This window comes from Stenotrophomonas sp. 1278 (assembly GCF_029892765.1).
Lineage (GTDB): Bacteria > Pseudomonadota > Gammaproteobacteria > Xanthomonadales > Xanthomonadaceae > Stenotrophomonas > Stenotrophomonas indicatrix.
This window is the reverse complement of record NZ_JARXWD010000004.1, coordinates 56030-112128: the sequence shown is the minus strand read 5'-3', so window position 1 is coordinate 112128 and position 56099 is coordinate 56030. Positions and strand designations below refer to the sequence as shown.

55 protein-coding genes, 1 tRNA gene and 1 riboswitch (2 of these 57 running past the window's edge) are annotated in these 56099 nt (G+C 66.7%); of the genes, 38 read left to right on the top strand and 18 right to left on the bottom strand.

From position 1 onward, the window contains the following. Nucleotides 1-705, top strand: the 3' end of a protein-coding gene (locus tag M2299_RS05865) for an ExeM/NucH family extracellular endonuclease (protein WP_280884042.1). The gene continues 735 nt to the left of window position 1, outside the view; 705 of the gene's 1440 nt are visible here — the last part of the coding sequence; its start codon lies off the left edge, out of view; the stop codon is at nt 703-705. Nucleotides 706-758: 53 nt separating this feature from the next. Here M2299_RS05865 and M2299_RS05860 read toward each other — a convergent pair whose 3' ends face one another. After that, nucleotides 759-1619, bottom strand: a complete 861-nt coding sequence (locus tag M2299_RS05860; protein ID WP_280884041.1) for an EamA/RhaT family transporter — start codon at nt 1617-1619, stop codon at nt 759-761. Nucleotides 1620-1662: 43 nt separating this feature from the next. On the opposite strand from M2299_RS05860, the gene M2299_RS05855 reads away from it, so the two are divergent. The 4 genes from M2299_RS05855 (at nt 1663) to M2299_RS05840 (ending at nt 7585) form a co-directional block, all read left to right on the top strand. Continuing rightward, complete coding sequence (locus M2299_RS05855) at nt 1663-2334, top strand: alpha/beta fold hydrolase (RefSeq protein ID WP_025875785.1); 672 nt, start codon at nt 1663-1665, stop codon at nt 2332-2334. Further along, a complete protein-coding gene (zapE, locus tag M2299_RS05850; protein WP_099844649.1) occupies nt 2331-3431 on the top strand; it encodes a cell division protein ZapE in 1101 nt (366 codons plus the stop codon). Before M2299_RS05855 ends, zapE begins: the two co-directional genes overlap by 4 nt. A 595-nt stretch (nt 3432-4026) precedes the next feature. Then, the gene (locus M2299_RS05845) at nt 4027-6438 is read left to right on the top strand and encodes a ribonucleoside-diphosphate reductase subunit alpha (protein ID WP_025875782.1); all 2412 of its coding nucleotides are present in this window, start codon (nt 4027-4029) and stop codon (nt 6436-6438) included. A gap of 127 nt (nt 6439-6565) precedes the next feature. Next, nucleotides 6566-7585, top strand: a complete 1020-nt coding sequence (locus M2299_RS05840; RefSeq protein ID WP_025875781.1) for a ribonucleotide-diphosphate reductase subunit beta — start codon at nt 6566-6568, stop codon at nt 7583-7585. Between the two features lie 143 nt (nt 7586-7728). On the opposite strand, the gene M2299_RS05835 is transcribed toward M2299_RS05840, so the two are convergent. After that, nucleotides 7729-8364 carry a LysE family translocator gene (locus tag M2299_RS05835; RefSeq protein ID WP_059064016.1) on the bottom strand — a complete coding sequence of 212 codons (636 nt, stop codon included), beginning with the start codon at nt 8362-8364 and terminating at the stop codon, nt 7729-7731. Nucleotides 8365-8456: 92 nt separating this feature from the next. On the opposite strand from M2299_RS05835, the gene M2299_RS05830 reads away from it, so the two are divergent. The 3 genes from M2299_RS05830 to M2299_RS05820 all read left to right on the top strand — a co-directional run bounded on the left by M2299_RS05830 (nt 8457) and on the right by M2299_RS05820 (nt 10988). Then, the gene (locus M2299_RS05830; protein WP_280884040.1) at nt 8457-8867 is read left to right on the top strand and encodes an acyl-CoA thioesterase; all 411 of its coding nucleotides are present in this window, start codon (nt 8457-8459) and stop codon (nt 8865-8867) included. A 43-nt stretch (nt 8868-8910) separates the two neighbouring features. Beyond that, the gene (locus tag M2299_RS05825) at nt 8911-9717 is read left to right on the top strand and encodes an NAD-dependent protein deacetylase (protein ID WP_025875771.1); all 807 of its coding nucleotides are present in this window, start codon (nt 8911-8913) and stop codon (nt 9715-9717) included. Nucleotides 9718-9884: 167 nt separating this feature from the next. Then, nucleotides 9885-10988 carry an NADH:flavin oxidoreductase/NADH oxidase gene (locus M2299_RS05820; RefSeq protein WP_105163262.1) on the top strand — a complete coding sequence of 368 codons (1104 nt, stop codon included), beginning with the start codon at nt 9885-9887 and terminating at the stop codon, nt 10986-10988. 3 nt (nt 10989-10991) lie between these two features. Here M2299_RS05820 and M2299_RS05815 read toward each other — a convergent pair whose 3' ends face one another. Next, the gene (locus M2299_RS05815; RefSeq protein WP_059064056.1) at nt 10992-11903 is read right to left on the bottom strand and encodes a LysR family transcriptional regulator; all 912 of its coding nucleotides are present in this window, start codon (nt 11901-11903) and stop codon (nt 10992-10994) included. A 113-nt stretch (nt 11904-12016) separates the two neighbouring features. On the opposite strand from M2299_RS05815, the gene purU reads away from it, so the two are divergent. Beyond that, a complete protein-coding gene (purU, locus tag M2299_RS05810; protein ID WP_280884087.1) occupies nt 12017-12868 on the top strand; it encodes a formyltetrahydrofolate deformylase in 852 nt (283 codons plus the stop codon). Here the strand turns inward: purU and M2299_RS05805 are convergent. The 3 genes from M2299_RS05805 to M2299_RS05795 all read right to left on the bottom strand — a co-directional run bounded on the left by M2299_RS05805 (nt 12861) and on the right by M2299_RS05795 (nt 15081). Next, nucleotides 12861-13580 carry an NYN domain-containing protein gene (locus M2299_RS05805; RefSeq protein ID WP_280884039.1) on the bottom strand — a complete coding sequence of 240 codons (720 nt, stop codon included), beginning with the start codon at nt 13578-13580 and terminating at the stop codon, nt 12861-12863. The two genes, purU and M2299_RS05805, sit on opposite strands and share 8 nt — an antisense overlap. Nucleotides 13581-13725: 145 nt before the next feature. After that, nucleotides 13726-14352, bottom strand: coding sequence for a bifunctional nicotinamidase/pyrazinamidase (gene pncA, locus M2299_RS05800; protein WP_280884038.1), 627 nt, complete (start codon nt 14350-14352; stop codon nt 13726-13728). 57 nt (nt 14353-14409) lie between these two features. Further along, nucleotides 14410-15081, bottom strand: coding sequence for an epoxyqueuosine reductase QueH (locus M2299_RS05795; RefSeq protein WP_025875757.1), 672 nt, complete (start codon nt 15079-15081; stop codon nt 14410-14412). A gap of 141 nt (nt 15082-15222) precedes the next feature. Beyond that, nucleotides 15223-15440: riboswitch (cobalamin riboswitch) on the bottom strand. Between the two features lie 127 nt (nt 15441-15567). Here M2299_RS05795 and M2299_RS05790 point away from each other — a divergent pair. Continuing rightward, a complete protein-coding gene (locus M2299_RS05790) occupies nt 15568-17445 on the top strand; it encodes a patatin-like phospholipase family protein (protein WP_280884037.1) in 1878 nt (625 codons plus the stop codon). A gap of 49 nt (nt 17446-17494) precedes the next feature. Here M2299_RS05790 and M2299_RS05785 read toward each other — a convergent pair whose 3' ends face one another. Then, nucleotides 17495-18448: a DUF1028 domain-containing protein gene (locus tag M2299_RS05785; protein ID WP_099786245.1), complete on the bottom strand. Its 954-nt coding sequence runs from the start codon at nt 18446-18448 to the stop codon at nt 17495-17497. A 115-nt stretch (nt 18449-18563) separates the two neighbouring features. Between M2299_RS05785 and M2299_RS05780 the strand changes: the two genes are divergently transcribed. Next, complete coding sequence (locus tag M2299_RS05780) at nt 18564-18998, top strand: hypothetical protein (protein ID WP_280884036.1); 435 nt, start codon at nt 18564-18566, stop codon at nt 18996-18998. 378 nt (nt 18999-19376) lie between these two features. Here the strand turns inward: M2299_RS05780 and M2299_RS05775 are convergent, their stop codons facing one another. Further along, nucleotides 19377-20771, bottom strand: a complete 1395-nt coding sequence (locus M2299_RS05775; RefSeq protein WP_223497487.1) for a short-chain fatty acyl-CoA regulator family protein — start codon at nt 20769-20771, stop codon at nt 19377-19379. Nucleotides 20772-20858: 87 nt separating this feature from the next. Here M2299_RS05775 and M2299_RS05770 point away from each other — a divergent pair, with 87 nt between their 5' ends. Genes M2299_RS05770 through mmsB form a run of 5 tightly spaced genes read left to right on the top strand, consistent with a single transcriptional unit; the run spans nt 20859 to nt 26399 of the window. After that, nucleotides 20859-22364: a CoA-acylating methylmalonate-semialdehyde dehydrogenase gene (locus tag M2299_RS05770; RefSeq protein ID WP_025875748.1), complete on the top strand. Its 1506-nt coding sequence runs from the start codon at nt 20859-20861 to the stop codon at nt 22362-22364. A 15-nt stretch (nt 22365-22379) separates the two neighbouring features. Beyond that, entirely contained in the window at nt 22380-23546 is a 1167-nt protein-coding gene (locus M2299_RS05765) for an acyl-CoA dehydrogenase family protein (protein ID WP_223483425.1), read from the top strand. Next, nucleotides 23543-24340: an enoyl-CoA hydratase gene (locus tag M2299_RS05760; RefSeq protein ID WP_059064019.1), complete on the top strand. Its 798-nt coding sequence runs from the start codon at nt 23543-23545 to the stop codon at nt 24338-24340. The genes M2299_RS05765 and M2299_RS05760 overlap by 4 nt, the downstream gene beginning before the upstream one ends. Then, nucleotides 24337-25512, top strand: coding sequence for an enoyl-CoA hydratase/isomerase family protein (locus M2299_RS05755; RefSeq protein ID WP_280884035.1), 1176 nt, complete (start codon nt 24337-24339; stop codon nt 25510-25512). Before M2299_RS05760 ends, M2299_RS05755 begins: the two co-directional genes overlap by 4 nt. After that, nucleotides 25509-26399, top strand: a complete 891-nt coding sequence (gene mmsB, locus M2299_RS05750; protein ID WP_099844659.1) for a 3-hydroxyisobutyrate dehydrogenase — start codon at nt 25509-25511, stop codon at nt 26397-26399. The genes M2299_RS05755 and mmsB overlap by 4 nt, the downstream gene beginning before the upstream one ends. Nucleotides 26400-26547: 148 nt before the next feature. On the opposite strand, the gene M2299_RS05745 is transcribed toward mmsB, so the two are convergent. Together M2299_RS05745 and M2299_RS05740 are read right to left on the bottom strand one after the other, a co-directional pair. Next, entirely contained in the window at nt 26548-26973 is a 426-nt protein-coding gene (locus tag M2299_RS05745) for an organic hydroperoxide resistance protein (protein ID WP_004153735.1), read from the bottom strand. Between the two features lie 111 nt (nt 26974-27084). Beyond that, a complete protein-coding gene (locus M2299_RS05740; protein ID WP_100437122.1) occupies nt 27085-28065 on the bottom strand; it encodes a cation transporter in 981 nt (326 codons plus the stop codon). A 212-nt stretch (nt 28066-28277) separates the two neighbouring features. Here M2299_RS05740 and M2299_RS05735 point away from each other — a divergent pair, with 212 nt between their 5' ends. The 5 genes from M2299_RS05735 to M2299_RS05715 all read left to right on the top strand — a co-directional run bounded on the left by M2299_RS05735 (nt 28278) and on the right by M2299_RS05715 (nt 34538). Beyond that, entirely contained in the window at nt 28278-29738 is a 1461-nt protein-coding gene (locus M2299_RS05735) for a SulP family inorganic anion transporter (protein WP_280884034.1), read from the top strand. A gap of 7 nt (nt 29739-29745) precedes the next feature. Next, a complete protein-coding gene (locus tag M2299_RS05730) occupies nt 29746-30297 on the top strand; it encodes a hypothetical protein (protein WP_238379130.1) in 552 nt (183 codons plus the stop codon). A 210-nt stretch (nt 30298-30507) separates the two neighbouring features. Continuing rightward, nucleotides 30508-31374, top strand: coding sequence for a lysozyme inhibitor LprI family protein (locus tag M2299_RS05725; RefSeq protein ID WP_157804438.1), 867 nt, complete (start codon nt 30508-30510; stop codon nt 31372-31374). Between the two features lie 129 nt (nt 31375-31503). After that, a complete protein-coding gene (locus tag M2299_RS05720) occupies nt 31504-32094 on the top strand; it encodes a lysozyme inhibitor LprI family protein (RefSeq protein WP_099844663.1) in 591 nt (196 codons plus the stop codon). A 41-nt stretch (nt 32095-32135) separates the two neighbouring features. Continuing rightward, complete coding sequence (locus M2299_RS05715; protein WP_280884033.1) at nt 32136-34538, top strand: peptidoglycan-binding domain-containing protein; 2403 nt, start codon at nt 32136-32138, stop codon at nt 34536-34538. Nucleotides 34539-34595: 57 nt separating this feature from the next. Here the strand turns inward: M2299_RS05715 and M2299_RS05710 are convergent, their stop codons facing one another. Beyond that, a complete protein-coding gene (locus M2299_RS05710; protein ID WP_280884032.1) occupies nt 34596-35174 on the bottom strand; it encodes a hypothetical protein in 579 nt (192 codons plus the stop codon). A gap of 146 nt (nt 35175-35320) precedes the next feature. Here M2299_RS05710 and dusA point away from each other — a divergent pair, with 146 nt between their 5' ends. The 4 genes from dusA to M2299_RS05690 all read left to right on the top strand — a co-directional run bounded on the left by dusA (nt 35321) and on the right by M2299_RS05690 (nt 39136). Further along, entirely contained in the window at nt 35321-36352 is a 1032-nt protein-coding gene (dusA, locus tag M2299_RS05705; protein WP_280884031.1) for a tRNA dihydrouridine(20/20a) synthase DusA, read from the top strand. 212 nt (nt 36353-36564) lie between these two features. Further along, the gene (locus M2299_RS05700) at nt 36565-36933 is read left to right on the top strand and encodes a hypothetical protein (protein ID WP_025878314.1); all 369 of its coding nucleotides are present in this window, start codon (nt 36565-36567) and stop codon (nt 36931-36933) included. 72 nt (nt 36934-37005) lie between these two features. After that, nucleotides 37006-37689 (top strand): response regulator transcription factor, encoded by a 684-nt coding sequence (locus tag M2299_RS05695; RefSeq protein ID WP_004136763.1) that lies wholly within the window; start codon nt 37006-37008, stop codon nt 37687-37689. A gap of 22 nt (nt 37690-37711) precedes the next feature. Continuing rightward, nucleotides 37712-39136, top strand: coding sequence for a sensor histidine kinase (locus M2299_RS05690; RefSeq protein WP_032978238.1), 1425 nt, complete (start codon nt 37712-37714; stop codon nt 39134-39136). A 96-nt stretch (nt 39137-39232) separates the two neighbouring features. On the opposite strand, the gene M2299_RS05685 is transcribed toward M2299_RS05690, so the two are convergent. Next, nucleotides 39233-40021, bottom strand: coding sequence for a M90 family metallopeptidase (locus M2299_RS05685; protein WP_165780430.1), 789 nt, complete (start codon nt 40019-40021; stop codon nt 39233-39235). Further along, on the bottom strand, nt 39988-40263 hold the full coding sequence (locus tag M2299_RS05680; protein ID WP_025878320.1) for a hypothetical protein: 276 nt from the start codon (nt 40261-40263) through the stop codon (nt 39988-39990). Before M2299_RS05680 ends, M2299_RS05685 begins: the two co-directional genes overlap by 34 nt. 143 nt (nt 40264-40406) lie before the next feature. Between M2299_RS05680 and birA the strand changes: the two genes are divergently transcribed. The 4 genes from birA (at nt 40407) to M2299_RS05660 (ending at nt 43060) form a co-directional block, all read left to right on the top strand. Then, nucleotides 40407-41372 (top strand): bifunctional biotin--[acetyl-CoA-carboxylase] ligase/biotin operon repressor BirA, encoded by a 966-nt coding sequence (gene birA / locus M2299_RS05675; protein ID WP_280884030.1) that lies wholly within the window; start codon nt 40407-40409, stop codon nt 41370-41372. Continuing rightward, nucleotides 41369-42100 (top strand): type III pantothenate kinase, encoded by a 732-nt coding sequence (locus M2299_RS05670; RefSeq protein WP_100437116.1) that lies wholly within the window; start codon nt 41369-41371, stop codon nt 42098-42100. Before birA ends, M2299_RS05670 begins: the two co-directional genes overlap by 4 nt. Nucleotides 42101-42109: 9 nt before the next feature. Beyond that, nucleotides 42110-42943, top strand: coding sequence for an SPOR domain-containing protein (locus M2299_RS05665; protein WP_280884029.1), 834 nt, complete (start codon nt 42110-42112; stop codon nt 42941-42943). Between the two features lie 41 nt (nt 42944-42984). Then, nucleotides 42985-43060: transfer RNA gene (locus M2299_RS05660), tRNA-Thr, on the top strand. Nucleotides 43061-43117: 57 nt separating this feature from the next. On the opposite strand, the gene M2299_RS05655 is transcribed toward M2299_RS05660, so the two are convergent. Both M2299_RS05655 and M2299_RS05650 read right to left on the bottom strand, forming a co-directional pair. Beyond that, nucleotides 43118-43522, bottom strand: a complete 405-nt coding sequence (locus M2299_RS05655; protein WP_280884028.1) for a hypothetical protein — start codon at nt 43520-43522, stop codon at nt 43118-43120. A gap of 497 nt (nt 43523-44019) precedes the next feature. Then, complete coding sequence (locus M2299_RS05650) at nt 44020-44955, bottom strand: hypothetical protein (protein WP_280884027.1); 936 nt, start codon at nt 44953-44955, stop codon at nt 44020-44022. Nucleotides 44956-45116: 161 nt separating this feature from the next. On the opposite strand from M2299_RS05650, the gene M2299_RS05645 reads away from it, so the two are divergent. Both M2299_RS05645 and M2299_RS05640 read left to right on the top strand, forming a co-directional pair. Beyond that, entirely contained in the window at nt 45117-45890 is a 774-nt protein-coding gene (locus M2299_RS05645) for a DUF3011 domain-containing protein (protein ID WP_280884026.1), read from the top strand. Nucleotides 45891-45948: 58 nt separating this feature from the next. Continuing rightward, nucleotides 45949-46893: an ankyrin repeat domain-containing protein gene (locus tag M2299_RS05640; RefSeq protein ID WP_099844672.1), complete on the top strand. Its 945-nt coding sequence runs from the start codon at nt 45949-45951 to the stop codon at nt 46891-46893. Nucleotides 46894-46911: 18 nt separating this feature from the next. Here the strand turns inward: M2299_RS05640 and M2299_RS05635 are convergent, their stop codons facing one another. Continuing rightward, nucleotides 46912-47259, bottom strand: coding sequence for a hypothetical protein (locus M2299_RS05635; RefSeq protein ID WP_093820738.1), 348 nt, complete (start codon nt 47257-47259; stop codon nt 46912-46914). A gap of 130 nt (nt 47260-47389) precedes the next feature. Here M2299_RS05635 and rocF point away from each other — a divergent pair, with 130 nt between their 5' ends. The 3 genes from rocF (at nt 47390) to M2299_RS05620 (ending at nt 49048) form a co-directional block, all read left to right on the top strand. Further along, entirely contained in the window at nt 47390-48310 is a 921-nt protein-coding gene (rocF, locus tag M2299_RS05630) for an arginase (RefSeq protein WP_032978254.1), read from the top strand. A gap of 167 nt (nt 48311-48477) precedes the next feature. Then, nucleotides 48478-48615, top strand: a complete 138-nt coding sequence (locus M2299_RS05625; protein WP_019661832.1) for an entericidin A/B family lipoprotein — start codon at nt 48478-48480, stop codon at nt 48613-48615. A gap of 211 nt (nt 48616-48826) precedes the next feature. Beyond that, the gene (locus M2299_RS05620) at nt 48827-49048 is read left to right on the top strand and encodes a CsbD family protein (protein WP_025878332.1); all 222 of its coding nucleotides are present in this window, start codon (nt 48827-48829) and stop codon (nt 49046-49048) included. 78 nt (nt 49049-49126) lie between these two features. Here the strand turns inward: M2299_RS05620 and M2299_RS05615 are convergent, their stop codons facing one another. After that, a complete protein-coding gene (locus tag M2299_RS05615) occupies nt 49127-49939 on the bottom strand; it encodes a hypothetical protein (RefSeq protein ID WP_280884025.1) in 813 nt (270 codons plus the stop codon). Between the two features lie 108 nt (nt 49940-50047). Between M2299_RS05615 and M2299_RS05610 the strand changes: the two genes are divergently transcribed. From M2299_RS05610 to M2299_RS05595, 4 genes are all read left to right on the top strand, one after another. Further along, nucleotides 50048-51340: a tryptophan--tRNA ligase gene (locus tag M2299_RS05610; RefSeq protein ID WP_280884024.1), complete on the top strand. Its 1293-nt coding sequence runs from the start codon at nt 50048-50050 to the stop codon at nt 51338-51340. A 126-nt stretch (nt 51341-51466) separates the two neighbouring features. After that, complete coding sequence (locus tag M2299_RS05605; protein WP_099786217.1) at nt 51467-51769, top strand: hypothetical protein; 303 nt, start codon at nt 51467-51469, stop codon at nt 51767-51769. 159 nt (nt 51770-51928) lie between these two features. Then, nucleotides 51929-52861 carry an MBL fold metallo-hydrolase gene (locus M2299_RS05600; RefSeq protein WP_105163280.1) on the top strand — a complete coding sequence of 311 codons (933 nt, stop codon included), beginning with the start codon at nt 51929-51931 and terminating at the stop codon, nt 52859-52861. A gap of 149 nt (nt 52862-53010) precedes the next feature. Continuing rightward, complete coding sequence (locus tag M2299_RS05595; protein ID WP_100437110.1) at nt 53011-54663, top strand: M28 family metallopeptidase; 1653 nt, start codon at nt 53011-53013, stop codon at nt 54661-54663. 182 nt (nt 54664-54845) lie between these two features. Here the strand turns inward: M2299_RS05595 and M2299_RS05590 are convergent, their stop codons facing one another. Then, a protein-coding gene (locus tag M2299_RS05590) for an MFS transporter (RefSeq protein ID WP_032978271.1) crosses the window boundary here: on the bottom strand, nt 54846-56099 show its 3' portion. 81 nt of this gene lie beyond the right edge of the window; only the last 1254 of its 1335 coding nucleotides appear in the window; its start codon lies off the right edge, out of view — the gene reads right to left on this strand; the stop codon is at nt 54846-54848.

Genomic DNA, 56099 nt, shown 5'->3' with positions numbered 1-56099 from the left:
GCCATCGCCGAACTGGTGGATGCGCTCAATGCCGGCCTCGCCGCAGACAAACAGTGGGCGTTCGTCGATGCCGGCCAAGGCCCCGGCAGCAATCCGATCCGCGTCGGCATCATCTACCGCAAGAGCGAATTCAAGCCGCTCGGCACGCCGCTGACCAAGCTCGACGGCCCCTTCGTCGAACACAGCCGTGCGCCGCTGGCACAGGCCTTCCAGAGCAAGGGCGGGCCGTTCATGGTGGTTGCCAACCACTTCAAGTCCAAGGGCTGCCGCGATGCCAGCGGCGCCGACGCCGACCGCAATGACGGGCAGGGTTGCTGGAACGCCACCCGCGTGGAATCGGCCAGGCAGCTCAACACCTGGGTGCAGGCCGAAGCCGCGCGCCTGAAGGTGAAGGACGTGGTGCTGATGGGCGATTTCAACGCCTACGCTATGGAAGATCCGATCCGCACCCTGCACGACCTCGGCTGGCAGGATGCCTTCAAGGTGGCCAAGGTCGAACAGCCCTACAGCTACGTCTACAACGGCTACACCGGCCGCCTCGATCATGCGCTGCTCAGCCCGACCATGGCCAAGCGCCTCGCCGGCGCCGCCGAGTGGCACAGCAATGCCGACGAGCAGGACGCCAGCGGTTACCAGGGCCGCAACGTGCAGGGCCCGTGGCGCAGCTCCGACCACGACCCGCTGCTGCTGGGCTTCGACAAGTAAGCCCTCGCCGGGGTCAGAGCCCATCCCGCAGGAATGGGCTCTGACCCCGGGCATCACTTACCCCAGGCGATCAACCCGATCGCCAGTACCGCCAGCGCCAGTCCGGCCCGGTTCCAGCGCGTAGTCGCCTCGCCGAAGGCGAATACGCCAACCAGCGCACCCAGCACCACCACGCCGATGTTCATGCCGGCGAACACGGTGGCCGGGCTGTCCGGCATCGACTGGTGCGCATGCACGTAGAACAGGATGTTGCCGCCGTTGAGCAGGCCCAGCAGTGCACCTGCACCCAGGTTGCGCCAGGCCAGGCGGCTGCGCCCACTGAAATGCCGCCGCAACTGCAGCGCCAGCATCAGCACGAAGGCCACGCTGAAACTGGCCAGCACCGCCGCCATCGACGGCGTGCCCGACAGCGCCACCTGCTTGAGCAGCACATCCACCACCGCGAATCCGGCCCACACACCCAGCAGCCAGCCCCAGCCGCCGGCGGAAGCGGCCACTGCCGGGCCGCGCGGACGCAGGCTGATGGCCACCATCGCCAGCAGGCCCAGGCCCAGCCCCACCAGCTTCCACGTGCTGGCGCTCTGGCCAAAGAACAGGAACGCCGCCGCCAGCGACAGCAGCAGCGACAACCGCTGCGCCACATCACTGCGGACGATGCCGGCCACCGCCACCGCGCGGCCCAGCACCAGGAAGATCGAGGGCAGCACCACCGCCAGCGCCAGCAATGACAGCCACGGTGCATGCGGTCCGCGCAGTGCGTCCAGTGGCGGCTGCAGCACCACCGCCGTCATCGTCGCGGCGACCAGATAGTTCCAGGTCACCATCTGCGCAACGTCCAGCTGGCGACGGCCAGCCAGCTTCAACAACACCGAAACCAGCACACTGCAGATCACGGCCAGGGACAGGTAGAGCATGGGGCGGGCACAGGGCAGCGGCGGGGGACGCTATCATGGTGCCATGCACACGCCCTCGTTCCCCGTCGCCCCCGGCGAAACCGCCTGCATTGCACTGGAGGGCCCGGTTGGCCCGCTGGAAGTGCTCGTCGACCTGCCCAAGGCCGATGTGCCGGTGCAGCCGATCGTGGCCATCATCTGCCATCCGCTGTCCACCGAAGGCGGCACCCTGCACAACAAGGTGGTCACCATGACCGCCACCACCCTGCGCGAGCTGGGCATTGCCACGGTGCGCTTCAACTTCCGCAGCGTCGGCGGCTCCGCCGGTGAATTCGACCATGGCGTGGGCGAGCAGGAGGACCTCAAGGCCGTCACTGCCTGGGTCCGCCAGCAGCGCCCGGACGACCGCCTGTGGCTGGCCGGTTTCAGCTTCGGCGCATTCGTTTCGCTGAAGGCTGCCGCCGAGCTGCAGCCCGAAGCGCTGATCTCGATCGCGCCGCCGGCGGGCCGTTGGGACTTCGATGGCATCGCGCCGCCGGCCCGCTGGCTGGTGATCCAGGGCGAGCAGGATGAAATCGTCGACCCGCAGGCCGTGTACCAGTGGCTGGACACCCTCGATGCCCCGCATGAACTGGTGCGCATGCCCGAAACCAGCCACTTCTTCCACCGCAAGCTGATCGACCTGCGCGGCGCGCTCACCCACGGCGTCAAGCATTGGCTGGGCACGGCGGCATGAGCGAGGCGGAACTGACCCCGACGCAGCGCTACGCGGCCGGGGTGGAACGCGGCGATTGGCAGAACGACCCGGCCCAGCATGCGGCCCTGGCCGAGCTGGACCGGATCCATCTGGCCCTGGTGGACAGCGCCGAGGACGGCTGGCTGGACCGCCTGTCCTCGTTCTGGAAGAAGCCCGAGCCGGTCAAGGGCCTGTACTTCTGGGGCGGCGTCGGCCGCGGCAAGACCTTCCTGGTCGACCTGTTCTACGACGGCCTGCCGATCAAGCAGAAGTACCGCACCCACTTCCATCGGTTCATGCGCAACGTCCACGAGCGCCTGCGCGAGCACCAGGGCCAGAGCGATCCGCTGGCGAAGATCGCCCAGGAATGGCGCAGCAACCTGCGCGTGCTGGTGCTGGACGAATTCTTCGTCACCGACATCGGCGATGCCATGCTGCTGGCGCGCCTGCTGGAGCGGATGTTCGCCGAGGGCGTGACCCTGGTCACCACCTCCAACACGGCGGTGGAAAACCTGTACCTCAACGGCCTGCAGCGCGAGAGCTTCATGCCGGCCATCGGCCTGCTGCAGCGCTACTGCGTGGAGCTTTACGCCGAAGGCACCGAGGACTACCGCATGCGCGCGCTGACCCGTTCGCCGGTGTACCGCGCGCCGCTGGCCGCCGACAGTGACACCTGGCTGGCCACGCGCTGGGGCGAGTTGAGCGGTGGCCAGCCGGCCAAGGCGGGCAACATCGAAATCGAGAGCCGCAAGATTCCGGTGCGCGCGCGCGGCAAGAGCATTGCCTGGTTCGACTTCGCCGCCCTGTGCGAAGGCCCGCGCGGGCCGTCGGACTACATCGAGATCGCGCACGAGTTCAACACCGTGCTGCTGGGGGGCATTCCGGCCTTCGATCGCCTGAACGAGGATGCCGCGCGCCGCTTCGTCAACCTGATCGACGAGCTGTACGACCGCCACGTCAACCTGGTCTGCACCGCCAGCACCTCGCCGGTCGAGCTGTACACCGGTACCCGGCTGCAGGGCGCGTTCGAGCGTACGGCCTCGCGCCTGATCGAAATGCAGAGCGCCGAGTATCTGGGTACCCCGCACCGGGCGTGACAACCGGGGCGGATGCCGGCCGCTGGCCGGCATCCGCCTGGTGCTTCCGCAGGTCATGGGCTGCCGGCCAGCGGCTGGCACTACCTGATGCTGCCCCGTCCACCGGCTGCCCACTGTCTGCCCACCACCTATCCACAGACTTGTCCCTCGCCTGCGTGGTCCTGTCATGTGAAGCTGTCATCGTTCCGCTGGTGGGGCGCTGATTGCCACCGCGATGACGTGTTTCGGGCTTGACTGCGCAGCCCGTTCCAGCAGGTCCAAAGCGTCCAAACCGGGCGCCGATGGCACGATCCTTGCGGCGCAAGGGATTGCCGAATTTCACTACATTTGGCGTTGACGGACCCAACTACCCCCACTATCTTGTGGCTGTCGGTTGTGGGGACCCCAAGCCGCCGGGTCCATGGAATGGATCGCCGGACCCTCCGGTGATACGCCCTCCATGCCCGCAGCGGCACCGGTCAGCACTGCCAGCGGCAGCCACAGGCGCAGGGTCTCAATTCCTGCGACACCGGTCTGCCACCCTGGGCTGTCATGTCCCGGGCCGCGTCACCCGATGCTCCGAGCCACCATCCATCACGCCAAGAGGACACACGCCGTGACCACCGAGACCAGCGCCACCATCGAGAAGGAAAGCGAATTCCTGTTGACGTCGCCGCCGACGTCCAACGCGATGAGTGTGACCAAGCGCAATGGCACGACCGAGCTGGTGGATCTGAACAAGATCGTCCGCGCGGTGCAGCGTTCCTCCGAGGGCCTGCACGCCGTCGATCCGATGCGTGTGGCCACCCGCACCATTTCCGGCCTGTACAACGGCGCCACCACGCAGGAGCTGGACGAACTGTCCATCCGCACCGCGGCGCTGCTGATCGGCGAAGAACCCGAATACGGCCGCCTGGCCGCGCGCCTGCTGGCCAACTTCATCGCCAAGGAAGTGTCCAACCAGGAAATCCACGCGTTCTCGCAGTCGGTGGGTCGTGGCCACGAAGTGGGCCTGATCAACGACCGCCTGCTGAACTTCGTGCAGACCAACGCACGCAAGCTCAACGATGCCATCGACAGCTCGCTGGACCTGAACTTCGATTACTTCGGCCTGCGTACCCTGTACGACCGCTACCTGCTGCGCCACCCGCACACCCGCAAGGTGATCGAGACCCCGCAGCAGTTCTTCCTGCGCATCGCCAGCGCGCTGAGCGAGGATGTGCCGGAAACCCTGGCGCTGTACAAGCGCATGGGCAACCTGGACTACCTGCCGTCCAGCCCGACCCTGTTCAACTCCGGCACCACCCACGAGCAGCTGTCCTCGTGCTTCCTGCTGGACTCGCCGCAGGATTCGCTGGAATCGATCTACTCCAAGTACGGCGACATCGCCCAGCTGTCGAAGTTCTCCGGCGGCATCGGCGTCAGCTACACCCGTGTGCGTTCGCGTGGCTCGCTCATCAAGTCGACCAACGGCCACTCCAACGGCATCGTGCCGTGGCTGAAGACCATGGATTCGTCGGTGGCTGCGGTGAACCAGGGCGGCAAGCGCAAGGGCGCGGCCTGCGTGTACCTGGAAACCTGGCACGCCGACATCGAGGACTTCCTCGAGCTGCGTGACAACACCGGCGACGAATCGCGCCGTGCGCACAACCTGAACCTGGCCAACTGGATCCCGGACCTGTTCATGAAGCGTGTCGAATCGGACCAGGAATGGTCGCTGTTCGATCCGCGCGTGGTGCCCGAGTTCACCGACCTGTTCGGCGAAGCCTTCGAGGCCGCCTACCTGCAGGCCGAAGCACAGGGCAAGGCCAACCGCACCATCTCCGCACGCAAGCTGTACTCGCGGATGATGCGCACCCTGGCCGAGACCGGCAACGGCTGGATGACCTTCAAGGACAAGTGCAACCGCGCCAGCAACCAGACCCTGCGCGCTGGCAATGTGATCCACCTGTCCAACCTGTGCACCGAAATCCTGGAAGTCACCTCGGCTGAAGAAACCGCGGTGTGCAACCTGGGTTCGATCAACCTGGGCAACCACTTCGACGGCAACGGCGAGTTCGATTTCGACAAGCTGGCCGACACCGTGCGCCTGGCCGTGCGCCAGCTGGACCGCGTGATCGACCTGAACTTCTACCCGATCGAATCGGCGCGCCGCGGCAACCTGCGCTGGCGTCCGGTCGGCCTGGGCTGCATGGGCCTGCAGGACGTGTTCTTCCGCAAGCGCCTGCCGTTCGATGGCGCCGAAGCCCGCGCGCTGTCGAAGAAGATTGCCGAGACCATCTACTTCCACGCGCTGGAAACCTCGGTCGAACTGGCCCAGGAACGTGGCAAGCACCCGTCCTTCGCCGACACCCGTGCGGCCAGCGGCGAGCTGCAGTTCGATGCCTGGAACGTGGTGCCGGAAGATGCCGCGCGCTGGGATGCCCTGCGTGAACGCATCAAGGAACACGGCCTGCGCAACTCGCTGATGATCGCGATCGCCCCGACCGCCACCATCGCCTCCATCGCCGGCTGCTACGAGTGCGTGGAACCGCAGGTGTCCAACCTGTTCAAGCGCGAGACCCTGTCCGGTGACTTCCTGCAGGTGAACCGTTACCTGGTGAACGAGCTGAAGAAGCTGGGCCACTGGACCCCGGAAATGCGCGATGCAATCAAGCTGGCCGACGGTTCGATCCAGGCCATCACCCAGATTCCGGAAACGCTGCGCCACGTCTACCGCACCGCATGGGAACTGCCGATGCGTTCGCTGATCGACATGGCCGCCGACCGTGGTGCCTTCATCGACCAGTCCGCCTCGCTCAACCTGTTCATGGAAAGCCCGAGCATCGGCGCGATGTCCTCCATGTACATGTACGCCTGGAAGCAGGGCATCAAGACCACCTACTACCTGCGTTCGCGTCCGGCCACCAAGATCGCCAAGACCACCGTCAGCCACACGGCCAGCGCTGCGCCGGAAAAGGTGTTCAGCCCGGAGGAGGCCATCGCCTGCTCGCTGGAGAACCCGGAAGCCTGCGAAGCCTGCCAGTAACACCGCGCGGTGGATTAACGCGCGGTGGGTGCCGACCGTTGGTCGGCACTGCTGCTCGACTACGGAAATACCAAGGTAGCGCCGGGCCATGCCCGGCGTTTTGACCCGAGAAGACAAGGAAACACCCATGGCCGACAAGCCCAAGCAGATGCTGCTCGATCCCGGTTTTGAACTGACCCTGCGCCCGATGCGCTACCCGCAGTTCTATGACATGTACCGGAATGCGATCAAGAACACCTGGACGGTGGAAGAGATCAACTTCCAGATCGACATCAGCGACCTGCATAGCAAGATGTCGCCGGGCGAGCGCCACCTGATCCACCGCCTGGTCGCCTTCTTCGCCACCGGCGATTCGATCGTGTCCAACAACCTGGTGCTGAACCTGTACCAGCACTTGAACGCGCCCGAAGCGCGCATGTACCTGTCGCGCCAGCTGTATGAAGAAGCGCTGCACGTGCAGTTCTACCTGACCCTGCTGGACAACTACCTGCCGGATCCGGACGAGCGCGTCAAAGCCTTCGCCGCGGTGGAGAACATCGACTCGATCAAGAAGAAGGCCGATTTCTGCTTCAAGTGGATCGATTCGATCCAGGACCTGAAGCGCATCGAGACCCGCGAAGAGCGCCGCCAGTTCCTGCTCAACCAGATCTGCTTCGCTGCGTGCATCGAAGGCCTGTTCTTCTTCGCCGCCTTCGCCTACGTGTACTACTTCCGTTCGCGCGGCCTGTTGAACGGCCTGGCCTCGGGCACCAACTGGGTGTTCCGCGACGAAAGCGCGCACATGGAATTCGCCTTCGAGTGCGTGGACGTGATCCGCGAGGAAGAGCCGGACCTGTTCGACGACAAGATGAAGCAGGATGTCTATGACATGCTGGCCGAGGCCATCGAGTGCGAAGTGCAGTTCGCCGAGGACGTGCTGTCCGGTGGCGTGGCAGGCATCTCCACCCGTGACATGCGCCAGTACCTGCAGCACTGCGCCGACAACCATTTCCACCGCCTGGGCATGGAGCGCAAGTACAACGTGCGCAACCCGCTGAGCTTCATGGAACTGCAGGACGTGCAGGAACTGACCAACTTCTTCGAACGCCGCGCCTCGGCCTACCAGGTGGGCGTGAAGGGCGAAGTCGCCTTCGACATGAACTTCTGATCGATCCAATCAGGCCTGTAGCGAAAACCCCGGCCAACGCCGGGGTTTTTCGTTTTCACGGTAGCGCCGGGCCACGCTCGGCGAGCGCGCAGCGCGGAAGGTTTTCAGGGTGCCGTGCGCATTCCGCAGGGCATGGCCCGGCGCTAGCGCCGCCCATCCACCGCCATGCGCACGGCCAGGCCGGCCAGCACCGTGCCCATGAACCACCGTTGCACCGCCTGCCAAGTGGGGCGGGCGGCCAGGAAGCCGGCGATGCTGCCTGCCATTATCGCGATCACCGCGTTCACGCTCACGCTGACCAGCAGCTGGGTGGAGCCCAGCACCAGCGACTGCATCAGCACGCTGCCCTCGCTGTCCGGGTGCAGGAACTGCGGCAGCAGGGACAGGTACATCACCGCGACCTTGGGGTTCAGCACGTTGGTCAGGAAACCCATCGCGAACAGCTTGCGTGGGCGGTCCACCGGCAGGTCACGCACCGCGAACGGCGAGCGGCCGCCGGGCTTCAGCGCCTGCCACGCCAGGTACAGCAGGTACAGCGCGCCGCCGATGCGCAGCGCGTCGTAGGCGAACGGCACGGTCATCAGCAGCGCGGTGATGCCCAGCGCCGCGCACAGCATGTAGAACACGAAGCCCAGCGCCACCCCGCCCAGCGAGATCAGCCCGGCCATGCGGCCCTGGCAGATCGAGCGCGAGATCACGTAGATCATGTTCGGCCCAGGCGTCAGCACCATGGCCAGCGAGACAAGGGCGAAGGCCAGCAGGTCGGACGTGGCGGGCATGGTGGGCTCACGCAATGGGGGTGCCGAAGTGTAGCGCCGCCTGCACACCACCTGCCTTAAAATCCGTCTCACCCCACACCCGAACCGCCCCCATGACCTCCATCCCCGAGACCGTGCCGCCGACCGAAGTGCGCATGGCCGAAATCGTCTTTCCCAACCACACCAACCACATGGGTACCCTGTTCGGTGGCCAGGCGCTGGCATGGATGGACAAGGCCGCCTTCCTCGCCGCCGCCCGCTATTCGCGCCGCACCGTGGTGACCGCGCGCAGCGACCAGGTCGATTTCAAGCTGCCGATCCGCATCGGCCAGATGGTGGAAACGATCGGCCGCATCGTCGAGGTCGGCCGCAGCTCGATGAAGGTCGAGGTGGAGCTGATCGCCGAGGACCTGCACAGCGGCGAGCGCAAGCTGTGCACCCGTGGCCACTTCGTGATGATCGCCCTGGGCGACGATGGCCACCCGGTGACCGTGCCGCAGCTGCCCGGCGCGCCGGCGGCCTGAGCCGATGGTTGCGGGGGCGCCGGCGCGCCCCCATCTGGCTGCCATGACCCCGCCGCTCACCGACTTCATCGACCGCGCCCAGCGCCTGTTCGTGCTGACCGGCGCCGGCTGCAGCACCGCCTCGGGCATCCCCGATTACCGCGATGCCGATGGCCAGTGGAAGCGCACGCCGCCGGTGACCTACCAGGCCTTCATGGGCGAGGCCGCCACCCGCCAGCGCTACTGGGCGCGCAGCCTGCTGGGCTGGCCGCGCTTCGGCCAGGCCCGGCCCAACGGCACCCACCAGGCGCTGGCCGCACTGGAGGACAGCGGCAAGCTGCAGGTGCTGCTGACCCAGAACGTGGATGGCCTGCACCAGCGCGCGGGCAGCCAGAACGTGATCGACCTGCATGGCCGCCTGGACCTGGTGCGCTGCATGGGCTGCGAACGCCGCAGCGAGCGTGAGGCGTTCCAGCAGCGGCTGCTGCAGGCCAACCCCGGCTGGGAATTGCTGCAGGCCGGTATTGCGCCCGACGGCGACGCCGATCTGGAAACCGACTTCTCCGCGTTTGCGGTGCCCGACTGCCCGCACTGCGGTGGCCTGCTGAAGCCGGACGTAGTGTTCTTCGGCGAAAACGTGCCGCGTGAGCGCGTGGCTGCGGTGCATGAGCACCTGCAGCAGGCGGATGCAGTACTGGTGGTGGGTTCCTCGCTGATGGTCTATTCCGGCTTCCGCTTCGTGCAGGCCGCGGCCAAGGCGGGTCTGCCGGTGGCCGCGCTGAACCGTGGCCGCACCCGTGCCGACGACCTGCTGCAGTTCAAGGACGAGCGCGACTGCGCCGAGGCGCTGGCTGGGTTCGTCATCGGGTAGCGCCGGGCCATGCCCGGCGGAAACGGGCTGCCGCGCTGTGCGCTCGCCGGGCGTGGCCCGGCGCTACCCACAACGCGCCCCCACGAAACAGCGATCCACCCACACGGTTGATCTATCGGCCGCACAGCGGTGCAATACGCACCCCCTTTGGTACACCCCCCACTGCCGTGAGCCAGCTGTTTTCGCCGATTTCCTTCGGCCCCCTGACCCTGTCCAACCGCATCGTCGTCGCGCCGATGTGCCAGTACTCCGCCGAAGACGGCCGCGCCAGCGACTGGCACGCCATGCATCTGGGCAACCTGGCGCAGTCCGGCGCGGGCCTGCTGATCCTGGAGGCCACCGCGGTCGAAGCGCGCGGCCGCATCAGCTGGGCCGATCTGGGCCTGTGGGATGACGGCACCGAAGCGGCCCTGGCGCAGGTGCTGGCCAGCGTGCGCCGCTGGTCGCCGATGCCGCTGGGCGTGCAGCTGGGCCATGCGGGCCGCAAGGCGTCGGTGAATCGTCCCTGGGACGGCGGTGGCCAGCTGCCGGCCGATGATGCACGCGGCTGGGCGACCGTGGCCCCCTCGCCGCTGCCGTTCCATGCTGCCGATCCGGCACCGCAGGAACTGGACGAGGCCGGTATCGCCGAAGTCGTTGCCGCTTTCGCCGCCAGTGCGGTGCGCGCCGAGCGCCTGGGCTTCGAGCTGATCGAGATCCACGCCGCGCACGGTTATCTGCTGCATCAGTTCCTGTCGCCGCTGAGCAACCGCCGCACCGATGGCTACGGTGGCTCGCTGCCGAACCGCCTGCGGATGCTGGTGGAAGTGTTCGACGCGGTGCGTGCCGCAGTGTCGGACAAGGTCGCCGTAGGCGTGCGCATCTCCGCCAGCGACTGGGTCGAGGGGGGTTGGGACATCGTGCAGAGCGAGGCGCTGGCACAGGTGCTGGACGCGCGCGGCTGCAATTTCCTGCATGTGTCCAGCGGCGGCCTGCACGAGCGCCAGAAGATCAGTGTCGGCCCGGGCTACCAGGTGCCGTTCGCGGCGGCGATCAAGGCCAAGAAGGTGCGCATGCCGGTGATCGCGGTGGGCATGATCACCGAGCCGGAGCAGGCCGAATCGATCCTGCGCCACAACCAGGCCGACGCCATCGCACTGGCCCGCGGCATCCTGTACGACCCGCGCTGGCCGTGGCACGCCGCTGCTGCACTGGGCGACAGCGTGGTGCCGGCACCGCAGTACCTGCGTTGCGAACCGCGCGACGCACGCGGCGTGTTCAGCCCGCGCTGAGCACTACACCTGCCAGGCCGGCGGCAGGCCGGCCTGCAGGTGCTCGAACAGCGCGCGGATCTTGGCGGTGAAATCGCGGCGGTCGCTCACGCAGAAGTAGACGTCCATCGGTTCCGGCTGCCAGTCGGTGCCGCAACCGAACACGCATTGCAGGCGACCATCGCGCAGGTAGGGCTCGGCCACGAACGCCGCCAGCCGGGTGATGCCGGCACCGGCGGCGGCCAGCTCGGCCAGCGCGTCGATGTCATCGCAGACCATGCTCGGCGGCAGCGCGGCATCCACCCGCTCGCCGTTCTTCAGCAGGCCCCAGCGCAGTGGCCTGCCATCGGTGGGAAAGCGATGCAGCAGGCCGCGATGGGCGGCCAGCTGCGCCGGTTGCAACGGCGTGCCGTGCGCCTGCAGGTACGCCGGCGAGGCGCAGAACACGAACGGGATGCGTGCCAGAGGGCGTGCCACCAGCCCGTCCTCCAGCTGCGCGCCGATGCGGATGCTGGCATCCACCGCCTCGGCACCGTGCTGCACGGCGCGATCGGTCAGGCGCAGCTCCAGCTGCAGCTGCGGGTAGCGCTGCTGCAATGAGGGCAGCAGCGGTGCCAGCACGTGCCGGCCGAACGCGCTGCTGCTGGCGATGCGCAGGGGCCCGGCCGGCTCCACGTCGCCGGCGGTCACCATCGCCTGCGCGCGCGCCAGGTCGGCTTCGATATGCCGCACCTGCGCCAGATACACCGTGCCGGCCTCGCTCAGCGCCAGCTGGCGCGTACTGCGGTTCAGCAGGCGGACGCCCAGGTGGGCTTCCAGCCGGTTGATGTTCTGGCCCACGGCGGTGGCGCTGATGCCAAGGGTGCGCGCCGCAGCGGCAATGCTGCCGGTCTCTGCGGTGCGGGTGAAGCTGCGGATGAGCTGCAACAGGTTCATGACCGACCAGCTTGCCATGCGGAAGGCCAAGTATCGCTTGGGTCTGTCCCAAGCAGTCGGTTGCATCGGTGACCATCGTTCACCGCGCAGCGGCGCTGCCCTACACTCCGGTGATGCGCCCCGATTCCATCCTCACTCTCTCCTGTCCCGACCGTACCGGCATCGTCTACCGCGTGTCGGGCCTGTTGTTCGACCACGGCTGCAACATCCTCGACGCCCAGCAGTTCGGCGATGAGGAGAGCGGTCGCTTCTTCCTGCGCGTGCACTTCGACCGCGATGCGGGCCTGCCGCTGGACACCGTGCACGCCGCGATGGCCGCACTGGCCGCAGACTTCGGCATGGACTGGCAGCTGCATGATGGCCGCCGCCGGCCGCGCCTGCTGGTGCTGGTCAGCAAGCAGGGCCATTGCCTGAACGACCTGCTGTTCCGTGCCCACAGCGGCCAGTTGAAGGTGGACATCGCTGCGGTGGCCTCCAACCATGCCGACTTCGCAGCACTGGCAGCGTCCTACCAGGTGCCGTTCCACCACCTGCCGGTGAACGCCGACACGCGCGCGGCGCAGGAACAGCAGATCATCGATCTGGTCGAGCGCGAGCGCATCGACCTGGTGGTGCTGGCGCGCTACATGCAGATTCTCTCGCCCACGTTGTGCCGTGCGCTGGCGGGCAGGGCGATCAACATCCACCACAGCTTCCTGCCCAGCTTCAAGGGCGCGCAGCCGTACCACCAGGCGCACACGCGCGGGGTCAAGATCATCGGCGCCACCGCGCACTACGTCACCGAAGACCTGGACGAAGGCCCGATCATCGAACAGGACGTGGCCCGCGTGGACCACGCGATGACCCCGCGCGAGCTGGTACGGCTGGGCAGCGATACCGAATCGCAGGTGTTGGCGCGGGCGGTACGCCGGCATGTGGAGCACCGCATCCTGCTCAACGGGCACCGCACGGTGGTGTTCAGGTAACGCGGGCAGTGCCCGGGATGGAGCCCGGCAATTGCCCACGATGCGCCCGCTGCTGCTGGACTGGCCTGGGACAGGTGGAACGCACGCCATCGATATGTTCCATCAGCCCTTTGGGAATGGATGACCACATCGGATCCAATACAAAATCGACCCCTTCACGCCGGGCGAGCTTCGCGGCGGGCACGAAGTCGGCATCGCCGGCCATCAGGATGATCTGGCGGACCTGGCGCTTGAGGGCGAGTGAGGAAATGTCGATGCCGATGCGCATGTCCACGCCTTTCTGTCGCACATCCGGTTGCAGCTCATCGGCTTGAAGATCGCCGAAGGTCCGCTTGCCCTTGAGCAGGTCGTCGAAGGTTCGCGATCCGGTCGTCCACGAACTGAAGTCGGTGAGGTGGCCAAGACGCAGGGCGACCTTCCGCTTCTGCTTCAGCGCCTCGTGCAGGCTGGATCTGAACAGTGCTTCGTCGGATCGCGAGTAGTCGATGCACAGCCCCGAAATCGGGTTGTGCATCTTCTTGCGCAGCGGCGGGCAATCGTAGAAGAAGATGCGATAGAGATCGCGTCGCTCGCCACTTGCATGCTTCAGATGGGCGATGGCCCATCGGTGAGCGACCTCGGCGGCGCGTTGAGCGTTGTAGGCGTTGTGGGGCTCGATGCGGCGAAAGCGTTTGATGAAATAGCCGCCATCAATGAGAACTGCCGTCGGCATACCGTTGCCCTCCTGGCTTCGTCCAATGAAAAAGCCCTCGGTTCGGCCGTCCCGCGATCTGTTGGGGGGCGTACTTGGAGGGCTGGATGGGCTCGATTCTGCAGGGGGCGAATCAGGCGCACAAGCGGCAGAGGCGACACGCTGCCTACAGGATCGCGATCCTCGCCTTCGCCAGGGCTTCGCGCACCATGCCGTCATTGGCCTCGGTCACCGGCCGGGTCAGCTCCCACAGGAATTTCACCCGGAAACCCGACTTCACCGCGTCCTGCGCGCTCCACAGCACGCAGTAGTCGCGGGCCAGCCCGCACACGTGCACCTCGCGGATGCCGCGTTCGTGCAGCCAGCCGGCCAGCCCGGTGGCCGGGCGCGTGCCGTCGGGGCCGTGGTTCTCGCGGAAGGCACTGTAGGAATCCACCTGCTGGCGGCTGCCCTTGCGCAGGATCAGGTCGGCCACGGTCCAGTCCACGCCGGGGTGCAGGGCGGCGCCGGTGCTGCCCTGCACGCAGTGGTCCGGCCACAGGGTCTGCGGCTGTGCATGCAGCAGGATGGCTTCAAAAGGCAGATGGCCCGGGTGCTGGCTGGCGAACGAGGCGTGGTTGGTCGGGTGCCAGTCCTGGGTGGCCACCACGGTGCGGTAGCGGCGCTCGGCCAGCAGCGCGTTGATCGGTGCCACCAGCGCATCGCCCTGTTCGCAGGCGAGGGCGCCACCGGGCATGAAGTCCGGCTGCAGGTCGATCACCAGCAGGGCGACATCAGCGGGCAGGGCGGTCATGGCAGGTCCAGCACAACGGAAGATGGGCGGCCAGCGTGGCCGCCCCTCGCGCGCACGTCAATCGCCGCTGGCGGTGTCGTTGTCCTGCCCGTAATACAGCAGGCCGATCCTGATGCGCTCGCGGCCGTTCTCGCGACGATGGCGGTTGGCATCGCGCAGCGAGTAGACGCAGCCACAGTACTCCTGCTGGTAGAACTGCTCGCGCTTGCTGATCTCGATCATGCGGCTGGCACCGCCGCCCTTGCGCCAGTTGTAGTCCCAGTACTGCAGGCCCTCGTAGCGCGAGGCGGCGCGCACACCACAGTCGTTGATCTGCGCCATGTTCTTCCAGCGCGAGATGCCCAGCGAGGAGCTGATGGTGTCGTAGCCGTGCTCGTGCGCGTACAGCGCGGTGCGCTCGAAGCGCATGTCGAAGCACATGGTGCAGCGGATGCCACGCTCGGGTTCGTTCTCCATGCCACGCGCACGGCTGAACCAGTTGTCGGTGTCGTAGTCGCAGTCGATGAAGGGGATGCCGTGCTGTTCGGCGAAGCGGATGTTCTCCTGCTTGCGCAGTTCGTATTCCTTCACCGGATGGATGTTGGGGTTGTAGAAGAAGATCGCGTAGTCGATCCCGGAGGCGGTGATCGCCTCCATCACTTCGCCCGAGCATGGCGCACAGCACGAGTGCAGCAACAGGCGCTGGCCGTTGTCGGGAAGGGTCAGGGTGGGGCGTTGGAGCTCGGTCATCGTCGGGTGCATCTGGGCGTGGGCAGCGGGTCTGGACGGAAACCGTGAACAGGACGCGCGCGGCCACATCGCCTGCACGCGCAGGACGACGACGGCCCCGGCAACCTCCCCGCGGAGATTCCAGGTCGAGTCAGGGGGACGGTCGTGTCCCCCGGCCGGGGCCGGTATTCGGGCTGATGGACACGGGCCGGCTGGCCCACCTACTACCTGCCGCTTCCCAGGCGCGAGCCCAGTGCTGTTGGCAGGATTCGTTTCCATTCACCGCTGCGGGGCAGCTCCGGAATGGGCGCGCAAGGCGCCTTCACCGGATTCCCGTTTAAATCCCTGCCGCCATCGAAGCCACGGCAGGGATACCTTCGGCGTGCCCACGGTGGACGCGTTGGCGGCAATGGTCAAGGGCCGATGAAAACGCAGGGCTGTGGCGCGTTTCTCAGGCTGTGAGAGTGCCTCTTGCCATACTGGGCACCGACAGACGGGAGGTGGCTCGTGGCGGCGAAGTACTGCGATCTGGTCATGAAAGGCGGCATCACCAGCGGCATCGTGTATCCCAACGCGGTGCTCGCGCTGGCCCGCGAATACCGTTTCAAGAGCATCGGTGGCACCTCGGCCGGTGCGATCGCCGCTGCCGTGGCGGCCGCTGCGGCATACGGCGACCGGCGCCAGCAGGCCGGCGAAACCCTGCCCGGTGACGCCGGGTACGGCGGCCTGTCGGCGGTGTCGGCACAGTTGTCGCGGCGTGGATTCATCTACAGCCTGTTCCAGCCCGCCGCCGGCGCGCGCGCTGCGTATCGGCTGCTGGTGGTGCTGACCGGCAACGCCGGCTGGCCACGCAAGCTGCTGTGCCTGGCCATCGCGGTGTTCCAGATCGCGCCGCTGGAAGTGCTGGTGTCGTTGGCACTGCTGCTCGGCCTGGGCTGGTGGGGCGGTGGCTGGAGCGGCGTGGCGGCGACCCTGCTGCCGTCGCTGCTGTGTGCCTACGGCGCAGGCGTGGCCGCCGCTGCGCTGCGCGTGGCCCGGGTGGCGCGGCGCAACCTGCTGGGCCTGTGCAGCGGGCTTAGCCGGGATGCAGGCAAGCCGGCGCTGACCGAATGGCTGCATGAAAGCCTGCAGCAGCTGTCGGGCAAGCCGATGGATGCACCGCTGACCTTCGCCGATCTGCACGACGCGCCGCGCTATTCAGGCGAACCGGACAGCCCGCATGCGATCTCCCTGCAGATGATCACCACCTGCGTATCGCACAACGAACCGCGCACGCTGCCGTTGGGCGGGGCGCAGTTCTGGTTCCTGCGCGAGGAGTTCGAGCAGCTGTTCCCGGCCAGTGTGGTGCAGTGGATGGTCGACCGCGCCGGACCACCGCGCGAGGTTGAAGGCCACAGCTACTACCACCTGCCGCAGGGTGCGTCGCTGCCGGTACTGGTGGCCACGCGCATGAGCCTCAGCTTCCCGCTGCTGATCAGCGCGGTGCCACTGCATGAGCCTTCGCGTCGCGAACGTCGCTGCGAGCCGACGTCGACGGCTGCAGGAGAGGCCGGGCACAACGTGGCCGACAGCATGGAAGGGCTGACCAGCGCGGGCCAGGCCTGTGGTCCGGTGATCACCGCGTTCCGGGTGTGCTGGTTCTCCGATGGCGGCATCAGCAGCAACTTCCCGATCCACCTGTTCGATGCCGCACTGCCGCGCTGGCCGACCTTCGCCATCAACCTGGTCTATCCGCAACGCCCCGAGCCGGTGGTGCGCGAGAGCGACAACCGCCAGGCGCTGGAACGCGCGGTGTTCCTTCCCACCGAAAACCGGCATGGATGGCAGCGACATTACCAGTCCATCGCCACGCCGCTGGCGGCCGGTGAGCTGGGCCGCTTCCTGTTCGCGGTGGTGGCCACCATGCAGAACTGGCGCGACCTGCTGCAGGCGCGTGCGCCGGGGTATCGCGACCGCATCGTGCATGTGAGCCTGCAGGGCGACGAGGGTGGCATGAACCTGGACATGCCACAGGAGGTGCTGACCCGCATCGCCGACAAGGGCAGCCTCGCCGGTGCACGCTTCTGTTCGTTCTCGTTCGAGAACCATTACTGGATCCGTTGGCGCAACCTGGCCTCGGCTTACCAGCGCTACACGCTGGAAATATCGCGCACCGACGATCCGGCGCAGCAGGTGCTGGCCTATCGCGCGGCCTATGCGATGGTGGCCACCGGCACACCGCCACCGCCGTCGTACAAGCTGGGTTCGGAAGACAAGCGGCTGGCGTCGCAGCAGCTGTGGGGGCTGATGGTGGAACAGGGCCGCAGCTGGGAAGACCTTGGCCCCGACCTCACCGACGGCTCGCCACGGCCGTTGCCACAGATGAAGGTGACGCCGATCTATTGATCGCGGTGCGCCGCTGCGCTCGCCGGGCATGGCCCGGCGCTACCGTTGGCTATCGCCACGCCTCGACCACTGCATCGCCGCGCAATGGCGCATACAACGGCAAGGCCAATTCCTGCTTCACCCATCCCGGGTTGAGCGCGCGCAATCCCGCCAGGTATTCGCGGGCCAATGCGGTTTCACCCTGCGACATCGCCAGCCGCGCCGCGCGTGCCCACGTCCGGTCCCAGCCATGCGCCAGCGCCAGCGAGGTGGCCAGCGACGCACGTGCGCCGGCCACGTCGCCCTTTTCCCACTGCTGTTCGGCGCGGATGATCGCTTCATTCGAAAGCCGCATGTCGTACAGCTCGCGCAGGCGCGCCACGGCACGCGGGTCGGCATCCACGCGCAGGTCGGTGTCCTGCCAGTCGCCGCCAGGCGTGCGCACCAGCAATGCCGCCGACCATTGCCCGCTGCGTTGTCCACCCGCCGCTTGTCCCGCTTCCAGCGCTGCCAACAGGCGCGCGGCAAGCGCACCGTGGGTGGTCGTAAACGCGCGTTGCATCGCCGCCAGCACGTCCGGCCCAACCAGTCCGTTGCCTTGCACGCTCACCTTGCCCTCGCCAACGGCACCGGCCCAATCGGCCCGCTGCGCGATCGCGCCTGTGTACTGCGCGTTGCCACCGCGCGCGCTGACCAGGCCAATCTGGCGCTCGGCGATGCTGGTGCCATCGAAATCGCCGTCCTCATCCAGCAGTTGCTTCAGCACCTGCGCGGGCGAGCGACCCGTAGCCAGTAGTTCCAGACCCTTCGACCCATAGGTCGGGTTGGTTTCGAACTGGCTGGCGACCGCGCCGACCTTCGCCTGCGCCCACGGCACGCCCACTCCTCCGACAGCGAGGTTGTGCGTGGCCACCGCCACGCCGCAGTCGCCGGCCTCGTTGCAGGCAACAATGGAGAAGGTCGCCCACGCCGGTGTCGCGACAGCAGCAAGCAGCAGGGCCAGGCAGGGGCGCAGCACGTACATGGTCGTCTCCGGTGATGGGGTTGGACTGGGATGCAACGAACCTGCGGAAGGTTTAATGCAGGCGGCGGCGGGCGCCCTAGAATGTCCGGCTCTTCATGCATGCAAGGAATGCCCGATGTCCGCCCGCCAGGAACTGCTGGACCTGCTTGAACGCCTCGATGCCCGTGACGCGGACCACTTCCCGGTGGTGCCGCTGGCGGCGTACTTCGAAGGCAACGACCAGGAAGAGAGCATCGCACCGAACCAGTGGGGCTATGGCCGTCCGCCGATCGCCGAACTGTACGCCCGCTTCGCCGCCATTGCCGCGCGCCCGGAGGTGGAAGGTGTGTACGTGGGCTTGCACCAGGACTGGGGCAGCGCACTGGATGACAGCGAATGGCCAGCGGCCGAGAACGTGCACCTGCTGACCAGCGCCGATGCGGCGACCGTTGAAGAGTGGCTGCAGGGGCTGGAATGCGATGGCGTAGGCGAGGGCTGGCCGTATGGACAGCACGTCGATGCGCCGCTGCCCTCCGCCGGCCATCGCGTGCTGACCGTGTTCTGGGACTAGTAAAGCCACGCCATGCGTGGATGCATTTCGCGCACGGCCAGAGCGTGCCAACCAAGGTTGGCACCTACCAGAGCGGATATCCGGATGGGGTCAGGGCCCGTTGCGTCGCAACGGGCCCTGACCCCGGTGCCGACCAACCGGTCGGCACCCACCATCAGCAGCAGGTTCCAACAGTCGCGGGAACCTGTCGAAGGCGGGGTGGGTTCGGTTGCGGGGGCGTGAGCCGCATGGATGCGGCGACCGAGCTTACATGGACGTACTTGCAGCGTCCCCCGCAACCGGACCCACCCCGCCATCCCACGGAATGCCCGCTGTTGCTTTTGCTGTTGCCTTGGATTGAAGCAGGTGCAGGGCGCAGCCCTGCCGAACCCCCAACCCCTACCGCCCCGGCAACTGCGCGAACGCGCGCTGCATGCAGTCCTCGCGCGGGCACACCCGGCAGCCCGGCCCGATCGACACCGAGTTGCCCGGGCTCTGCACGTCCAGCCCCAGCGAATACACCAGCCGATCGGCATGCTGCAGGTCACACCCCAGTGCCACCGCGAAGGTCTTGCGTGGCTGGCCGTGGCCCACCGGCCCGCTGCTGACCTGTCGCGCCAGCCAGAAGTGGCGCCGCCCATCGGGCATGCGCGCGGTCTGGGTGAGGATGCGTCCGGGCTGGTTGAACGCCTCATAGACGATCCACAACGGGCAGGAACCGCCCACCTGCGAGAAGTGGAAATCGGTGGCCGAGTGGCGCTTGGACACGTTGCCGGCGCGGTCCACGCGGATGAAGAAGAACGGCAGGCCGGGCGCACTGCGTCGCGCCAGCGTGCTCAACCGATGGCAGACCGCCTCGAATCCCACGCCGAACTGATGCGCCAGCAGCTCGATGTCATAGCCGCTGGCCTCGGCCGCGCGCAGGAAACGCATGTACGGCATCACCAGCGCACCGGCGAAATAGTTGGACAGGCCGATACGCGCCTGTGCGATGCGGGCCTCGTCGGTGAAGCCGGTGCGCGCGATCACCGCATCGATCTGCGGCAGGTAGCCGCGCAGCGCCAGCTCGACCGCCATCTGGAACGCCTGCTGGCCCGGCTCCAGGTAGTCGGGCAGCCACAGCGTACGGCTGCCGGCATCGTACTGGCGCTTCTCGCGCCCGGCCTGCAGCGCAGCCACTTCCACCAGCACCCCGTGGCGGTCGGCCAGCAGCTGGCGCAGCCGTGGCGCCACGTGTCCCGGCGCCAGCCCCCATTCGGCGAACAGCTGCTCGGCCAGTTCGTCCAGCTCGGGGATGTGGTTGTGCATGCGGTTGAAGAACTCGCGCACCTGGTCGCCGGCCGGCAACGTGCTGCCCGCGCCCGGCTCGCCCAACTGGAACTCCAGCGCGGCGGCATGCTCGCGCAGCGCCAGGTGGCGGCGATGCAGGTCCAGCAGCGCGCGGCTGACCTGCGGCAGGTTGCCGGCCAGCGCGCGCAGTTCGGTGGCGCTGACGTCAGCCAAGCCCAGATCGCGCAGGGTCTCGCCCAGCGACTCCTGCAGCGCGGCGGGCTCATCATCGTCGAACAGGGGGGAAACATCGCCCAACACCTCGCCCAGCTTCTTCTGCACCGCAGGCGTCAGCGGGCGCTTGTTGCGCTCGATCTGGTTCAGGTAGCTGGCCGACAGCCCCAGGGCGCGGGCAAGGTCGGCCTGGCTGTAGCCGCGCTGCTCGCGCAGGCGCAGCAGACGCAGGCCGAGCTGGCGCTGGGGGGCTGAATAATTCACAGGATTAACAGGAATCGTGGCGGGCATTGGCCAGATTAAGCGGATTCAGGCCGGAAATCGAGGCGTGGCCTGTGAATAATGCCAAGCATCTTTCGCACCCCGTGGATTGTCGTCATGACTGTTGCAGCGCCCCGTATCCGCATGCTGATCGATGGCCAGTTCGTTGAATCGGCCACCTCCCACTGGCAGGACGTGATCAACCCGGCCACCCAGGACGTGCTGGCCCAGGTGCCGTTCGCCACCACGGGTGAAGTCGATGCCGCCGTGGCTGCCGCCAAGGAAGCCTTCAAGACCTGGCGCAAGACCCCGATCGGTACCCGCGCTCGCATCTTCCTGAAGTACCAGCAGCTGATCCGCGAAAACATGAGCGAGCTGGCGCACATCCTCACCGCCGAACAGGGCAAGACCCTGCCGGACGCCGAAGGCGATGTGTTCCGCGGCCTGGAAGTGGTCGAGCACGCGGCCGCCATCGGCAACCTGCAGCTGGGCGAACTGGCCAACAACGTGGCCAACGGCGTGGACACCTACTCGATCATGCAGCCGCTGGGCGTGTGCGCAGGCATCACCCCGTTCAACTTCCCGGCGATGATTCCGCTGTGGATGTTCCCGATGGCCATTGCCACCGGCAACACCTTCATCCTCAAGCCGTCCGAGCAGGACCCGATGGTCACCATGCGCCTGGTCGAACTGGCGCTGGAAGCGGGCATTCCCAAGGGCGTACTGAACGTGGTCCACGGTGGCGAGGAAGTGGTCAACGCCATCTGCGACCACCCGGACATCAAGGCGGTGTCGTTCGTCGGTTCCACCCGCGTCGGTACCCACGTGTACAACCGCGCTTCGCTGGCCGGCAAGCGCGTGCAGTGCATGATGGGCGCCAAGAACCACGCCGTGGTGCTGCCGGACGCCAACAAGGAGCAGACCCTCAATGCGATGGTCGGCGCGGCCTTCGGTGCGGCGGGCCAGCGCTGCATGGCCGCCTCCACCCTGGTGCTGGTCGGTGAAGCGCGCGGTTGGGTGCAGGACCTGGTCGAAAAGGCCAAGACCCTGAAGGTCAGCGGTGGCACGGTCGCCGGCACCGACGTCGGCCCGGTCATTTCCTGCAGCGCCCGTGATCGCGTTGAAGGCCTGATCGCGTCGGGTGTGGAGCAGGGCGCCAAGCTGGTGCTGGATGGCCGCAAGCCGCAGGTCGACGGGTTCGAGAAGGGCAATTTCGTTGGCCCGACCATCTTTGCCGGTGTCACCACCGACATGCGCATCTACCAGGAAGAAATCTTCGGGCCGGTGCTGGTCATCCTCGAAGCGGAAACGCTGGATGAGGCCATCGCCATGGTCAACAGCAACCCGAACGGCAACGGCACCGCGCTGTTCACCCAGTCCGGCGCCGCAGCACGCCGGTTCCAGGAAGACATCGACGTCGGCCAGGTCGGCATCAACGTGCCGATCCCGGTGCCGGTGCCGCTGTTCTCGTTCACCGGTTCGCGCGCCTCCAAGCTGGGCGACCTGGGTCCGTACGGCAAGCAGGTGGTGCTGTTCTACACGCAGACCAAGACCGTCACCGCGCGCTGGTTCGACGACGAGACGCTGAGCCATGGCGTCAACACCACGATCAGCCTGAAGTAACCGCAGGGAGCAGCCATGAGCCACTCGATGACGACGGAACAGGAAGAAGCGCAGCAGGCGTACCGCGAAGCGGCTCGTGACTTCGCACAGGCCGAACTGGCACCGCACGCCGCGCGATGGGATGCGGAGGGCATCTTTCCGCGCGAGGCGATCGCCAAGGCCGGTGAACTGGGCTTCTGCGGTCTGTACATGGACCCGGAAGTGGGCGGCAGCGGCCTGAGCCGACTGGACGCCGCCGTCGTCATCGAGGAGCTCGCCAACGTCGACCCGTCGACCGCGGCCTATATCAGCATCCACAACATGGCCTCGTGGATGGTGTCCACGTGGGGCCAGCCGGCGCTGCGCGACGCGTGGGGCAATGACCTGTCTTCGGGCAGCAAGCTGGCCTCGTACTGCCTGACCGAGCCGGGTGCCGGTTCGGACGCGGCCTCGCTGAAGACCACCGCCGTGCGCGATGGCGATTTCTACGTGTTGAATGGCTCCAAGGCCTTCATTTCCGGCGCCGGTGCCACCGAGCTGCTGGTGGTGATGGCACGTACCGGCGGTGCCGGTGCAGGCGGGGTCAGCGCGATCGCGGTGCCGGCCGACCTGCCGGGCATCAGCTATGGCCGCAAGGAAGAGAAGATGGGCTGGAACAGCCAGCCCACCCGCGGCATCACCTTCGAAAACGTCCGCGTACCGGTCAGCCACCTTCTGGGAGAGGAAGGCGGCGGCTTCAAGCTGGCGATGAAGGGGCTCGATGGTGGCCGGATCAACATCGCCGCGTGCTCGCTGGGTGCTGCGCAGGGCGCGCTGGATGCCGCACGCCGCTACATGGGCGAGCGCCGCCAGTTCGGCAAGGCGTTGTCCGAATTCCAGGCGCTGCAGTTCAAGCTGGCCGACATGGCCATCGAACTGGTTGCCGCGCGGCAGATGGTGCATACCGCTGCGCGCAAGCTCGATGCCGGTGCCAGCGATGCCAATGTGTGGTGCGCGATGGCCAAGCGTTTCGCCACCGATGCCGGCTTCACCATCTGCAACGAAGCCCTGCAGATCCACGGGGGCTACGGCTACATCCGTGAATATCCGATCGAACGCCTGCTGCGCGACAGCCGCGTGCACCAGATCCTGGAAGGCACCAACGAGATCATGCGGGTGATCGTTGCCCGTCACCTGCTCAACACCGAAGAGGAACTGCGATGAAGGATTGGCGTACCCAGGAGCACGTGGGCCTGAAGGTCGAGGCCGATGGCCACACCGCCGTGGTCACCCTGAACAACCCGCCGGCGCATACCTGGACCGTGCACAGCCTGTCGGCGCTGCGCGACCTGGTGGGCGCACTCAATGCAGACCGCGACATCTACGCGCTGGTGATCACCGGTGATGGCGAGAAGTTCTTCTCCGCGGGTGCCGACCTCAACCAGTTCGCTTCCGGCGACAAGGCTGCCGCACGCGAAGCGGCACGCCGTTTCGGCGAAGCCTTCGAGGCGCTGTCCGCGTTCCGTGGGGTGTCGATCGCTGCGATCAACGGCTACGCCATGGGCGGCGGCCTGGAGTGCGCGCTGGCCTGCGACCTGCGCATCATCGAAGACCATGCCCAGGTTGCGCTGCCGGAGGCCACCGTCGGCCTGCTGCCGTGCGCCGGTGGCACCCAGAACCTGCCGCGCCTGGTCGGCGAGGGTTGGGCCAAGCGCATGATCCTGCTCGGCGAGCGCATCAACGCGGAAACCGCCGTGCGGATTGGTCTTGCTGAAGAAAAGGTCGGCAAGGGCGAAGCCAAGGCGCTGGCACTGGAATGGGCGAAGAAGGCCGGCAAGCAGAGCCCGACCAGCATTGCCGCCTGCAAGACGCTGGTGCAGTCCACCCGCACCGGCACCCATGCGTCGGCGCTGGTGGCCGAGCGCGAGGCCTTCGTCGATCTGTTCGACACCGCCGACCAGGTCGAGGGCGTGAGTGCCTTCCTTGAAAAGCGCGCCGCGCAGTGGAAAAACGCATGAGTACCGACACCGCTGCCGATGACGCACCGGTGCTGTTCGAAGAGCGCACCGCCAGCAATGGCACGCGCATCGGCATCGCCACGCTCAACGCGCCGCGCACGCTCAATGGCTTCTCGCTGCCGATGGCGCACCTGTTGTTGCAGCAGTTGAACGCCTGGGCCGACGACGATGCCATCGCCATGGTGGTGCTGCAGGGCGCCGGTGAGAAGGCGTTCTGCGCCGGCGGTGACCTGCACAGCCTGTACCAGAGCATGCGTGCCTACCGCGACGCCGGCCAAAACGATATCCGCGGGAACGACTACGCCGCCGAGTTCTTCGACGTCGAGTACCGCGTCGACTACCTGATCCATACCTACGCCAAGCCGATCCTGTGCTGGGGCCACGGCATCGTGATGGGCGGCGGCATCGGCCTGATGTCCGGCGCCAGCCATCGCGTTGTCAGCGAGCGTTCCAAGCTGGCCTTCCCGGAAATCACCGTGGGCCTGTTCCCTGACGTGGGTGGCAGCTGGCTGCTGCCGCGCGTGCCGGGCAACGGTGGCCTGTTCCTTGCCCTGACCGGTGCGCTGCTCAACCCGGGCGATGCGATCTATGCCGGCCTGGCCGACGTGCATGTGGCCGAGGAACGCCGCAGTGCGGTGTTCGACGCGCTGCTGCAGGTCGCGTGGTCGACCGATGCCGCACGCAACCACGAGCGCCTGTCACAGCTGCTGCTGTCGTTTGCCAGCGATGCGGCTACCGGCCCGCTGCTGGCCAATGCTACGCAGGTCGATGCGCTGTGCGCAGGCGATGACCTGGCCGCCATCGTCGAACGCATCAGCACCTTGCAGACCGATGACGCGTGGCTGCAGGCCGCACAGAAGACCCTTGCCGCCGGTGCGCCGGGTTCGGCACGGTTGGCCTTCGAACTGCAGCGCCGCAGCGCCGGCCAGGATCTGGCCAGCGTGTACCGGCTGGAATACATCACCGCCCTGCATTGCGCCGCGCATGGTGATTTTGCTGAAGGCATCCGCGCGCTGCTGATCGACAAGGACCGCAATCCCTCGTGGAACCCGGCCACGCTGGCCGATGCCGACCGCGCATGGGCCGATACGTTCTTCGCTTCTCCCTGGGCCGATGTCGCACATCCGCTGGCCGGCCTGGGTACCCCTGTCGCTGAAAGGAGCCTTGCATGAGCCGCGTTGCATTCATTGGGTTGGGCAACATGGGTGGCCCGATGGCCGCCAATCTGGTCAAGAACGGCCACACCGTACGTGTGTTCGATCTGGTGCCTGCCGCGGTGCAGGCGGCGGTCGACGCGGGTGCCAGCGCAGCGGCATCGGCACGCGAGACCCTGGCCGAGGCCGAGGTGGTGATCTCGATGCTGCCGGCCAGCCGCCATGTTGAAGGCGTGTACCTGGGTGATGACGGCATCCTTGCCGCGATTCCCGCCGGTGCGCTGGTCATCGACTGCAGCACGATTGCCCCGGCCAGCGCGCGCAAGGTATCCGAAGCGGCCGCCGCACGTGGCCTGCAGATGATCGATGCGCCGGTGTCCGGTGGCACTGCCGGCGCGCAGGCCGGCACGCTGACCTTCATCGTCGGTGGTGAAGAGGACGCGCTTGAACGCGCCCGCCCGGTGCTGCAGGCGATGGGCAGGAACATCTTCCATGTGGGCGCCAGTGGCGCCGGCCAGGTGGCCAAGCTGTGCAACAACATGGCGCTGGGCGTGATCATGGCTGTCACCGGCGAAGCCATCGCCCTGGGCGTGGCGCACGGGCTGGACCCGAAGGTGCTGTCGCAGATGATGGCGGTCAGCACCGGCCGCAGCTGGGCCACCGAAGTGTGCAACCCGTGGCCGGGCGTGCTGGAGAACGCGCCGGCGTCGCGCGGTTACAGCGGCGGCTTCGGCAGCGATCTGATGCTGAAGGACATGGGCTTGGCGGTGGAGGCGGCGATGAGCGTCGGCGCCTCGATTCCGCTGGGCGAAGTGGCCCGCAACCTGTACTCGATGAACCATCAGGCCGGCCGCGGCAAGCTGGATTTCTCCAGCGTCGTGCAGCTCATCACGAGCGAAAAGTGACCTGGTAGTGCTGGCCGCTGGCCGGCAACCTCATGCCCCCTTGCGGGACAACGAAGGTGGGATGGGCGGATGCCCGGTTTCGACCGGCATCCGCCCATTTTTTTGCCCAGCCGCTTGGTAGTGCCGGCCGCTGGCCGGCATCACCGCATCAGGCAACGATCAGCGTCACGTCGATGTTGCCGCGGGTCGCGTTGGAGTACGGGCAGACGATGTGTGCCTTCTGCACCAGCTCTTCCACCTGCTCGCGCGGCACGCCCGGCACGTTGATGGTCAGCTCGGCTTCGATGCCGAAACCGGTCGGGATCTGGCCGATGCCGACCTTGCCGGTCACGGTGGTGTCGGCCGGCAGTGCGACCTTGGCCTGGCCGGCGACGAACTTCAGTGCGCCCAGGAAGCAGGCCGAATAGCCGGCAGCAAAAAGCTGTTCCGGATTGGTGCCCGGGCCGCCAGCGCCGCCCAGCTCGCGCGGGGTCGACAGCTGGATGTCCAGCACGTTGTCGGAGGACACGGAACGGCCTTCACGGCCGCCGGTGGAGGTGGCCTGGGCGGTGTACAGAACCTTTTCGATGGACATCGGGGTGCTCCTGTTCAGTGGGTGGGTGTCGCGTTGGAGCCTACTTTGCCCGGATTCTGCAGGTGTTGGGCTAGAACAAGTCCGAAAAACTTGATTGATCGTCCTGCTGGCCTAGATTGTCCACTCGCGGTCGGTGGTGAACATGATGGTCAGCCAGCGGTCCGGCGACGATTCGCCCAGCGCATCGCCGATCTCGTCGCGCAGGTGATCCCACTCCAGCAGGGGCCGCGGCGGGTCGTCCTCGCGCACCACGAAGAACAGCTCGATCTGTTCGCCACGGCCGACCTGGGCCACGTAGCTGCGGTGTTCGACGAAGCCGTGCTTTGCAACGATCGCCCGCGCCACCGCATCCACATGCGCCTGCAGTTCCGGCGGCGTGACCAGCAGGATGCCGGCCAGTGCGCGCCGCACGGTGCCCAGCGGCGCGATCATCACCAGCACGCAGACGAACGCCAGGATGGCCGGATCGATGTACGGCCCGACCCACGCCAGCGAGGTGCCACGCACCAGCACGCCGCCGAGGAAGGCCAGCAGATAGCAGGCCGACATGCTCGCGGCGATGACCCAGTTCTTCGCATCCAGTGCGATGAACTCCGAACCGATGCGCCGGTTGGCACGCAGCACGAACCAGGCCAGCGCGCTTTCAGCCACGATCGACAGTGCCGCGAAGATGATTGCGGGGCCAAGCGCGATCTGTCGCCCACCCGACATCAGTGCATCGACTGCATTGACCAAGGCATACAGCGCTGCGCCGATCATCAGCGTACCGCTCACTCCCAGCACGATCGGTTCCAGGTGCCAGAAGCCCATGGTGAAGCGCTGGTTGAGGCGTGACTGCAACGCATCGGTCTGGGTGGACAGCGCGATCAGCCGCGCGACCAGCAGCGACAGCCACGTCATCACCACGTCGATCAGGCCGTAGATGCCATCGAAGATGATCAGCGACGAATTGGCCAGCAGGCCGAACACCACGGCGGCGGCGGCCAGCAGCAGCGAGGCGGCGATGGACAGCCGCAGCACACCCTGCTCGGTTGCGGGGTCGAAGAAGTGCGGTCGGTCAGTGGTCATGCCTCGATTGTAGAGCGGAGCCATGCTCTGCTGCCTTCAGGGGGGCTCCTTCGCTACCCAGGCGGCGGATGTTCCCGTAGACTGCGGCCCTTCCACGCTCCCCCGACGACGCACTGCAGTGATCACGCCACCCTGACCCTTGCCGCCTCTCGGCAGCCGGCCCAACCGGCTCAGGAACCCGCGTCTTTCCACTGCAGCGCCACGTGGCCTCGCCCGCGTGTGCGCGGAGTTTTCCCATGCAAACGTCTTATCCCCTGCGCCAGCAATGGCTCGGCAACCTCCGTGGTGATCTGCTGTCCGGTGCCGTCGTCGCGCTGGCGCTGATTCCCGAAGCCATCGCGTTCTCGCTGATCGCCGGCGTCGACCCCAAGGTCGGCCTGTACGCTGCTTTCTCCATTGCCGTCATCACTGCGATCGCAGGCGGCCGCCCCGGCATGATCTCTGCCGCCACCGGCGCGATGGCGCTGGTGATGGTCGACCTGGTAAAGGACCACGGCCTGCAGTACCTGTTTGCCGCCAGCATCCTGGCCGGCCTGCTGCAGGTGCTGGCCGGCGTGTTCAAGCTGGGCTCGCTGATGCGCTTCGTCTCGCGCTCGGTCATCACCGGCTTCGTCAACGCGTTGGCCATCCTGATCTTCCTGGCCCAGATGCCCGAGCTGATCGGCCGCGGCCCCACCGTGTATGTGCTGTGCGCCGCCGCGTTGGCGATCATCTACCTGCTGCCGCGCATCACCCGCGCAGTGCCTTCGCCGCTGGTGGCGATCATCGTGCTCACCGCCGTGGTCATCGGCTTCGGCATCGATGTACGCAGCGTGGGCGACATGGGCCAGCTGCCCGACAGCCTGCCGTACTTCCTCATCCCCGATGTGCCCTTCACCTGGGAAACGCTGCGCATCCTGCTGCCGGTGTCAGCCACGCTGGCGGTGGTCGGCCTGCTCGAATCGATGATGACCCTGCAGATTGTCGAGGACATCACCGAGACGCCCAGTGAGCGCAACCGCGAGTGCGTCGGCCAGGGCCTGGCCAACACGGTCACCGGTTTCCTCGGTGGCATGGCCGGCTGCGCGATGATCGGTCAGTCGGTGATCAACGTGACCTCCGGTGGGCGAGGCCGCCTGTCCTGCCTGGTGGCCGGCCTGCTGCTGCTGGTGCTGGTGGTGTACGGCAGCGACCTGGTGCGGCAGATCCCGATGGCCGCACTGGTGGCGGTGATGATCATGGTCAGCATCGGCACCTTCAGCTGGCGCTCGCTGCGCGACCTGCGCACGCATCCGCGCAGCTCGTCGGCAGTGATGCTGCTGACCGTGGTGGTCACCGTGGCCACCCACGACCTGGCCAAGGGTGTGCTCAGCGGCGTGCTGTTGTCTGCCCTGTTCTTCGCCCGCAAGGTGGGGCGCATGCTCGACGTGCAACGCGAAGACGTTGCGGACATGGACATGCAGGTCTACCGCGTGCGCGGCCAGGTATTCTTCGCCTCCGCCGGACAGCTGGGTGCGGCGTTCGACTACCAGCACGTGGCGCCGAAGGTACAGATCGACCTGCGGGAGGCCCACCTGTGGGATCTGACTGCCGTGGCTGCGCTGCAACGCGCTCAGGAAAAGCTGGCCGCGCATGGTGCCGAAGTCAGTGTTGTCGGCCTCAACGCGGCCAGCCAGACGCTGATCGAACAGGTGGGGGGCAGAGGCAGCGCGCACTGATGGCCGCTTGCTGATTTCGTCTGCAAGTTTTCTGATTGAGGCCTGCCTTCACCGGATGCACTGTGATTTCGTGCATTCGGCACAGATCGGAAAAGGACGAGAGATGATCGCAATACGCGTGTTTCCGGTACTTCTGTACTCCGCACTGGGTCTTGGCTTGACGGCGCTATCGCCCAGTGCGGTTGCGACCTCGCCCCGTATCGTTATCGAACATGTGTCCCACCACCGCGCAGGAACCGCTGAGGCGGCGGCGATCGCACGGTGGCTGGACAGCATCCCGGATGCGGATCGGCGGACGATGGAGCTGGGCACGATTACGGTGCAGCAGCGCCGGCCCCCCTCCGATGCCTGGGCCTCTGCCGCAGTGGCCCCTCCCGTTCCGCTTCCGGCCTCGGGTGCTGCCGGTGAGAAGATCACCATCACCAATGAGCTTCCCGGTGGCTTCGTGGAAACCTGGACGTTCCAGTGGGTTGCGGGAGAGGGTGGGGGCGGTTGGAAGCAGACCGATTACGAAACGCACGCGCCGATCGTGCAGCCTGATCGGCCCAACGAGCTGTGATGGAGCGGTGGTGGCCGGTCGCAGCAGGCCACCACCGCTCCAAAGTTGGTCGCGTCAGGTTTCTGCGACGCCGTCCGCGCAAGCTGAATTCAGTCAGCCATCTGAAACCGCCGCTGTCGTAGGATCTGCACCGTGATCGGGGCCGATGGACGGACCCTCCCGGCCGGCACCCGCTGGCCACACGCAAGGGAGATGCAAGCAATGCAGGTAATGGATGCCCATGGGGGCAATGAACAGATCGCCTCCGGCCGTCGGTACTGGAAGGTGCTGGCCCTGTGCCTGTCGCTCACCGCGTGCCAGGCGCCTTCTGCCCCGGCATCGGCCGAAGCGGCGGCTGCTCCGGTTCCGCTCGCCGCGGCAGCGCCGGCAGCGCCCCCCCATGCAGTGACCGGTGATTCCTCTCGGTACCCGGATGCGTCCTACACGGACGGTCGCCTGCGCCCGGCTTATGGCTGGTGCGTGGATGGCGTGGAGGATGCGGGCAAGCTGCAGGCCTGCGGCAAGGATGAACTGGCCTATCAGGAAGGGCGCCTGCAGGAGGGTGCCAGCAAGACTGTGACCGGGCTCGACGCTGCTGCGAAGCAGGCGTTCCTTGCCACCCAGGCGACCTGGCGCAGCGATACCGACCGTCATTGCGCCGCTCCGACCAATGCCGGTGTGGATGACCTGCAGAAGGCACAGGAGTGCCGCCTGTTCCGCGTGGCCAACCGTGCCGACGCATTGATGGCGCAGAGCGGCCCGCCCGATACCTCCTACACCCAGGCAACGCTTCGCCCGGAATTCATCCGCTGTGTGCAGCAGGCCCGTGGCATGAACGACCATATCCAGGCCTGCGGCGATACCGAGCTGGCCTACCACCAGACGCAGCTGCAGGCCGAAGTGGCGCGCCTGATGAACGGCCCCGACAGTCCGGCCAAGGACCGCTGGATGGACGAACAGGCCACTTGGGCCGAGGACACCGACAAGCGTTGCAGCCCGGCTACAGAGAGCGTGGGCCAGGCGCTGGACGCGCAGTCGTGCCTCATCAACCGCTACGCCAACCGCGCGGTGGAACTGCAGGCGCGCGAGCGGCGTTGATGTCGGCTGAAACCTGAATTCAGTCAGGCATCGGCATTCTGCGCTGGCGTAGCATCCTCACCGTGATGGGGCCGATGGACGGCTCCTCTTTGCCGACCCACCCGGCGACTCACCAGGGAGAAGCAAGCAATGCAAGCCTTGAGCGCGCCTGCGCGCATTGATCGATCCGCCTTTGAAATCCGACGCGGAATTGCGCTGGTGCTGTGCCTGTTGCTGGGCGCCTGCCAGGCCCCTTCGGCCGACAGCGCCACGGTTGCCGCTGCCGCCAGCGCAGATGAGCCAACACCGGCAGCCACATCGACACCGGCCAGCGCGACGCCTGCAACTACAGCCGCCGATGCCGACGCGGATGCCGATGACTTTCCCGCGCCGCTGCCCGATGCCTCCTACACCCAGGCCAACCTGCGTCCTGCGTACACCCGTTGCGTGGACGCCAGCGAAGCGGTGACAGCACGCCTGCAGGCATGTGGCGACGAGGAGTTGAGTTACCAGGAAGACCGCCTGGCCGAGATCGTCGCCGGTGTCGTGGCAAGTCCCGACAGCAAGGCCAAGGATGACTGGATGGATGCGCAGGCTGCCTGGTGGTCGGACACCAATCGCCATTGCCGCTGGGATCCCAAAACCGATGGCCAGGGCCAGAGGCTGGACGCGCAGTCGTGCCGCATCAACCGCGTGGCCAACCGCGTTGACCAGCTGCAGGCCGCTGCACGGAGCAAGTGACCTCAATCCACCGCATTGCCAACTGAGAGGAGTCCTTCGACATGGATGTAGTGACCGATGCAAGGAAGGCGATGGAACACTGGCATCGCGGCCAGACCTCCGCCCGTTTTGAAACCGACAACCGTGGTCCAGGCTGGATTTCCTCGGGCAAGGGTGACCATGGCGGCGTGTCCTATGGCAGCTACCAGTTCGCCAGCGCCGTTGGCGGGGTGGACGAGTACCTGAAGTCGTCCCGCTATGCGGACCAGTTCCACGGCCTGAAGCCTGCGACGGAAGCCTTCAGCGAGCGCTGGAAAGCGGTGGCCGCACGCGACGAAAAGGGCTTCGCCCAGGAACAGCACGATTTCATCCAGCACCAGTATTACGACGTGCAGATGGATCGCCTGAAGAAGGTCGGCGTGGACCTGCAAGGTCGCGGCCCTGCCGTGCAGGACGCGCTGTGGAGCACGTCGGTGCAGTATCGCAACATGACCCGTGGTGTATTCCAGAATGGCCTGAAACAAGCCTATGGTGATGATTACAAGCTGTCCGAGCTGAGTGACGAGCAGATTGTCAGGGCCGTGCAGGATTACAAGCACGCCAACGTCCAGCGCCATTTCGAGAGCTCGCCCAAGCAGTGGGATTCGCTGCGCGAGCGCACGCTCAATGAAAAGTCCGAGCTGGTTGCGCTGGCGCGCTACGACAGGATCAACCACGACCCGCAGCCGTACCGGGGCAAGACCTACGAACAGGCGTTCGGCGAGCCGGCGCATCGTCAGTCCGCCGCGCGCCCGGCGCGTGCACCGATGGCCGACGGTGTGCTGGTGCAGGGCGAACGCGGCAATGAAGTGCTCGCGCTGCAGCAGAAGCTGGCGCAGGCCGGCTATACCGGTGTGGATGGCAAGGTGCTGAAGCCCGACGGCGATTTCGGCAGCGATACCTACCACGCGGTGCGTCAGTTCCAGAAGGCGCATGGGCTGGAAGAAGACGGCAAGGCGGGGCGTGACACGCTGTCTGCACTGAACGCCGGGGTTCGCCCACCCGCACAGACACCGGCACCGCCATCGGTACCCTCGCCAGAACGCCACGAGCCGAAGGCGCCCTCTACGGATGGTGCGCCGCTGGCGGCCGCCCCCGGTGGCGGCCGCATCACGGTGATCGAGCCCTACGGCAATGTCACCAGCAACCGCACGCTGGCCCACGGCATCAGTGGCGAAACGGCCTATCGCGAACTGAAGATCCATCACCCCAACACCAATGCCGAAGCCGTGCGCACCGGCGATGCCCGCAAGGCCGACCGCCAATCGGGCATGGTCGAAGGCGAGATGGAGAACATCCGCACACGTGAGGACAAGAATGACATTCCGCTGGTGCGCAAGGACCTGATCCTCACCGATCGCCTGGGCAGTCGCGATGTGATGATTCCGAACCCGGTGGCCGGCTACGCGCAGTTCAACAAGGACGCGACCAATTCGATCAGCCTCTACAGCCACCCGGCCGGCGATCCGCGCCGTGAGCTGGTAGGCCAGGTGCTGCACGGCGCCGCTGGCACGTCGCCTTACAAGAACGGTGACTTCGTCGAGTATGGCGCCCCGCTGATCCAGCAGTCGAACGCCGGCAGCAAACCGGTGCATGCGCATATCGAAGTGGAACCGGCGCAGTTCCGCCGCTACCTCGGCGACATGCTCAACGACCGCATCACCCTCGGCGGCAAGGTACTCGCGCAGGGGCCGGAAGCAGCGCAGGCCGCACGCGCCACGCAGCAGGCGCCGATGGCCGACGGCATGCTGGTGAAGGGCGAACGTGGCGATGAGGTCAAGGCACTGCAGGGCAAGCTGGCCGCGCTGGGTTACACCGCCGCCGACGGCAAGGCGCTGGGCACCGATGGCATCTTTGGCAAGGACACGCTGGCAGCGGTCAAGCAGTTCCAGGCCAACAACGGCCTGGAGCAGGATGGCAAGGCCGGCCGCCAGACCCTGGCGCGCCTGGACGACCCGGCCGCAGTGAAGGCCGGCGCACAGACCGCCGCCGCCCCGGCACGCACCGAACCGACCGCACCGGCAGCGCCCAGCATGCGCGATCCTTCGCATGCCGAGAATCCGCGCTTCAACCAGGCCCTGGAGAAACTACAGGAGCTGCAGCAGCAGCGCGTGCAGGCTGGCCTGTGCCCGCTGTTCGCCAATGCGCAGGAAACCGAACGCGCCGCCGGCCAGCTGGCCTACGAGAGCAAGGTCGCCGGCATGCGCCAGATCGACCATGTGGTCGCACGCCCGGATGGCAGCGGCTTGTTCGCCGTGCAGGGCAATGTCGGCGACCCGGCTGCGCAGCGCACCTTCGTCGACAGCCGACAGGCCGTGTCGCAGTCGGTCGAGGCCAGCACCCGCCAGACCGAGGAACTGAATGTCCAGTTCAACCAACGCGTGCAGGAACAGCAGCAGGAGCAGGTGCGCAACCGCGGCCTGTAAGCCTGCTGCACTGTGGCCGAAGGCTCCGGGCCCAACGACCCGGGGCCTTCTGTCGATTCATTCTGCAGGGTCGACCCGCCGGTACACCCCGAACTGGGTCCTGCGCTGGCCCATCGGGATGATCAAGGCCAGCAGGACCGCGCCTCCGTCCACCTGCTTCACCACCAGATCGTTTTCCACCGTGCAGGACAGTTCCACGCGCGACCAGACGCAGCCGGCGCCGGCCTCGCCCGGTTTGCACGATGACCACCGGTTGATGACCAGCTGTTCTCCTTCGGCGCTGTAGCTCTTGCTGGAAGCGCTGCCTGCAGCCTCGATGCCGGTGCCGTCGGCGGCATGGAAGCGGGCCACCAGCCGGCTCGCCTCCTGGCGGATCGTGACCTGGTGGATGTCCTTGTTGTAGACGCCAAAGAGCCTGGAAAGCGCGCCGATGAGCGCATTTTCCTGTCCTGCCGACAGGTAGGACGGCCGGTTGTCGAAGGTGGCGCCTTCGGTGAAGTCGCATCGTGGGCCCGGCCTGATTTCGGCGAGGCGTGCGTCGCGGACGCTGCTGCAACCACTGCCCAAGGCCAGCACCGTCAGCAGGGTGAGGCAGGCGAGGCCAGGGCCCGCCAGCGAGGATGCAGTCTGTTTCATTGTGGCTTCCCTTCCAACAGATGCGGTGCAACAGGAACTCGCGTACCGAGTATCCCCACGCAAGGGCGGCAGCGGCAACCCGGCCTGCATCCCCGGCTGCCCGCCGCCATTCATCCGCCCGGTGTAAACTATTGATCTCACTGGCAATGCCAGTCTCCACGATCAACCGCCCGATGACGTCCGCCACCGCCCGTTACGCTGATTCCCTGCGCCTGTCCGTCGCTCCCATGATGGACTGGACCGACCGCCATTGCCGGGTGTTCCACCGCCTGCTGGCGCCGGGTGCGCGGCTGTACACCGAAATGGTGCACGCCAATGCGGTCATCCATGGCGATCGCCAGCGCCTGCTCGGTTTCGATGCCAGCGAACAGCCGCTGGCACTGCAGCTCGGTGGCAGCGATCCGGCCCTGCTGGCGCAGGCCGCGCGCATCGCCGCCGACTGGGGCTACGACGAGGTCAACCTCAACTGCGGCTGCCCGTCCGACCGCGTGCAGGCCGGGCGCTTTGGTGCCTGCCTGATGCGCGAGCCGGTGCTGGTGGCCGAATGCGTGTCGGCCATGGTCGAGGCAGTGGACATCCCGGTGACGGTGAAATGCCGCTTGGGCGTGGACGAAGACGACAACTACGAGGTATTCGCCAGTTTCGTCGACCGCCAGGTCGAGGCCGGCGCCGCGATGGTGGTGGTGCACGCCCGCAATGCCTGGCTGAAGGGCCTGTCGCCGAAGGAGAACCGCGAGGTTCCGCCGTTGAAGTACGACTGGGCCTACCGGCTGAAGCAGGAGCGCCCGGCACTGCCGGTGGTGCTCAATGGTGGCCTGGCCAGCATCGAGGCGGTGCAGGCGCAGGCCGCGCACGTCGATGGCGTCATGCTCGGTCGCGCGGCCTACCACGACCCCTACCTGCTGCATCAGCTGGAAGCGCTGCAGACCGGCGCGCCGCTGCGTCCGCGCGGCGAGCTGCTGCGCGCACTGCGCCCGTACATCGAAGCCCGCCTGGGCGAGGGCCTGGCCCTTAAGCACATCACCCGCCACATCCTCGGCCTGTTCCACGGCCAGCCCGGCGGCCGCGCATTCCGTCACGTGCTGAGCGAGGGTGCCCATCGCCCCGGTGCCGACTGGGCGCTGGTCGAGCAGGCGCTGGCAGTCACCGAACGCGAAGCCGAGCGCGCCGCTGCGTGACGGCAGTCACATTCCTGACTTGACAAGGGCGGCCGTTTCGTCCCGAATGTTCACTTAGCTGAACAACGGTCTGGAGCATCTGGAAAAGTTCAGACCGGATTCACTGCCCGAAACCAAGAATTTGCAAAAGATTTGTAAAACGCCGGGTTCCATTCCGGTGCCCGGATTTACGACTTTTGAACGAATCGCCGTGCTCGGCTAGGATCGCATCGATGTCTTCCGCTCCCTTCCACCGCTGTATTGCCCTGGCCACCTGCGTGGTCCTGGCGGCTGCCCCGCTGTCTTCGGCGCTGGCGCAGGACCCGCAGCGGGAACAGGGGCGCGCAGAAATGATGGAGCGTGGAGGCCGTGGCGCCAGCAACGAGCGCTCGCTGTCCGATGCCGTGCGCCGCGTGCAGCGCACCACCGGTGGCCACATCCTGGGCGCCGAGCGTGTGCCGTTCGATGGTCGTGACATCAACCGGGTCAAATACATGGACGACCGCGGTCGGGTCCGCTACATGGACGACCCCGCCCCGGCACGTTCACAGCCGCGCACGCCGCGGTCGGATATGTCATCACTACGCGGCGATAACCCCTGAACAGGGATAGTTGTCGCTATCAACCCGTACCCACAGGCCTCCGGGCCGCACCCAGCACACTAGGGAGAGTTCATGCGTATCCTTCTGGTCGAAGACGAAGCCCCGCTGCGTGAGACCCTGGCAGCCCGGCTCAAGCGCGAAGGTTTTGCCGTCGATGCAGCGCAGGACGGCGAAGAAGGCCTGTACATGGGCCGCGAAGTGCCGTTCGACGTCGGCATCATCGACCTTGGCCTGCCCAAGATGTCGGGCATGGAGCTGATCAAGGCCCTGCGCGACGAAGGCAAGAAGTTCCCGGTGCTGATCCTGACCGCGCGTTCGAGCTGGCAGGACAAGGTCGAGGGCCTGAAGCAGGGCGCCGACGATTACCTGGTCAAGCCGTTCCATGTGGAAGAGCTGCTGGCCCGCGTCAACGCGCTGCTGCGCCGCGCCGCCGGCTGGAGCAAGCCGACCCTGGAATGCGGTCCGGTTGCCTTGGATCTGGCAGCGCAGACCGTCAGCGTGGCCGGCAGCAATGTCGACCTCACCAGCTATGAGTACAAGGTGCTGGAGTACCTGATGATGCATGCCGGTGAACTGGTCTCCAAGGCCGACCTCACCGAGCACATCTACCAGCAGGACTTCGATCGTGACTCGAACGTGCTGGAAGTGTTCATCGGCCGCCTGCGCAAGAAGCTGGACCCGGATGGCGAACTGAAGCCGATCGAGACCGTGCGCGGTCGTGGCTACCGCTTCGCGATTCCGCGCAACGAGGGCTGAGGCCTTTAACAGGCGATAAACGATGTCCGGCCGTCTGTGGTTCTTCCGACGCTGGCGGCCGCGCTCTCTGCAGGCGCGCCAGATGTTCGCCGCGTCAGTGGGTCTGGTCGCGTTCCTGGCCCTGGCCGGTTACGCGCTTGATGCTGCCTTCGCCGATACGGCGAAGGCGAACCTGCGCGAGCGCCTGAAGAACTATGCCACCGCCTATGCGGCCGGTATCGACTTCACCCGCGACCGCTCGCTGTACATCCGCGAGCAGCCGCCGGATCCGCGTTTCGACGTGCCCGGCAGCGGCCTGTACCTGCAGGTCGTCATGCCCGACGGCAAGGGCAATTCGATGTCCGCCGAAGGCCCGATGCTGCCCACCGTCGGCGGCGGCCTGCTGGCTCCGCGCCAGGAAGTGTTCGAAGGCCCGCTGCCGATGATCCAGATCGACGGCAGCCAGGGCTCGGTGTATCGCTATGGCCTGGGCCTGGTGTGGGATGCCGACGCCGACCCGGCCACCGAATTCCCGTACACCATCTACGTGATGGAAGACTCGCGCGCGCTGGGTGCGCAGCTGCGCGTGTTCCGCAGCCGGGTCTGGTTCTACCTGGGCGGCATCGGCCTGATCCTGCTGCTGCTGCAGACGGTCATCCTGCAGTGGAGCCTGCGCCCGTTGCGGCGGGTGATCACCGAACTGACCAAGGTCCAGCGCGGCGAGACCGAGCGCATGAGCGAACGCCACCCGCGCGAGCTGGAGCCGTTGACCGACAGCATCAATGCCTTCATCGAGGGCGAGCGTGAGAACCTGGAACGCCAGCGCAATACCCTGGCCGACCTGGCGCACAGCCTGAAGACGCCGATTGCGGTGCTGCGTACGCAGATGGACAGCGGCGCCGGCGATGGCGCCCTGCGCGAAGAGCTGGACGTGCAGCTGCAGCGCATGAACAACCTGGTGTCCTACCAGCTGGCACGCGCGGCCTCGTCGGGCCACAAGCTGTTCTCGGCACCGCTGCCGATCGAATCCAACGCCGAAGAGATCGTGCGTGGCCTGGAAAAGGTCTATGCGTCCAAGGGCGTGCTGTGCGAATTCGACATCGACCCGGCCGCGCGCTTCCACGGCGAACCGGGTGACCTGCAGGAACTGCTGGGCAACCTGCTGGAGAACGCGTTCAAGTGGGCCAAGCGCCGCGTGCTGCTGACCGCGCAGCCGTTGCCGGCGCCGAATGCGCGTCGCGCCGGTCTGCTGCTGGCGGTGGATGACGATGGCCCGGGTATTGCTCCGGAGGACATCGGCAAGGTGCTGCAGCGTGGCGTGCGCGGCGATGAGCGCGTACAGGGCCACGGCATCGGCCTGTCGATCGTGCAGGACCTGATCAAGGACTACCGCGGCGAGCTGCAGGTGTCCCGTTCCAGCGAACTGGGCGGCGCCCGTTTCGAAGTGCGGCTGCCGCCGGGGCCGTAACGATCCGTTGCAACCCGATCCGCCGGGCACGGCCCGGCGCTACCGGTCTACGTACACCCTCGGGTAGCGCCGGGCCATGCCCGGCGGACGGATGAATCACCCGACCATTGCCGGCGGCTCACCATAGAACCGCCGCAGATGCGCAGCCACCTCCGGCAACGCTTCGGCCAGCAGGTCCGGCGCAGAGAAGTGGTACTCGCTGGCCACCGCGAAGAACTCTTCCGGCGCCTCGGCCGCATACGGATCGATCCGTGTTTCCACGCCGGCATCCACCTGCGCACAGAACGCGTCGTACGATTTCTGGAAGTCAGCAGCCCACTCGCGTTGCCACGCACGCGGCAACGGCGGCGTGCCGTCCATCGCACCGTCGAGCGCATCCAGCTTGTGCACCATTTCATGCACGGCCACGCAGTAACCCTCATGCGGTGCCGCCAGGTCGGCCTGCACATCAGCCCACGAAAGAATCAACGGACCGCTGTCCCACGACTCGCCGATCAGCTCGTCATCCCACTCGTGCAGTACGCCGGCAGCGTCCATATGGCTGCGATGCACGCGGAACGCATCGGGGTAGACGATCAGCTGCGACCAGCCTTCCAGCCCCACCTCGCCGAACTCCAGCAGCGGCAGGCAGCACAGTGCGGCCAGCAGCACGCCATCGGCCGGCTGCAGCTGCAGGTCACCGATCGGGGAAATGGTCTTCTCATGCAGGAAGCGCGTGGTCAGCGCGCGCAGGCGTGCATGCCGTTCGTCGTCCAGGCCGCGCAACCACGCTGCGCGGTGGCAGGCATCGTTCCAGTGTGCGTCTTCGATCGGTCGCGGCGCGGGCCGCAACCACTGCAGCAACGACTTGATCAGCGGAACATACCCGGCAGGTAGCTGTGCCACTTCGGCGCACGGATGCGCTGCAGTACATCGTCGTCACCGCCACCGCCGCTGCTGGTCGCGGCGGCCGGACGTACCGGTGCCGGCTTGGCGGCCGTCGCTGTCGGCGCGTTGGTCGGTGTGCGCTGCGAGGCTGCATCGCTGGCCGAGTAGACGCAGGCGCCACGGCTGTCATCAAGCGCTGCTGTGGCAGATGCCGCGAAGGGCATCGTCAGCAGGATCAGGCAATGGGCATAACGGCGCATTGACGACATCCACGTTAAGGGAAGGTGAGTTCCCGATTCTAGCCCGAACCCGGCGCCAGATTGGAAGCACGCCGGAACCGGGGCCGGCGGGCGCCGCTGGCGGGTTTCCCGCATAATTCCGTCCTGACCTTGTGGAAGCTGCCGTGGACGATCGCCAATTGCTGGCCAAACTCGCTGCCGGTCGCCTGTCCGGCGACGCCCTGGCCCGTGAGCTGGGCCAGACCCGGGCCGCCATTTGGAAGCGAATTCAAGGGCTTAGGGCCGCTGGCGTCGAGGTTGAAGGGCGCGCAGGCGAGGGCTACGGGCTGACCCGGCCGGTCGACCTGCTGGACGCCGGGGCCATCCGCGCCGGCCTGCCCAAGGAGGCCGCAGCACTGCTGTACGACCTGCAGGTGGCCTGGACGGTGGACTCCACCAACGCCGAATTGCTGCGCTGCAGCGCGCCCCAGCGCGGTGTCAGCGTCCTGTTGGCCGAGCGCCAGACCGGCGGCCGTGGCCGTCGCGGGCGCACCTGGGCGTCGCCGCTGGCCGCGCATGTGTATCTGTCGGTGCTGCGCCTGTTCGAGGGTGGCCTGGGCCGTTTGGCCGGGCTGAGTTTGGTCGCCGGCGTCGCCGTGGCCGAAGCCCTGCACGATCTGGGCTACACGCAGGCGCAGCTGAAGTGGCCGAACGACGTGCTGGTCGATGGCCGCAAGCTGGTGGGCCTGCTGGCCGAGGGTGGTGGCGAATACGCCGGCCCGGCGCGTGCAGTGATCGGCATCGGCATCAACGTGCACATGCCGCCGGCCTTCGCCGAACAGATCACCCAGCCGTGGGTGGACCTGGACACACTGGCCGGCGCTTCGGTGGATCGCAACACGGTGGTGGCGGCGGTGCTGGCACGCCTGCTGCCGGCGCTGGAGGAATTCGACCGGGAAGGGCTGGCGCCGTTCCTGCCGCGTTACGCAGCGTTCGACATGCTGGCCGGGCGCGAAGTGCGCGTGCAGCTGGATGGCGAATGGCAGCACGGTACCGCGCTCGGCTTGGCTGACGATGGCGCGCTGCGCGTGCGCATCGATGGCCGCGAGCGCCTGCTGCATGCCGGCGAAGTCAGTGTGAGAAAAGCATGAGCGACTGGTTGTTCGATCTGGGCAATTCGCGCTTCAAGTTCGCGCCGTTGCAGGGTGATCGTGCCGGTGATGTGCAGGCCTGGGCGCATGGCGCCGAAGGCATGGCCGGGCAACCGCCGCACAGCCTGCCCAGTGGCGGCACCGCGTTTGTGGCCAGCGTCGCCGCGCCATCGCTGACCAGCGCGATGCTGGATCAGCTGCAGCGCCGCTTCGAGCACGTGCATGTGGTGCGCACCAGCGCCCAGTGTGCGGGTGTACGCATTGCCTACGCCAAGCCGGAAAAATTCGGTGTCGACCGCTTCCTGGCGCTGCTGGCTGCCGCCAAGGCACAGCGGCCGGTGCTGGTGGTCGGTGTCGGCACGGCGTTGACCATCGACCTGCTGGATGCCAACGGCCAGCATCACGGTGGACGCATTTCCGCCTCGCCGACCACCATGCGCGAGGCGCTGCACGCGCGCGCGGTGCAGCTGCCGGCCAGCGGCGGTGACTACAGCGAATTCGCCAACGACACCTCCGATGCGCTGGCCTCCGGCTGCGATGGTGCAGCCGTGGCGCTGGTTGAACGCAGCGCCCGCCAGGCACAGGCGCTGTTGGGCGTGATGCCGTCGCTGCTGGTGCATGGCGGTGGCGCACCCGCGCTGATGCCGCTGCTGGACGGCGCCGACTATCACCCCTCGCTGGTGCTGGATGGCCTCGCCCGCTGGGCGGTGCACCAGCCCGCAGGCTAGTATCGGCGCATGCTGACCCGTGCCCTGATCGTCGTGCTGGCGATCCTCAATCTTGGTGTTGCCACCTGGTGGCTGTTGCGCGATGAACCCGCGCGGGCGCCGTTGCCACCGCCCCCGACCGGCGTGGCCGAGCTGCGCTGGTTGCCCGGTGGCACCGATGCGGCCGTGGCCGCGCAGGCCTCGGCAGCGGCACCCACTGAAGCACTGGTGGAGCGTGAGGCGGCGCCGGCTACCGCAGTGGCCGCTGCACCCACACCCGCAGCGGCGACACCTGCAGCACCCGGCAAGCCCGCCGAACCAGTGAAGGCGCCTGAGCCGATGGCCGCCGTCGCCAATCCAGCGCCCGAACCGGTGGCTGAGAAACCCGCAGCCCCGGCCGTACCGCCGCGCTGCCTGGCGCTGGGCCCGTTCGCCGACCGCGCCGCTGCCAGCGCTGCGCAAAGCCGTGCGGGCAACCTGCTGGGCCAGGTGCGCCTGCGCGAGCAGCCCGCCGCCAGCGGCAGTGCCCGTTACCGCGTGCTGCTGCCCGCCGCCGCCAGCCGCGATGACGCGCAGGCCACGGTCAAGCGCATCGTCGCCGCCGGGTTGAGCGACTACTACATCATCAGCCAGGGCGACGAGACCAACGCCATTGCGCTGGGCCAGTACCGCAACCGCGAGGGCGCCGAACGGCGCATGGCTGCAGTGCAGGCCGCCGGCTTCCAGCCACGCCTGGTCGCCAGTGGTGATGCCGGCCAATGGTGGCTGGAAGGGCAGCTGGCCACCGGCAGCGAACCGGCCCAGGCACAGCAGCGCAGTGGCGCCGCGCAGCAACGGTCGCTGGAATGCACGCGACTGCGCTAGAATTCCCCCACCACGGCGCTGCCGTCGGCGTTTCACCCCGTGCCGCTTTAGCTCAGTTGGTAGAGCAACTGTCTTGTAAACAGTAGGTCATCCGTTCGATTCGGATAAGCGGCACCATCTCCCGACAATCTCCATTGCCCCTTTTGTTGCATGGGTCGGCTAGTGTCTGTGTGCCTACGCCGCATGCAGCTGCAGCTCCACATACTCCGCCAATCCCCGGCACGCCAGCAGCAGCCCTTCGCGCGTTCCGTCGCCGATCTGCTGCTCGTCGCCTCCATCGACCCGCACTCGCTCGGCGGCGTGGAATATTTCCAGCAAGGTGGTCAGCCCGGCAGCGGCGCGGTCGGCGCGTGCCATGGCCATGCGCTGGCCGGGTGCCAGCGTTGGCCCGCGCCACGGCTGACCGTCGGCACCATCGCCGTTGCGGATGCGCTGCAGGCAGCCTTGCAACGTGATCGGGTCCGGGACATCGACGGCGGCGGCGAACGCGGCTTCCAACGGCTGCGCAAGCTCGGGGGGCAGGCGTTCGGCGGCGTCGCCCAGCGTGGCGGTCAGATAGGGATAGTCAGGAACGGGCATGTGGGCATCCTCGGGTGCAACAGAGGCGCCACCGGCAGAGGGTGGCGGGCGATGCGTGGTTTCCAATACCGGAGTCGATGAACCGGCGGGCTCAAGGCCCTCACGCACCGCCCGCCATAAGGCAGCAGACGGAGTGCCAGCCGGCGCCACCTGCAAGAGGCGACGCCGGCTGACAAGCGTAAACATCATCGACTACTCGGGATTGGAAGCCCGGCCACCAGTTGTGGGTGGCAACTAATCATGCGCACGCAGAATCACGGGCTGCCAGTCGATTGTTCCGATGGCATCGCGCTGTTTGAAAGGGAAAATGAATTATCGCAATTGGCTCTTCGTGGGCGATCAAAAGGCAAAAACGACATCCTGCGCGGCGTGCTGTTGAACCATGAAACAGGCAGAAGCGCTGCCATCGCACGGCGTAACGCTGGCGTGGCGTGTCAAGCCAGCTTAACCACGTCACCAAGCAATCCAATCAGCCATCATACGCACCCGCGCAGCGATCAACGCGTCCCCGGATCACCCGGCACCAGGTGTCGCCACGGAAACACATCCTTGGCGAAATGGCCGACATAGCCCCCCGTCGCGGCCTGGATGACCATGAACGACAACCGTGGGCGGATGGCCTGCAGCGTCTGAAGCTGCGCCACATCCAACGCGCTGTTTCGCAACCGGAAGGTGTGCAGCGCATCGAAGGCTTGGCTGGCGAACAAGCGCTCATAGGCCGCGAAAGGCGTGACCGCTTCAGCCACGCGCGCGTCGGCCCAGGAGAACTGCAGCTCCGTCGATTCGCAAAAATCCAGCAGGCCCAAGGCAGGCAGGTTGCGTGATCCGGCAAGGTTGTCGATGAAGCGCTGCGTATCTGAGCCACCGCCGATGCGCAGGCTGTGCAGGTGCGGCAGCGGCACCTCGAAGAACGCGGCGTCCGGTGCATTTGGCACCACCAGTTCGCTGAGGCACGGCGCCCTGGAAACGAAGCGGGCGATCTCGCCAGCTTCCTCCATGAGGCTGCCCGCGCGCTGCACCAGCGACATGTTGTGGTCGGCCGGTTCGGTAGGGCTGATCGACAACGAGCGCAGGCGCGGGAAACGCACATCGCTGTCCAGCAGCGCGGTGAACTCCCACTCGCGCGTGCCATTGGCCCCTTCGTCCGGGCCGGTGAACGACAGCGACATGATCGCATCGGCCACGCGCTGATCGGACAGGCAGGCCAGCGTCCACGCGAATGGCTCTTCCCATGGGTTGCCGAAGAACTCCACGTGCAGGCCGCCGTACAACGGCGCCACGGTCACCCGTTCCTGCAGCGCTGCCCACAGCGGGCCGGCCGGGTCCTGGATGTCCAGTTCATGCTCGGCGGCACTGTCCAGGGTGAAGGCATGGATGCGTTGCTGCAGCGCCAGCAGCTGCTGCTGTGCGTGGCCGAAGGGTGGAGCTGTCATGTGTGCATACCGGACGTCCATGTGATCCGCCCGATGATAGCGCTGGCCTGATGGCGGTGGTCTGCAGCCCGTGATCGGTTGCTTGATATTCCTCACGGTCGAGCAACTCCGGCAGCCCCCATACTGGCGCCCTCCGCTCACTCCTCACAAGGAAGCCGACCATGCGCCGCCACCGCTTGCCGTTGACCGTTGCGCTGCTCGCCAGCGCCTTCACAGCACCGGCGATGGCCGCCGTGCCGTTCTTCAATGCCAGCTGCCCCGGTGGGCTGGATGTCCATGCAGACGAGGGCGGGCCGGTCTACGTGCAGGGCCGCGAGACCACCCTCAAGCGCTTCAACGATCGCTATTTCGAAGCGCGCGATGCCAGCAGCGGCACCACGCTTTCAATCAGCACCGGTGACGACGGTACGCCGCAGGTCAGCTACACCGGACGCGGCGGTGCCAACGGCATCTGCCAGGTCAGCAACAACGGCACGCCGGCGACTGCCGTGGAAGGTGGCAGGCACCACCGTGAGGATCGCGATGACGATGCAGCACTGCCACGCGAGGTGACCTGCGAATCCACCGACCAGCGCCAGGTGTCCTGTGACATGGACACGCGTGGCAACGTGGAGATCGTGCGCCAGCTCAGCCGTACCCGTTGCGAGCAGGGCAGCAACTGGGGCCTGTCGCGGCATTCGGTCTGGGTCAACGGTGGCTGCCGCGCGACGTTCCGCAACATGTCCAAGGCTGCAGCCAACGCGCCAGCGGGCGATACCGCGCTCGGTTCGTGCAATGCAAGCAAAGGCGCACAGGGCACGCTGGTGACCCAGGTGCCGGTCGGCACCGATTACCAGGAACTGATCATCGATTATCCCGAGGGCCGCTTCCTGTGCATGATGCGCAACGACGGCCGGGTGCAGAGCGTGACGCCGATTCGCCGCCGCGGGGGTTGAGCTCATCGTGCCTGCAGCCCTAAGGTGACTACCCTTACACCCGTCTGGCGGCACCACCATGTCCCATCTTCTGGCCAAGGCAGCCGAGAAACAGGATCTTGACCGAATCGACGCATTGCTGGATGCGGGTGCCGATATCGAGTGGCAGCACAAGGGCACCGGACGTACTCCGCTGCTTTCGGCTGTGATCGCCGGAAAGACTGACTCGGTGTTGCGGCTTTTGGACCGTGGCGCCAACATCCAGCACGCCTGCATGGCGGTGGGCTTTACCGCAATGGGATGGGCGGCCGAGCGCAACGACGCAGACATCGGACGCCTGCTGATCGCACGCGGCGCCTCGCTGGACGCGGCCTCCCCGGAACTGCATCGCACACCGCTGATGGTGGCGGCGCAGGGCGGTCATCTGCCGATGGTCGAGCTGCTGCTGGCTGGCGGTGCTGATGTCGCACGCGTGGATTTCGAAGGACATAATGCGCTGTCGCTGGCCGAAGCGCGCGGGCATGCGGCTGTGGTGCAGTGCCTGCAGGCAGCGGGCGCGCAGATGCCACCGATGTTGGAGGAGGCGCCGCCGCTTGCGTGGCCTGAACCGGCCGCAGAGGGGGAACCGGCATCAGTGGTGCGTGGCTATATGCTGGCCTGCAATGAGTGGGAAACGCGTGGTTACCGTGATGCCAAGGTCGGTGGAGTCCTGCTCGGTAGTGCAGCATTCCAACAGGAGCGCGCGGACATCCTCGCGGCCTGGTGTACCGACCGGAAGCGGGTGTATTCCACGGGCATGTCGGTGGGCAATCCGCCGGTGCACGTGCCGGAGGACCTGCTGGCCGCGGTCGGTCAGCCGACGGCCTCCAAGGCCGAAGTCCTGGTACGTGACCATGCACAGAAATCCCGCGCGCTGCGTTACGAGCGCCTGTTCGTGCTCAAGCGCGTGGCTGGGCAGTGGCGGATCGACATGCTGAAGAAGCGCCTGTTCCGCACCGAAGCGTGGTCGTCGGCGATTCTCTGAGCACGGCCCGAAGTGCCGTCAGCCGGCGGCGTTGTACAGCACTACCCACGCCAGCATCAGGGCGAACATGCCGGCGAACGTCAGGCCAAACCACAGCGCCGCCACCTTCACGTTGCCGATCAACGCTGCCAGCATCCGCTGCGGCTCGCTCTTCAGGATCGGATATTCGGCGTGTGCCTTGCGCAGACGCTGCCAACCCAACCCGAGGAATACCAGGGTCGAGAACGGCACCAGCAGGAGCGTCGCCTGCATCAGCCAGCCATTCGGCGACGCATCCATCGAGCTGCTCAGCAGAATCGCAAAAACGGCGATGGGCAGCGCCCCGATGAAAAAGCGCGGCCAGGCAGTGTTGATGAAGGGCGACATCGCAATCTTCCATGAGGGGCGGTCGGGTCCGCGCGGCATCATGCCATGCGATGGCCCTGCTGCACCGCCGCGAGTGGTGTCACATGCGTCTGGCTAGACTGTGCTTCTTTTTCGTTCGCAGGAGGCACCCATGGCCCATCATCCCGCCGTTACCCTGATCGGCGTCCCCACCGACATCGGGGCGGGCCATCGCGGCGCCCGGCTGGGGCCGGAAGCCCTGCGCGTGGCCGGCCTGCCTGAAGCACTGGAAGCGCGTGGCGTGGACGTGCGCGACCTTGGCAACCTGGACGGCCCGCGCAACCCGTGGACCGCGCCGGTGCAGGGCTATCGCCACCTGGACGAGGTGGTGGCGTGGAACCACGCGCTGATGGAAGCCAGCTACGCCGAACTGCAGGCCGGCCGCATGCCGATCATGCTGGGCGGCGACCACTGCCTGGGCATCGGTTCGATCACTGCCGTCGCGCGCTGGTGCCGCGAGCAGGGCAAGGACCTGCGCGTGCTGTGGCTGGATGCGCATTCGGATTTCAACACCAGTGAGGTGACCCCGTCGGGCAACATCCACGGTATGCCGGTGGCCTGCCTGTGCGGCCTCGGCCCGGATGCGCTGACCAGGCTGGGCGGCACTTCGCCGGCGATCCAGCCTTCGCAGGTGCACCAGATCGGCATCCGTTCGGTGGACCCGGAAGAAAAGCGCCTGATCAAGACCCACAAGGTCGATGTCTACGACATGCGCTACATCGACGAGAACGGCATGAAGCGCACCGTGGAAGCGGCGCTGGCCGGCATCGACGAGAACACCCACCTGCACGTCAGCTTCGACGTCGATTTCCTCGATCCGAGCATTGCCCCGGGCGTGGGCACCACCGTACCGGGCGGGGTGAACTACCGCGAAGCGCAGCTGGTGATGGAGATGATCGCCGACAGTGGCCGCATGGGCTCGCTGGATATCGTTGAACTCAATCCGCTGCTGGACAACCACAACAGCACCGCCGAACTGGCCGTGGACCTGGTCGAAAGCCTGTTCGGGAAATCGACCCTGATGCGCGACTGAGAGGGTCCAGCCTGAACGGTTGGACGAACCGTTCACACGCGCTCCACGCCCCTGCCGCCAGATTGCACCTCACGCGGCAGTGTTGGCTTCGAGCCAGCCTGCCGCCCCGATCAATACAACCGAACCCCGTGATTGAGCGGTGTAGCGGCAAACCCAAGGAGAAGCCCATGAAGCGCGTAGTTGCCCTGATGCTGTTGTCGATGTTCTCGGTGGCCCTGCTGGCCGGTTGCAACACCGTTGCCGGTGCCGGCAAGGACGTGCAGAAGGCTGGTGAGAAGGTTGAGGATGCCGCCAAGGGCAACTGAGCCTGAGGTGGTGCGCACTACGGAAAAGGCCGGGATCTTCCCGGCCTTTTTCATGCGCGCTTGCTGCGTGTGGACGCCGCGTGTCGACCGGTAGTGAACCATTCAAGCAGGTGAGCAGCGCTTTCATGGCCGGTTGACCGTGCTTCAACGTGCACTGCGCGATGCTGCAGCCACGGTAACAACGCCGTTGCATTCCAAGGAAGCCTCAGCAATGAACAAAGACATCATTTCCGGCAAGTGGTCCCAGCTCAAGGGCAAGGCCCAGGCGAAGTGGGGCGATCTGACCAATGACGATTTCGATGTGGCCGAGGGCAATGCCGAATATCTGGCGGGCCGCCTGCAGGAGCGCTATGGCTGGGCCAAGGACCGCGCAGAAACCGAAGTGCGCGATTTCGAGAAAGCGATGCACAAGGATTACCCGGACTACAAGTAACCGGGCGTCGAACGCTCGCGTTATGCCCCCACCGACAACGCCCGCGCCGGAAGGTGCGGGCGTTGTGCTGTGTGCAGATCAACGCGCCGGCGGGTCGGGCACGTAGCGGTTGGGGAAGGCCTGTGGCTGGCGGTCCAGGCGCGAGGGCGAATCGAGCAGGATGCCGCGTGCACGCAGGTTGCGGGCGCTGTCGTAGCGCAGCTGCAGCACCTGTGCCGGGCTGCGGGTGGCGCGTTCGAAATCGGTATCGCGCACCGATGAACTTTCGCGCGCACCATGCCCGGTGCCCAGCGCGGGTGCCTGCGACTTGGCCGAATAGCCTTCGATACGGCTGGCGCTGGCGTCGGCCGCCGCCGAGGCTTCGGCCGACGCCGGTGCCGGTGCCGGCCCGGCGCGACCGCGCAGGATCGGCTGCGGACGCGGGTACCAGCGACGCGCTTCCTCGAACACCGCCACGCCGACCACGCCGACGTTGTCCGGGCGGCCGGTGCGGCTGGCATAGCTGCCGCTGGGGCTGCTGAAGACGAACTGGGCCACTTCGTCCTGGGTCTTGCGCCAGCCGGTGATATCGGCGCGCTGGCCAGGGTTGAGCACGTAACCGGTCTGCGAGGGATCGGCGTCTTCGCCGGAGATGGCGTTGATCCCGTCTACCGACAGCACCACCAGCACCCGTCGCGGGCTGTCGTTGTACAGGCGCACGGCATAGCGGTGGCCGCGCTCACCGGCCACCCAGCGCTGGCCGTCGGCCGGGTAGCTGCGCAGCTCGGTGCCGCGGTCGCGGTCGACCAGGGCCACGCGCACCGGGCCGTCCTGCGGCATCGGCGGGGGCAGCGGAGCCGGGCGGAAGCCGGCCAGGGGCAGGATCAGCAGCAGGGGCAGCAGGCGTTTCATCGGGCGTCTCCAGCGGGGTTGGGTGAATGAACGCGCCGGAGGCCCTGACGGGGTTGACCGTGTGCACGGTAAACTGGCCGCGTTCATAGAAGGTTTCCGCACGCAGTCATGACGACCCGAGTCCTTACCGGCATCACCCCCTCCGGCACGCCCCACCTGGGCAACTACGTTGGCGCCATCCGCCCGGCCATTGCGGCCAGCCGCGCGCCGGACATCGAGAGCTTCTTCTTCCTGGCCGATCTGCACAGCCTGATCAAGTCGCAGGACCCGCAGCGCACCCAGCGCGCGACCCTGGAGATCGCTGCCAGCTGGCTGGCCTGTGGCCTGGACCCGGAACACGTGTGGTTCTATCGCCAGAGTGACATCCGCGAGACCACCGAGCTGATGTGGTTCCTGACCGCCATCGCCAGCAAGGGCATCCTCAACCGCGCCCATGCCTACAAGGCGGCGGTGGACAAGAACCGGGAGGAAGGCCAGGACGAGGACGCAGGTGTCAGCGCCGGCCTGTTCATGTACCCGGTGCTGATGGCGGCCGACATCCTGATCTTCAAGGCCAACCAGGTACCGGTGGGCCGTGACCAGATCCAGCACATCGAGATGGCGCGCGACTTCGCCCAGCGCTTCAACCATGTGTACGGCAAGGAGTATTTCCCGCTGCCGGACGTGGTGATCGACGAGCAGGTGGCAACCCTGGCGGGCCTGGATGGCCGCAAGATGAGCAAGAGCTACCACAACACCATTCCGCTGTTCGTGCCGCGCGAGGAGCTGAAGAAGCTGGTGTTCTCGATCCTGACCGACTCGCGTGCCCCTGGCGAGCCGAAGGACACCGAAGGTTCGGCGCTGTTCCAGATGTACCAGGCGTTCGCCACCCCGGAGCAGACCGCAGCCTTCGCCAAGGCCTTCGCCGATGGCATCAGCTGGGGCGATGCCAAGCAGCAGCTGTTCGAGCGCATCGACAGCGAACTGTCGCCGCTGCGCGAGCGCTACAACTCGCTGATGGCCGAGCCGGAGAAGATCGAAGCACTGCTCAAGCGCCGTGGCCAGCAGTTGCGCGAGCAGCTGGCAGCACCGCTGCTGGAAGAACTGCGCCATGCGGTGGGCCTGCGTGATCTGTCCGATGCCGGCGACATCGCCAGCGAAGATGCCGGTGAAGCCCGCGCCGCTCCGCCGCTGTTCAAGCAGTACCGCGAGAAGGACGGCCGTTTCTACTTCAAGCTCACCGCCGGTGACGGCACGCTGCTGATCCAGAGCGAAGGCTTCGACTCGCCGCGCGATGCCGGCCAGCTGATCGCCGTGCTGAAGCAGGCCGAGCAGGGTGACCAGCTGCAGAGTGACCTTTTCAAGCTGGAAGCCGAGGTGGATGCGGTGCTGGCGGCGCTGGCTGTGCTGCGCGCCGACTGATCGGTAGATGCCGACCTTGGTCGGCGCTGTTGAGGGCGGAATGCCGGCCAGCGGCCGGCACTACCACGGCATTGCACCCATGGCATGATGTCCGCGCGCCTCAGGCGCGATGACATGGAGTCTGCAATGGCCTGGTTGTCGCTGCTGCTGTTCCTGCCCTGGTTCATTCTGCTGGGCAGCCTGTACTGGCTGTTTCCGCGCCAGCCGCGTACCGCGCGGCGACGCCTGTTCGATGGCGCTGCGCTGGCATTGGCGCTGGCCCTGAGCATCGTGGCGATGCTGTGGGGCCACCACATCGGTCTGGTACAGCCGGGCGCCGGGCCGATCTGGCCGCAGGTGCTGGCGGTGCTGTATGCCTATGGCGCGTTCCTGGCGGTGCTGGTACTGGCGCTGCTGCTGCGGCCGCGGTTCGCTTTGCGCTGCAGCTGATCGGTAGTGCCGGCCGCTGGCCGGCAACTGCATTCAACTGGCTAACCCGGGGTTGCCGGCCAGCGGCCGGCGGCACCATCCGACCAAAGCCGCATCGATCACGCCATGCCGGCGCGCCTACCATGGGTGTCTGTTCCCGATCCTGCCAGGTGCGCGTCGATGACCGCCGATCCCAGCATCCACACCATCGATACCGGTTTCCAACGGCCTGATTTCGATGCCGCCTACCTGATCATCGAAAACGGTCGCGCCGCGTTCGTCGACTGCGGTACCGGCCTGTCGGTACCGGCGATGCTGCAGGCCCTGGCCGACAACGGGCTGGGCGTGGAGGCGGTGGACTGGCTGCTGCTGACCCACGTGCATCTGGATCATGCCGGTGGCGCTGGCCTGCTGATGCAGCAGTTGCCCAATGCGCGCGCGGTGCTGCATCCGCGCGGCGCGCCGCACATGATCGATCCCACGCGGTTGATCGCCGGTGCCACGGCCGTTTATGGCGCTGAGGAAATCGCCCGCAGTTATGGCCGCATCGAAGCGATTCCCGAGCAGCGCGTGGTGGTGGCTGACGACGGCCAGCGCATCGACCTGGCCGGTCGCGAGCTGGTGCTGCTGCATACCCCGGGGCACGCGCTGCACCACTACTGCGTGTGGGATGCGCGCAGCCGCAGCTGGTTCACCGGCGATACCTTCGGTATCTCCTACCGCGAGCTGGACAGCGCGCAGGGCGCTTTCATCTTCCCCACCTCATCGCCGGTGCAGTTCGACCCGGACGCGATGAAGGCGTCGATCCAGCGCATGCTCGGTTACGCACCGCAGGCGATGTACCTGACCCATTACGGTCGTGTCGAACAGGTCGAAAAGCTGGCCGAGGATCTGTTCGAACAGATCGATGCGATGGCGGCAATCGGCCGCCAGTGCGACGGTCGCCCCGATCGTCATCGCTGCCTGTTGGCCGCGTTGCAGGCGCTGTACCTGGAGCGTGCACAGCAGCATGGCTGCGCGCTGGACCAGGCTGCAGTGAGCGAAGTACTGGCGATGGATATCGAACTCAACGCGCAGGGCCTGGCCTGCTGGCTGGACCGTGTATCGCGCTGACCTGCGCACGCCCTGGCGGCGGAGATCCACTGCGGCCCTGGTAGATCCACGCCATGCGTGGATGACACGGTCCCGGGCCGCGCCGCGATGTCACGACCACGTTACACTCTGGTGACTTTCAAGCTAGCCGTGGTGTTGCCGTGAACCCGATGCGCGTGTTGCTGCTGTCGTCCTGCCTGTTCGTCGGTGGCCTGGCCCATGCGGCCAATGACCTGCCCGGCGGCGGCATCGATCCGCAGGCGCTGTCGCGTCATGTGCGCGTGCTGGCATCGGACGAATTCGAAGGCCGCGCACCGGCCACCGAAGGTGAAGAACGCACCGTGCAGTACCTGATCGAGCAGTTCCGCAGCTACGGCCTGCAGCCGGGTGGCGTGGACGGCAGCTGGGTACAGCCGGTACCGCTGGTGCGCGCGCAGCTGGACGGCCAGGCCAAGGCCAGTCTTGCCCTGAAGGGCGGCAAGCGCGCGCTGGCCAATGGCGTGGACGTGACCCTGCAGAGCCTGCAGCCGCGCACGCGCGTGCAGATCAAGGATGCACCGCTGGTGTTCGTCGGCTATGGCATCGATGCGCCCGAGCGCCACTGGAACGACTACAAGGACGTGGACCTGCACGGCAAGATCGCCGTGATGTTGATCAACGATGCCGATTTTGAAGCCGACGCGCCAGGTGCGTTCGATGGCAAGGCGGTGACCTACTACGGCCGCTGGACCTACAAGTTCGAGGAAGCCGCGCGCCGGGGTGCCGAAGGCGTGCTGATCGTGCACGAGACCGCACCGGCCGCGTATGGCTGGGCCACGGTGAAGAGTTCGGGCACCTCGCCGCTGTTCGACATCGAGCGCGGCCAGGCCGAGGCGATGGCCCAGCACACGCCGCTGCGTGGCTGGATGCAGCGTGAGCTGGCCGAACAGATCTTTGCCGACGCCGGCCTGGATTTCGATGCAGAGAAGCGCAAGGCGATGAGTGCGGACTTCCGCCCGGTTGCGCTGGACAACGCGAAGCTGAGCGTCGATTTCGCGCTCAAGCGCGAGCAGGTGGTGACCCGCAACGTGGTGGCCAAGCTGCCCGGCGGCGAGCACGCCGATGAGGCGGTGATCTTCTCGGCGCACTGGGATGCCTTCGGCATCGGCCAGGCCGACGCCAAGGGCGACCGCATCCGCCGTGGTGCGATCGACAACGCCACCGGCGTGGCCACCGTGCTGGAACTGGGCCGGGTGTTCGCCGCCGGCCCGCAGCCGCAGCGCACCCTGTACTTCGTCGCCCTGACCGCCGAAGAGAAGGGCCTGCTGGGCGCCAGCTACTACGCCGCGCACCCGCTGGCGCCGCTGGACAAGACCGCTGCGGTGCTGAACATCGAGATGTTCAGCCCGGATGGTGCCACCCGTGACATCGCCTCGTGGGGCAAGGGACGGGTGTCGCTGGAAGGCGACCTGGAACGCGTGGCCAAGGCCCGTGGCCGCGGCTACAGCCCGGATCCGAACCTTGAAGCCGGCTTCTTCTACCGTGCCGACCACTTTGCCTTTGCCCGCCTGGGCGTGCCGGCGATCACCATCGGCCCGGGCCTGGACAAGCTTGAGGGCGGCGTCGAGGCCGGTCGCGCGCTGCGCGAGAAGTACTTCGCCGACTGCTACCACCAGGCCTGCGATGCATGGACGCCGAGCTGGGATCCGGCGGGCCACGCGGCCGACACCCTGCTGGTCTATGACCTGGGCGCCGAACTGGCCAACAGCCGTCGCTGGCCGCAGTGGGAGAAGGAATCGGAATTCCACGGCGCCCGCGAGAAGAGCGAAGCCGCCCGCCGGTAAACGCACGGCAATGCCGGCCGCTGGCCGGCAACCTTACGCATGGTAGTGCCGGCCGCTGGCCGGCAACCTCATGAACCTTCCGAAAGGATGTGCAGTTGCCGGCCAGCGGCCGGCACTACCGCATCTCCAGCCACGCGGCAGCCACCGGCATTGCACCGGTGGCCGCGATCACTACGGCGCGTTTACTTGCGCGTGCCGTCGAGCCAGTTGGGGCCCTTGTTGGTGAGGAAGAACACATAGACCACCAACGATACCGCGATCGTCGCGGTGACGTAGATGGCGAACCAGTCCACGTGGCCGGTCTTCAATGCGCCCTGGTACAGCAGCGGCGCGGTGCCGCCGAACAGCGAGTTGGCCAATGCATAGCCGAAGCCCACACCCAGCGCACGGATGTGGGTGGGGAACAGCTCTGCCTTCACCACGGCGTTGATGGAGGTGTAGCCGGTGAGGATGACAAAGCCCAGTGCCAGGGTGAGGAAGGCGAGGGTGGCATCATGCTGGTGCGGCAGCTGGGTGATCAGGTACCAGCTGTACAGCACGCCGCCCACGCCGAAGAACACCAGCAGGCTCTTGCGGCCGATGATGTCCGACAGCCAGCCGCCGACCGGCTGCAACACCATCAGGAAGGCCAGCACGCCCAGGTTGATCAGGGTGCCGGTCATCGGGTCGTTGCCGGCGAAGGCGCTCTGGATCATCTTCGGGCCGTTCACCGAGTAGGTGTAGAAGGCGATGGTGCCACCGGCGGTGATCAGGAAGCACAGCAGCAGCGGACGCCACTGGTGCACGAACAGTTCGTACATCGAGCCGGACTTCTTGTCTTTGCCCTCGCGCGCGGCTTCGATGGAGGATTCCGACAGCGACTCGTCCATGCCACGGCGCAGCCAGAACACGACCACGGCGGCGATGCCACCGATGCCGAAGGCGATGCGCCAGCCCCACTCGGAGATTTCCGGCTTGGCCCAGAACGTCAGCATCACGAACAGGGTCAGCTGGGCCAGCACATGGCCGCCCACCAGGGTGACGTAGTGGAACGAGGACAGGAAGCCGCGGCGGCCCGGAATGGCGGCCTCGGACATGTAGGTGGCGCTGGCACCGTACTCGCCACCGGTGGCGAAGCCCTGCAGCAGGCGCGCGAACAGCAGGATGATCGCCGCCCAGATGCCGATGCTGGCAGCGGTGGGGGTGATGGCGATGATGAACGAGCAGAAGGCCATCAGCGTGACCGACACGGTCAATGCAAGGCGACGGCCATGACGGTCGGCGAAGCGACCGAAGAACCATGCGCCGATCGGGCGCATCAGGAAGGTCGCGGCGAAGATCGCCCACACGTACAGGGTGGAGTTCTTGTCTTCAGGCGAGAAGAACTGCGATTCGAAGTACACGGCGAACACCGAGTACACGTAGACGTCGTACCACTCCACCAGGTTGCCGGCGGA

Coding starts and splice junctions, on each gene's coding strand:
- M2299_RS05860 (WP_280884041.1), bottom strand. CDS start 1,619: ATGCTCTACCTGTCCCTGGCCGTGATCTGCAGTGTGCTGGTTTCGGTG.
- M2299_RS05855 (WP_025875785.1), top strand. CDS start 1,663: ATGCACACGCCCTCGTTCCCCGTCGCCCCCGGCGAAACCGCCTGCATT.
- zapE (WP_099844649.1), top strand. CDS start 2,331: ATGAGCGAGGCGGAACTGACCCCGACGCAGCGCTACGCGGCCGGGGTG.
- M2299_RS05840 (WP_025875781.1), top strand. CDS start 6,566: ATGGCCGACAAGCCCAAGCAGATGCTGCTCGATCCCGGTTTTGAACTG.
- M2299_RS05835 (WP_059064016.1), bottom strand. CDS start 8,364: ATGCCCGCCACGTCCGACCTGCTGGCCTTCGCCCTTGTCTCGCTGGCC.
- M2299_RS05830 (WP_280884040.1), top strand. CDS start 8,457: ATGACCTCCATCCCCGAGACCGTGCCGCCGACCGAAGTGCGCATGGCC.
- M2299_RS05825 (WP_025875771.1), top strand. CDS start 8,911: ATGACCCCGCCGCTCACCGACTTCATCGACCGCGCCCAGCGCCTGTTC.
- M2299_RS05815 (WP_059064056.1), bottom strand. CDS start 11,903: ATGAACCTGTTGCAGCTCATCCGCAGCTTCACCCGCACCGCAGAGACC.
- purU (WP_280884087.1), top strand. CDS start 12,017: ATGCGCCCCGATTCCATCCTCACTCTCTCCTGTCCCGACCGTACCGGC.
- M2299_RS05805 (WP_280884039.1), bottom strand. CDS start 13,580: ATGCCGACGGCAGTTCTCATTGATGGCGGCTATTTCATCAAACGCTTT.
- pncA (WP_280884038.1), bottom strand. CDS start 14,352: ATGACCGCCCTGCCCGCTGATGTCGCCCTGCTGGTGATCGACCTGCAG.
- M2299_RS05795 (WP_025875757.1), bottom strand. CDS start 15,081: ATGACCGAGCTCCAACGCCCCACCCTGACCCTTCCCGACAACGGCCAG.
- M2299_RS05785 (WP_099786245.1), bottom strand. CDS start 18,448: ATGTACGTGCTGCGCCCCTGCCTGGCCCTGCTGCTTGCTGCTGTCGCG.
- M2299_RS05780 (WP_280884036.1), top strand. CDS start 18,564: ATGTCCGCCCGCCAGGAACTGCTGGACCTGCTTGAACGCCTCGATGCC.
- M2299_RS05775 (WP_223497487.1), bottom strand. CDS start 20,771: ATGCCCGCCACGATTCCTGTTAATCCTGTGAATTATTCAGCCCCCCAG.
- M2299_RS05770 (WP_025875748.1), top strand. CDS start 20,859: ATGACTGTTGCAGCGCCCCGTATCCGCATGCTGATCGATGGCCAGTTC.
- M2299_RS05765 (WP_223483425.1), top strand. CDS start 22,380: ATGAGCCACTCGATGACGACGGAACAGGAAGAAGCGCAGCAGGCGTAC.
- M2299_RS05760 (WP_059064019.1), top strand. CDS start 23,543: ATGAAGGATTGGCGTACCCAGGAGCACGTGGGCCTGAAGGTCGAGGCC.
- M2299_RS05755 (WP_280884035.1), top strand. CDS start 24,337: ATGAGTACCGACACCGCTGCCGATGACGCACCGGTGCTGTTCGAAGAG.
- mmsB (WP_099844659.1), top strand. CDS start 25,509: ATGAGCCGCGTTGCATTCATTGGGTTGGGCAACATGGGTGGCCCGATG.
- M2299_RS05745 (WP_004153735.1), bottom strand. CDS start 26,973: ATGTCCATCGAAAAGGTTCTGTACACCGCCCAGGCCACCTCCACCGGC.
- M2299_RS05740 (WP_100437122.1), bottom strand. CDS start 28,065: ATGGCTCCGCTCTACAATCGAGGCATGACCACTGACCGACCGCACTTC.
- M2299_RS05735 (WP_280884034.1), top strand. CDS start 28,278: ATGCAAACGTCTTATCCCCTGCGCCAGCAATGGCTCGGCAACCTCCGT.
- M2299_RS05725 (WP_157804438.1), top strand. CDS start 30,508: ATGGATGCCCATGGGGGCAATGAACAGATCGCCTCCGGCCGTCGGTAC.
- M2299_RS05720 (WP_099844663.1), top strand. CDS start 31,504: ATGCAAGCCTTGAGCGCGCCTGCGCGCATTGATCGATCCGCCTTTGAA.
- M2299_RS05715 (WP_280884033.1), top strand. CDS start 32,136: ATGGATGTAGTGACCGATGCAAGGAAGGCGATGGAACACTGGCATCGC.
- M2299_RS05710 (WP_280884032.1), bottom strand. CDS start 35,174: ATGAAACAGACTGCATCCTCGCTGGCGGGCCCTGGCCTCGCCTGCCTC.
- dusA (WP_280884031.1), top strand. CDS start 35,321: ATGCCAGTCTCCACGATCAACCGCCCGATGACGTCCGCCACCGCCCGT.
- M2299_RS05700 (WP_025878314.1), top strand. CDS start 36,565: ATGTCTTCCGCTCCCTTCCACCGCTGTATTGCCCTGGCCACCTGCGTG.
- M2299_RS05695 (WP_004136763.1), top strand. CDS start 37,006: ATGCGTATCCTTCTGGTCGAAGACGAAGCCCCGCTGCGTGAGACCCTG.
- M2299_RS05690 (WP_032978238.1), top strand. CDS start 37,712: ATGTCCGGCCGTCTGTGGTTCTTCCGACGCTGGCGGCCGCGCTCTCTG.
- M2299_RS05680 (WP_025878320.1), bottom strand. CDS start 40,263: ATGCGCCGTTATGCCCATTGCCTGATCCTGCTGACGATGCCCTTCGCG.
- M2299_RS05670 (WP_100437116.1), top strand. CDS start 41,369: ATGAGCGACTGGTTGTTCGATCTGGGCAATTCGCGCTTCAAGTTCGCG.
- M2299_RS05665 (WP_280884029.1), top strand. CDS start 42,110: ATGCTGACCCGTGCCCTGATCGTCGTGCTGGCGATCCTCAATCTTGGT.
- M2299_RS05655 (WP_280884028.1), bottom strand. CDS start 43,522: ATGCCCGTTCCTGACTATCCCTATCTGACCGCCACGCTGGGCGACGCC.
- M2299_RS05650 (WP_280884027.1), bottom strand. CDS start 44,955: ATGACAGCTCCACCCTTCGGCCACGCACAGCAGCAGCTGCTGGCGCTG.
- M2299_RS05645 (WP_280884026.1), top strand. CDS start 45,117: ATGCGCCGCCACCGCTTGCCGTTGACCGTTGCGCTGCTCGCCAGCGCC.
- M2299_RS05640 (WP_099844672.1), top strand. CDS start 45,949: ATGTCCCATCTTCTGGCCAAGGCAGCCGAGAAACAGGATCTTGACCGA.
- M2299_RS05635 (WP_093820738.1), bottom strand. CDS start 47,259: ATGTCGCCCTTCATCAACACTGCCTGGCCGCGCTTTTTCATCGGGGCG.
- rocF (WP_032978254.1), top strand. CDS start 47,390: ATGGCCCATCATCCCGCCGTTACCCTGATCGGCGTCCCCACCGACATC.
- M2299_RS05625 (WP_019661832.1), top strand. CDS start 48,478: ATGAAGCGCGTAGTTGCCCTGATGCTGTTGTCGATGTTCTCGGTGGCC.
- M2299_RS05620 (WP_025878332.1), top strand. CDS start 48,827: ATGAACAAAGACATCATTTCCGGCAAGTGGTCCCAGCTCAAGGGCAAG.
- M2299_RS05615 (WP_280884025.1), bottom strand. CDS start 49,939: ATGAAACGCCTGCTGCCCCTGCTGCTGATCCTGCCCCTGGCCGGCTTC.
- M2299_RS05610 (WP_280884024.1), top strand. CDS start 50,048: ATGACGACCCGAGTCCTTACCGGCATCACCCCCTCCGGCACGCCCCAC.
- M2299_RS05605 (WP_099786217.1), top strand. CDS start 51,467: ATGGCCTGGTTGTCGCTGCTGCTGTTCCTGCCCTGGTTCATTCTGCTG.
- M2299_RS05600 (WP_105163280.1), top strand. CDS start 51,929: ATGACCGCCGATCCCAGCATCCACACCATCGATACCGGTTTCCAACGG.
- M2299_RS05595 (WP_100437110.1), top strand. CDS start 53,011: ATGCGCGTGTTGCTGCTGTCGTCCTGCCTGTTCGTCGGTGGCCTGGCC.